We start from the raw sequence: 54,575 nt of genomic DNA on the forward strand, positions 1-54,575 counted from the left end.
GCCTCGGCCAGCACCCCCACCATGTCGACCGTGTCGATGACCACCGACCGCGGCGACCGCGACGACCGCGGCAACGACCGCAACGACCGCAGCGACCGCAACGAGCGGGGCGACCGTGGGCGTGACCGCAGCGACCGCGACAACGGCAAGGGCCGCGGCGAGCGGGAACTGCGCGTGCGTTACCAGGCCCAGCCGAACTTCTACTACTGCGGCCCCGCCGCCGCCCGTAACGCCCTGTCCACCATGGACCGGGACCTCTCCCAGGACGAGTTGGCCAAGGAGATGGGCACCACCGAGAACGGCACCGACTCCGCGCACCTGATCACCAAGGCCCTCAACGCCAAGACGGGCAAGGACGTCTACCGCACCACCGAGATCACCACCCCCGGGGCCGACGACAAGCAGACCGACCGGATGCGCGCGGACGTCGTCACGGCCATCGACAACGGCCGCGCGGTCGTCGCGAACATCATCGGCACCGCCACCGACACCGACGGCACCCCGCACTCCTTCGAGGGCGGCCACTACATCAGCGTCGTCGGCTACCGCGACAACGGCAACACCGTCAAGATCGCCGACTCCGCCAACCCCGACCACTCCTCCTACTGGATCACCACCGAAGCCCTCGCCGACTGGACCGCCACCCGCGGCTACTCCGCCTGACCCACCCGCACACCACGACGGGCCGACCCCCAACCGGGGGCCGGCCCGTCGTCGCGTCACCAGGTCTGCCACGTCAGGCCGGGCCGCCGTTCAGCGGTCACGGCCCGGGTGGCAGCCTTCGGTGGCCTCGGGTGGTGTCTGCCCGAGCCGGCCGGGGCCGGTCAGGCGGCGGTGGACCAGATGGCCCGGAAGGCCGCCGCCTCGCCGGCGAGCCACTGCTCGACCTGTTCCGGCTTGACCCCCTCGGGCATCCGGTGCGCCTCGCCCCGGCGGACGTCCACCAGGACCGGTACGGCGTGCGGCAGGACGGCGTCCATGTGCCGGCGCATCAGGTGCAGGGTGGCGAGGGCGGCCTCCGGGCTCGGCGCGGCCTCGTCGAAGTGCAGCCGGATCGCCTCGGCGTGGCCGTCGGCGTACCGCACGCCGAAGTGGGGGTTGATTTTGACCGGCAGGTCGCCGAGCATCGCGAGCGCGTCGCGGGTCCGGGCCAGGTCGACCTGCCCCGGCTCGCCGAGGGAGTGCAGCCAGCGCGTCGCGCCCGGCGTCAGTGCCTGGTAGAGCGGGCGCCAGCGTGGTTTGACCGCGTCGGCCACGCCCGCCAGGTGGGTGCCGCCGGTGTGGAAGGCGATGTCGGCCTTGAGCGCCTTGACGAACTGGCCGTGCGGGTTGAACCCGGATCGGCTCGCCCGTTGCCGGCGCAGTCCGCCGACGAAGGTGGCCTTGGTCGGCCCGGTACGGTCGACGTAACGGGTGAAGCCGAGCAGGGTGGCGTACGGCGGAAGCGCGGTGGTGAGGGGTGCGGACACGGGGACGTCCTCCCAGGTCAGTACCGAGATTAGTACATACATTCTAATCGACGGGTATGACATCTCCTAGGGTTCCGGACACGGAAAGAGGATCGCCCGACCACAACGGGCGACCCCCGCGACGGTCCGGAGCGCACCGACCACGTGGCCTCGGCCGACACGCGCCGGTCCTCGCCGTCACCGGCGCCCGCCGGGACGGCTCGCCCGCTGCCCGCCGGGACGGCTCGCCCACCACCGGCCCCGCCGACAGGAGGACCATGAACCAGGCGAGTCGACGTGCCCGCGACCTCGGGATCGTCGTGGGGCGCCTGCCCACCGGGCGGCACAACGCGATCACCGACGTCCCCGGCGTGCTGGTCGGGCACACCACCCTCGACGACGGCGCGGACGTGCACACCGGCGTCACCGCGGTCGTACCGGGTGAACTCGGTCCCGGGCGGTGGACCCTGCCGGCCGCCGTGTACCGCGGCAACGGCTACGGCAAGCTCGTCGGTTCCACCCAGGTCGACGAACTCGGCGTCCTGGAGTCACCGATCCTCCTGACCGCCACGCTGTCGGTGTTCCGGGTCGCGGACGCGCTGCTGGGGCACCTGATGGACCGGCGACCGGACCGCGTGTCGTTCAACCCCCTGGTCGGTGAGACCAACGACGGCCACCTCTCCGACATCCGCCGCCGCCCCATCACGGCCGCACACGTGCTGGCCGCCCTCGCCGGGGCGTCCGCCGGTCCGCCGGCCCAGGGCTGCGTCGGAGCCGGCACCGGCACCACGGCCCTGGGTTACAAGGCCGGCATCGGCACCTCGTCCCGGACCGTCCGGGTGGCCGGGCGCCCGGCGACGGTCGGCGTCCTCGTCCAGTCGAACTTCGGCGGCGTGCTGACCGTCCTCGGCGTACCGATGCCGGTCGAGGAGCTGGTCCCGGAGGCCGACCGGGCCACCCCACCGGGCAACTCGTGCATGATCGTGGTCGCCACCGACCTGCCCCTGGACGCCCGGCAGCTCGGCCGGGTCGCCCGGCGGGCGGTCTTCGCGATGGGCCGGGTCGGGGCGTCCTACAGCCACGGCAGCGGCGACTACGCGATCGCGTTCGGTACGGCGGGAGCGGACGAGCCGCCGATCCGTGACGAGGACGTCGACCCGGTCTTCGCCGCCGTCCTGGACGCGGTCGAGGAGGCGCTGCTCAACTCGTTGCTGACCGCCGTCACCACCACCGGCCTGGGCGGCCGGACCAGTCACGCCGTACCGCACGACGCGCTGGTCCGGCGGTTGTCGGCGGCCGGCCGACTGGCCGGCGGCGACGGTTCGCCCGGCCCGGTCGACGACCGGTCGGGTCACCCGGCGACCGGGTGACCCGACCGCCTCCCGTCAGAGCTGCCCGACGTCGGTGACCCGCACGACGGCCGCGCCGACCTCGTCCGAGGCGGCCAGGTCTACCTCGGCGCTGATCCCCCAGTCGTGGTCGCCCGCCGGGTCGTCCAGGATCTGCCGGACCGTCCACCGCTGCGACGACGTCTGGTCGATCATCAACAGCGCCGGACCGCGGGCGTCCGGCCCGGTGCCGATCTCCGGGTACGTCTCGAAGTACGGCTCCAGCGCGTCGGCCCAGGCGTCGGCGTTCCAGCCGTCCGCCGCGTCGAGTTCGCCGAGCAGGTCCCACCGGCGCAGGGCGGCCAGCTCCACCCGACGGAACAGCGCGTTGCGCACCAGCACCCGGAACGCGCGGGCGTTGCGGGTCACCGCCGGCACCCGGTCGTCCAGGGCCTCGGCGGCCTCGGTCGCGTCCGACGGGTTGCGCAGCCGCTCCCACTCGTCGATGAGGCTGGAGTCGACCTGGCGGACCAGTTCGCCCAGCCACTCGATCAGGTCGACCAGTTCCTCGGTCTTGGCGTCCTCGGGAACGGTCTGCCGCAGCGTCTTGTACGCGTCGGCGAGGTAGCGCAGCACCAGTCCCTCCGAGCGGGACAGGCCGTAGAACTGCACGTACTCGGTGAAGGTCATGGCCCGCTCGTACATGTCCCGGACGACGGACTTCGGCGAGAGCTGGTGGTCGGCGACCCACGGGTGCCCGCGCCGGTACATCTCGTACGCGGCGTCCAGCAGCTCGGCGAGGGGCTTCGGCCAGGTCACCTCGTCGAGCAGTTCGAGGCGGGCCTCGTACTCGATGCCCTCGGCCTTCATCGCGGCGACCGCCTCGCCGCGCGCCTTGAACTGCTGCGCGGAGAGCACCTGACGCGGGTCGTCAAGGATGGACTCGACCACCGAGAGCACGTCCAGGGCGTACGACGGCGACTCGGCGTCGAGCAGTTCGATGGTGGCCAGGGCGAGCGGGGAGAGCGGCTGGTTGAGCGCGAAGTCGAGCTGGAGGTCGACGGTGAGCCGGACCCGCCGGCCGGTTTCGTCCGGCTCGTCGAGCTGCTCGACCACGCCCCCGGCGAGCAGCGCCCGGTAGATCGCGATGGCCCGCCGGATGTGCCGGCGCTGGGCGGCGGCGTCCTCGTGGTTGTCGGTGAGCAGGTGACGCATGGCGGCGAACGCGTCCCCGGGGCGGCCGATGACGTTGAGCAGCATCGAGTGGCTGACCTGGAAGCTGGAGGTCAGCGGCTCCGGCTCGGACTCGACCAGCCGCTGGAAGGTCGGCTCGCCCCAGCCGATCGACCCCTCCGGCGGCTTCTTCTTCACCACCTTGCGCCGCTTCTTCGGGTCGTCGCCGGCCTTGGCGAGGGCCTTCTCGTTCTCGATCACGTGCTCCGGGGCCTGCACCACCACCCGCCCGATGGTGTCGAACCCGGCCCGTCCGGCCCGGCCGGCGATCTGGTGGAACTCCCGGGCCTTGAGCAGCCGGGTCCGGGTGCCGTCGTACTTGCTCAGGCCGGTGAAGAGCACGGTGCGGATCGGCACGTTGATGCCGACGCCGAGGGTGTCGGTGCCACAGATGACCTTGAGTAGCCCGGCCTGGGCGAGGGTCTCCACCAGCCGGCGGTACTTGGGCAGCAGGCCCGCGTGGTGCACGCCGATGCCGTGCCGGACCAGCCTCGACAGGGTCTTGCCGAATCCGGAGGTGAACCGGAACCGGCCGATCGCCTGGGCGATCATGTCCTTCTCGGCCCGGGTCGCCACGTTCACGCTCATCAGCGCCTGGGCCCGTTCCAGGGCGGCGGCCTGGGTGAAGTGCACCACGTAGACCGGGGCCTGCTTGGTGGTGAGCAGCTCCTCCAGGGTCTCGTGCATCGGCGTGGTCACGTACGAGAAGATCAGCGGGACCGGCCGCTCGGCCGAGCGGACGACGGCGGTCGGCCGCCCGTTGCGCCGGGTCAGGTCGTCGACGAAGCGGGTGGTGTCGCCGAGGGTGGCGGACATCAGCACGAACTGCGCCTGGGGCAGCTCGATCAGCGGCACCTGCCAGGCCCAGCCCCGGTCCGGCTCGGCGTAGAAGTGGAACTCATCCATGATCACCTGGCCGACGTCGGCCTTGGTGCCCTCGCGCAGGGCGAGGTTGGCCAGGATCTCGGCGGTGCAGCAGATGATCGGGGCGTCCGCGTTGACGCTCGCGTCGCCGGTGAGCATGCCGACGTTGTCGGCGCCGAAGACCTCGCAGAGCGCGAAGAACTTCTCCGACACCAGCGCCTTGATCGGGGCGGTGTAGAAGGTCGTCCGGTCGTCGGCCAGGGCGGCGAAGTGCGCCGCCACCGCGACCAGGCTCTTGCCCGAGCCGGTCGGGGTGTTCATGATCACGTTGGCCCCGGAGACGATCTCGATGACCGCCTCCTCCTGGTGGGGGTAGAGGTCGAGGCCGCGCTCCTTCGCCCAACCGGCGAACGCGTCGTACAGGGCATCGGGGTCGGCGCTGTCCGGCAGCGCGGCGGTGAGCGTCATAACCGTCCCATCCTGCCCGCCGCGACGGCCCGCGTGGTAGCAGGGGCCCCTGTCCACCGGAAACGAGTGGCCGGGGGCCCTGCCACCACCTCAGCGCCCTGCCGTCACCTCAGCGGGGGCGGCGGTGGTAGGTCAGGTCGGTGATCGGGCGGTCGGCGAGCAGCGCACGGCGCTCGAACTTGGTGACCGGGCGGTGCGTCGGACGGGAGGTGTCACCCGGCCGGGTCTCGACGAGTTCCGGGTCGGCGTCGAGGGTCTCGCGCATCGCGGCGGCGTACTCGGCCCAGTCGGTGGCGCAGTGCAGCGTGCCGCCCGGGGCGAGCCGGGAGCGCAGCAACGCCACGTGGGCGGGCTGGATCAGCCGGCGCTTGTGGTGCCGGGCCTTGGGCCAGGGGTCGGGGAAGAACACGTGCACCGCGTCCAGCGTCGCCTCCGGCAGCCGTCGGACCAGTTCCAACGCGTCGCCCTCGGCGATCCGGACGTTGCCCAGGCCGTGCCGCTCCACCAGGGCGAGGAGGTTGGCGATTCCCGGGGTGTGCACCTCGACCGCGAGATAGTCTCGACCCGGGTCGGCGGCGGCCATCGCGGCGGTCGCGTCGCCCATCCCGGAACCGATCTCCAGCACCACCGGGGCCCGGCGACCGAACAGGTCGGCGAGGTCGACCGGGGGTCCGGCCCCGTCCGGGACCGCGAGCCCGTACGTCGGCCAGAGGCGGTCCAACGCGTCGAGGTGACGGCTGCTGAGCCGCCCCCGACGTGGGTGGAAGGTACGGACGGTGGCCCGCGCCCGGGGCGGTGCCGGGGCGGTCGGGTCGTGGTCGATGGGGGTCACAGCGATCCGAGCCTACGCGAGGGCCACCGACGACCGGACGCGGCGTACGCCGTCGGCGGACGGGTCATCTCATACGGCGGGCCGGCGGTTCGACGTCCGGTCCGCCGCCGACGGGCCGGGAGGGGTCATGGTGTCAGTCACGCGCCGGGGCGCGGTGGTGCTGATGGGGCTGCTCCTCGCCGCCGTCGCCGTGCTGGTGGCCGCCGGTCCGGTGCGCGCCGCCGACGTCTACGTGCAGCTCACGCCGAGCCGGGTGGGCCCCGGCGAACCGGTCGGCATCCGGGCGAGCTGCCGTTCCAACCGGGACCCGGCCAGCGTCGAGTCGGATGCCTTCGGCATCGTCACCGTCCATCCCCAGCACGGGTACCTGGCCGGCACGGTGACCCTCCCGGAGCATGCCAGGCCGGGCACGTACCGGGTCAAGTTGCTCTGCGCGGAGGGTCCGAACGCCTCGACGATGGTGACGGTGACCGCGGGTGGCGGTCACCAGCCCAAGCCCCAGCCGCATCCCAGCCGCGGGCCGGCGACCGGCTTCGGCGGTACGGCCGGCGGCCCCGACCTCGGCGGGCTGCTCCTGCCCGGCGGTCTGGGCATCACCGTCGCCGGGCTGGTGCTGGCGATGCTGGCCGCCCGCCGACGGGGACCACGGACCCTTCGCTGATCCGCCGCCATGTCCCGCCTCCGTGCCATGCCCCGGCCCACCGTCGACGTCCGGAGGCTGCCGTCCCGGCAGCGGGCCGGTCGGCGCTGGCGGGTGCCGCTGGCCGTGGTGCTCGTCCTGCTCGGGGTCTTCGTCACCGGGGTCGGGCTCGGCCGGTCGGCGGGCCGGCCGTGGACCGCCCTGGCCGCCGGTGCCGGGTCCGAACGGGGCGCCCCCGACCCGCTGCCGGCGAGCCGTCCGGTCGGTCTCACCGTGCCCGCGATCCGGGTGACCGCCCCGGTGGCCCCGGTCGGGCTCGCCGCGGACGGCACCATCGCGGTGCCCCCGCTGGACCGGCACCAGGAAACCGGCTGGTACGACGGCGGTCCCACGCCGGGGGAGACCGGCCCGGCGGTGATCGTCGGGCACGCGGACACCACCTCCGGCCCGTCGGTCTTCCACGACCTGCGCCGGCTGCGGCCGGGCGACCGGATCGAGGTGACCCGTCAGGACCGGTCGGTGGTGGTCTTCGAGGTCACCTCGGTGGAGCGCTTCGACAAGGACGCCCTGCCCGGTGACCGGGTGTACGACGACTACCGGGGCTCCGGCCTGCGGCTGATCACCTGCGGTGGCCGGTTCGTCGGCGGCAGCGTCGGCTACGCCGACAACGTGATCGCCTTCGCCACCCTGGTCGGCTCCCGCGACTCCTGACCGGCCGTCACCCGTCGGTGGTGACGAGCCGCAGCCCGCCGATCCTGCCCCGCCGCGCGAAACGTGCGCCAGGACCCGCGCGGCGTCGGGCCGGCGGGGTCACGAGGTGCCGGCGACCTCCTGTACCACCTCGAACTCCAGCAGGTTGGCCCCGGTGGCGACCGGCCGGCGCTGCTCGCCGCCCGCACCGCCGCCGTGCGCGGCCCGCGCCGGCCCCGAGGCCCAGGCCTGGTACGCCTCCTCCGACTCCCACCTCGTGTACACGAAGTAGCGGGTTTCCCCGGCCACCGGGCGGAGCAGCTCGAACCCGAGGAAACCGGGGGAGTTCTGCACCGCGCCGCCCCGGGCGGCGAACCGGCGCTCCAGCTCCTCGCCGGCACCGGGCGGGACGTCGATCGTGTTGATCTTCACGACTGCCATGGCACCACCCTACGGCGGACGCCGGTCAGAGGGGTTCGACGGTGGGCTCCAGGTCGACGTCGACCACGATCGGGGCATGGTCGGACGGGCCCTTGCCCTTGCGGGCCTCCCGGTCGACGTAGGCCGCGCGGACGTTCTGCGCGACCTGTGCGGAGGCGTACACCAGGTCGATCCGCATGCCCTTGTTCTGGTGGAACATCCCGGCCCGGTAGTCCCAGTAGGTGAACGGGTGCGGGCCCTTCATCGGCGTGGGCACCACGTCGACGAGTCCGAGGTCGCGCAGGGCGGCCAGGGCCGCCCGCTCGGCCGGCGTCACGTGGGTCGAGTGTGCGAAGACGGCCGGATCCCAGACGTCGTCGTCGGTGGGGGCGACGTTGAAGTCCCCGCAGACCGCCAGCGGTCGCCCGCCGTGCAGCTCGGTGGCGAGCACGTCCCGCAGCGCGGCGAACCAGGCCAGCTTGTAGGCGTAGTGCGGGTCCTCCGGGGTGCGCCCGTTCGGGACGTAGACCGACCAGACCCGCAGTCCGTCGCAGGTGGCCGAGATCGCCCGCGCCTCCGGCTCGGGGAAACCCGGCTCGCCCGGGAAGCCGACCGTGACGTCGGCGAGCCCCACCCGGGAGAGCACGGCCACCCCGTTCCACCGCCCGTCGCTGTGGCTGGCCACCGTGTAGCCCAGCTCGCCGACCTCGGCCACCGGGAACGCGCCGTCCGGGCACTTGGTCTCCTGGAGGCAGACCACGTCCGGCGCGGTGCCGGCGAGCCAGTCGAGCAGCCGGGGCAGCCGGGCCTTCACCGAGTTCACGTTCCAGGTCGCCAGGCGCATGGCTCCAGCCTGCCTGATCCGGGAGCCGCCCGCCCGCCGGCCCGCCGGCGCCACCCGTCCCGTGGACCGCGTGCCCCGGCGCGGGCCACCCGTCCTCCTGCCCCGTCGGGCGCGAGCCGGGTCAGCTGCCCGGGTTGTCGCCCGGCCGGCTCTGCTCGGCCAGGAAGCGCTCCAGTTCGGCGCCGAGTTCGTCGGCGGTGGGCAGCGGGCCGCTCTCCGTGGCGAGGAGGTTCTTCTCGCCCCGTCCCCGCGCGAAGGCGTCGTACTGCTCCTCGAGGGCCTGGACCAGGGTGGCGGCGTCCTCGGTCTGGGCGACCTGCCGGTCGATCTCCACCCGGACCACCTCGGCGGCCGAGCGGAGCCCGTCGCTGGGCAGGAGCAGGCCGGTGCTGCGGGACACCGAGGAGAGCAGCACCTCGGCGGCGGCCGGGTACTCGGTCTGCGCGACGTAGTGCGGCACGTGGGCGGCGAAGCCGAGGGCGTCCCGTCCACGCTGGCCGAGCCGGTACTCCAGCAGGTATCCCACGCTGCCGGGCACCTGCACCCGCTGCAACCACGGCTCGTAGCCGGCGATCAGCTCGCGTCGGGTGGCGTGTGCGGTCACCCCGGTCGGCCGGGTGTGCGGTACGGCCATCGGGATCGCGTTGAGCCCCACGGTGAGCCGGACGTCCAGCCGGGCGGCGAGGTCGCCGACGGCGGCCACGAAGCGTTCCCACTGGAGGTCCGGCTCGGGGCCGGTGAGCAGGAGGAAGGGGGTCTCGTCGTCGTCGTGGAGCAGGTGCAGCTCCAGCTTGGGCTCGTCGTACTGCTCCCAGTGGTCCTCGACGAAGGTCATCACCGGGCGCCGGGAGCGGTAGTCGAAGACCTGGTCGACGTCGAAGGTGGCGACCGTCCGGGCCTCGAGGCTGGAGAGCAGCTGTTCCCGGGCCAGCCGGGTCGCGTTGCCGGCGTCGACGAAGCCGGTCAGTGCCTGGATGAGCACCGGCTGACCGAGGTCGGGCAGGTCGTCGGTGAGCTGGAACAGCTCCTGTGGGTCGAGCACCGGTCTGGACCTCCCTGGATGGTGCGGACGGGCGGCCGTGGGGCAACGGCACCCGGTACGGGAAACGCATTCGCCATCTTCGTGCATTCCGTCGCGTCGTGGTGGAGGGGGCGGTTCCGTCCCATTCCCGTCCCCCGTCCGCCGCCGTCCGGGACGGCGATGTCCCGGCTCGTCCCTGCGGTCGGCCCGGTGTCCACCGATCGGGTGAGCTGCCGTCCGGGCCACGCACCGGCTTCCGCCTGGGAGGTTCTCACCCGTGCGGGAGCGGTCCGGGCGGTTCAAGAGAAATGCCTGCCTCGCCAGCTTTGGCAGGTACAGGGACGGCACATGACGATCTAGCGGGTTTGATGGTGAAAAATGTGGGCAGGGCCATAGATCACCCAGGACCCTCCAACCGGGTTCTCTGCCTAGCCTCGGCGGATGCGTGACGATGACAAGATTCACTATCGACCCGCTCCCACCAGTGCAGATGACCGAAAGGTTGATGGCAGTTCAGCTGAACAGGTAAGCATCGGGCAGGAGCGCTCCGGGCTCCGCCGGAAGCTCAGCCGGGCCCTCGCCCGCCGCCCCGGTTCCGTCTCGCCCGGCCGGGCGACGGTCGCCCTCGCCTCCGCCGCCGCCTGTTGCCTCGGCCTGGTCGCCGTCGTCGAACTCCGGACGACCAGCGGGGGATCCACCGCCGACACCGCCGGGGCCAGCGCCGAACTCCTCCGGCGGACCGAGCAGGAACACGCCTCACGCGGCCTCGTCCGCACGCCGTCCGCCCCGCCGTCGACCCCGTCCGCCACCCCCTCGCCCAGCGCGTCGACCACCCCCGCCCCCACGGCCTCGCCCACCCCAAGGAAGACCACCCCGACGAAGAAGCCCACCCCGCGTCGGCCCGTCGACCCCGCCCCGGTGGCCGGCCTGACCGTGGCCCAGATGAACAACGCCAAGAAGATCGTGCGGACCGGCCGCGCCATGGGCGTACCCCGACGCGCGCTGGTCATCGCGGTGGCCACCGCCATGCAGGAGAGCAACCTCTACAACCTCGCCAGCGGGGCGCTCCCCGAGTCGCAGAACCACGCGAACCAGGGGCTCGGCTGGGACCACGACTCCGTCGGGCTGTTCCAGCAGCGGGCCAGCATGGGGTGGGGGACGGTCGCGGAGCTGATGGACCCGGCGTACGCGACCCGTGCGTTCCTGACCACGCTGCTGGCCGTGCCCGGCTGGCAGCAGATGCGGCTGACCGAGGCGGCCCAGGCCGTGCAGGTGTCCGCCTACCCCGAGGCGTACGCGCCGCACGAGCCCCGGGCGACGGTGATCGTGAACGCGATCGTGGCTCCCGCGACGTAGAAGGGCGTGGCGGTTGCCCGTCCGGGGTACACATGAGTGCACGTCCACCACAGGAGGGCACCATGTCAGCACTGATGCAGAAGATCAGCCGATTCCTCAGCTCCCCGAAGGGGCAGCAATTGGTCGACCGCGGTCGCCGGGAACTGGCCAAGCCCACCACCCAGCAGAAGCTGCGGGGTCTGGCCGCCAAGCTCGGCAAGCGGCGCTGATCCGCCCGTCGTATCTCGTCCCGCTGACCCCCGGAGTCAACCCGTGACCGACTCGACCCCCGTCGACGGCCAGTCCGTGCCCGCGCCCCGTCCACCGGCCGCGCCCGCCACACCCACCGAGCCACCGGCCGCCCCCGAGGCGCCCACCGAGCCACTGGACGCCCCCGAGGCGCCGCCGGCCCGGCTCTGGGACCGGATGCGGGACGATCCGCAGTACGCTCCGGAACACCTCGCCCTGGAGGCGGTCCGGCGGCTCGGTCCCGAGGCGGCCCGGTGGGCCGAGCGGGCGCGGGCCGAGCAGCCCGGCGTCTCCGCCGAGGCCCTCGCCGACCAGGCGGTACGCCGCTTCGTCAACCGGGCCCGGCTCTCCGGCGCGGTCTCCGGTGCCGCCGGCCTGCCCGGCGCGGTGATCGACGTGGGGGTGCTCGCCTGGACCCAGGCCCGGATGGTGCTGCACATCGCCGCGGCGTACGGGATCGACCCGCAACACACCGACCGGGCAACCGATCTGCTCGTCCTGCAGAAGGTGCACAAGGTGGCCGGGACGGCCCGGTTGGCCCTCGGCGTCGCCGCCGGCCGGGAGCGGGCCGGGGCGCTCTTCGGCGGCGGGTCCCAGCCCGCCCTCGGCCGGGTCATGCTCAAGCTCGGGGTGCGGCTGGCCCAGATGGCCGGGGTGCGCGCGGCGAAGCGGATGTTCGCCAAGGTGGTGCCGGGTGCGGCGATCATCCTCGGCACCTGGGCCAACTCCTCGGCCACCAAGGATCTCGCCACCCGGTCCCGGGCGCTCTACGCCCAGCCCGGCACCGGTGTGGTCCCGCCCCCACGCCAGCCCTGACCAGTCGTCGCTCGGCCCGGAACCCGTCGCTCGGCCCGGAACCCGCCGTCGGTCAGTCGGCGAAGCCGGCGGCGGACCAGGTCGCCTTGGCGAGCCGCTGCTGGCCGGTGTTGTTCGGGTGGAAGTGGTCGATGGTGTTGACGTCGTCGATGGTGAACCGCACCCGGTGCACGGCCCCACGGTCGTGCCGGCAGCGTGACCCGTACGCCCGGCACGCGGCGACCAACTGGTCGTTGTAGGCGTCGATCCGCTCCCCGAAGGCCCGGCGGCGCTCCCGGTCGGCCGCCGCCGTGGAGGTCGGGTTGGCGAGCAGGGCAGGACAGACACCACGCTGCCAGGACCGCACGGCGTCCTTGTCGGTGTGGCCGATCTCCCAGAGCCGGTAGAGGTCCGGGATGCTCACCACGAGCACCCGGGCCTTGGGTCGGCCCTCGCGCAGCGTCCGCAGCGCCCGGTCGACCTGTTGGCGGAAGGTCTTCACCGGCGTCATCGCGTCGATGTCCGCCCGGCAGGCGTCGTTCGCGCCGATCAGCACGGTGACGTAGTCGGCCCGGTCGCGCACCGCCCGGGTGGCCTGGTCGGGCAGGGCAGCGGCGCGGGCGCCCGCCTTCGCGTGGTTGTACGCCCGGCCCCGGATCGCCGGATCGAGGTCGAGCAGCCGCCGGTAGTGGCTGTCCACCCGCCGGCCGTCCCCGGTGGACCAGGAGTTGCGCTCGCAGGACGCCAGCACCAGGCAGGTGCCGAAGCCGGTGGTGATCGAGTCGCCGAGGGCCGCCATCGCCACCGGCATGCCGGGGCGGGGGGTGTCACGTGGCGGCCGGGGCGTGCCGTCGCCACCACCTCCACCGCCGCTCTCACAGGCCAATGCCACCAGCGCCGACAGGCTGGCCACGGCGGCGACCCAACGTCGAGGCATGACCTTCCCGTCTCCGAGCGCGGTGCGACAGCGGGGTCACCTTACGCGTCCACCGTCACTCCGGGGTCGCCTGCTGTCGGACATCCGGCACAACCGTCCGATGCCGGGAACGGTGTGGTAAATGGCCCAGTCGGTACGGCGCGGAGGTTAACCGTCGACGTTTCGGGTAGTTCGCCGGAATGACGCGATCGCAGCCCCGACGGGCTCGGGGCACCGTCGGCCACGCCTACAGCGCGTTGAACCTACGACTCGCCCTGGCCTCCTTCGGACTCGTCACCATGGTGGTCTTCGCCGTGCTGGCCGCCCGCACCGACCTGACCTGGCTGGCCGTCGTCTGTGGGGTGCTCGCCGTCGTGGCGGTGGTCGACCTGGTCGTCATCCAGCGCCGCCGGGCCGCCCGCCGTCGGGAGGAGCCGGGCGTGCGCCACTCGCTCTTCGAGTGACAGGAGTACGAGATGCCCATCGCCACCACCGATCCCACCACCGGTGAGGTGCTCAGGACGTACGACGAGATGCCGCCCGACCGGATCGACGCGGCCATCGCCGCCGCGGACCGGGGCTTCGCGGCGCTGCGCCGCACCCCGGTCGCGCAACGGGCGCGGTGGCTGACCGCGGCGGCGGACCTGCTCGACGCCGAGCGCGACGACATCGCGCGGGTGATGACCACGGAGATGGGCAAGACGTACAAGGCGGCCAGGGCGGAGGCGGCCAAGTGCGCCGCCGCCTGCCGGTTCTACGCCGACAACGCGGAGCGCTTCCTCGCCGACGAGCCGGCCGACGCGGCGGCGGTGGGCGCGACCCGTGCCGTCGTCCGCTACCAGCCGATCGGGCCGGTGCTGGCGGTGATGCCGTGGAACTTCCCGCTCTGGCAGGTGATCCGGTTCGCCGCGCCGGCCCTCACCGCCGGCAACACCGGCCTGCTCAAGCACGCCTCCAACGTGCCGCAGACCGCGCTCTGGCTGGGGGAGCTGTTCGGCCGGGCCGGGTTCCCCGAGGGGGCCTTCACCACGCTGCTGGTCGGCTCGTCCGCCGTCGAGCGGATCCTCACCGACCCGCGCGTGCGGGCGGCGACGCTGACCGGGAGCGAGCCGGCCGGCCGGTCGATCGCCGCGATCGCCGGTCGTGAACTCAAGAAGACCGTGCTGGAACTCGGCGGCAGCGACCCGTTCGTGGTGATGCCCTCGGCCGACCCGGACCGGGCCGCCGAGGTCGCCACCACGGCGCGCTGCCAGAACAACGGCCAGTCCTGCATCGCCGCGAAACGGTTCGTCGTGCACACCGACGTCTTCGACGCGTTCACCGAGCGGTTCGTCGCGCGGATGGCGGCGCTGCGGGTCGGCGATCCGATGGACGAGCGGACCGACGTCGGTCCGCTGGCCAGCGAGCGGGGCCGGGACGAGGTGGCCGCCCAGGTCCGCGACGCGGTCGAGCGGGGCGCCCGGGTGCTCTGCGGCGGCGAGGTGCCCGACCGGCCCGGCTGGTGGTACCCGCCGACCGTGGTGACCGGGCTGACCCCCGGGATGCGGATGTGGGGCGAGGAGGTCTTCGGCCCGGTCGCCGGCCTCTACCGGGTGTCGTCGTACGACGAGGCGGTCGAGGTGGCCAACGGCACCAGCTTCGGCCTGGGCGCGAACGCCTGGACCAGCGACCCGGAGGAGCAGGAGCGCTTCGCCACCGACCTGGACGCCGGCAACGTCTTCGTCAACGGGATGACCACCTCCTACCCGGAGCTGCCCTTCGGCGGCGTGAAGAACTCCGGCTACGGACGGGAACTGTCGACCCTGGGCATGCGGGAGTTCTGCAACGTCAAGACGGTCTGGGTCGGCGCGGGCGGGCCCTCGGCGGGGGCCGGCGCACACGCCGAGTGAGCTGGTGGCCGGGGTTCCCTGCCACCACTTCTCCCGCCCCGGGCCCGCTGCCCGGCCGACCCGGTTGCCGGGCGGTGGTTCTGGGTAGGGGTGCTCGGCATGACGGTGTTCGGCGTGCACGCCTCCCACGAGCAGATCCATCCCACCGCGCTGCTGGAGTCGGTGGTCCGGGCCGAACGGGCCGGCTTCGACGCGGCCATGTGCTCGGACCACTACGCACCGTGGAGCGAGCGCCAGGGGCAGTCCGCGTTCGCCTGGTCCTGGCTCGGTGCCGCCCTCCAGGCCACCAGCCTGCCGTTGGGCGTGGTGAACGCTCCCGGCCAGCGCTACCACCCGGCGATCATCGCGCAGGCGATCGGCACCCTCGGGGCGATGTACCCCGGCCGGTTCTGGGCCGCGCTCGGCACCGGTGAGGCGGCCAACGAGCACATCACCGGCGACCCGTGGCCGCGCAAGGACGTCCGTAACGCCCGGCTGCGGGAGTGCGTGGACGTGATCCGCGCGCTGCTGGCCGGGGAGGAGGTCAGCCACGACGGCCTGGTCCGGGTCGACCGGGCGAAGCTGTGGACCCGGCCGGAGCAGCCCCCGGCCCTGGTGGGCGCGGCGGTCAGCGTGGCCACCGCCCGGTGGTGCGCCGAGTGGGCCGACGGCCTGATCACGGTGAACGCTCCGGTGTCGCACCTGCGCGCCATGATCGACGCCTACCGCGACGCGGGCGGCCGGGGACCGTTGAGTCTCCAGGTGCACCTGAGCTGGACCCCGGACGAGGGGGAGGCCGAGCGGATCGCGTACGACCAGTGGCGCAGCAACGTCTTCGCGCCGCCGGTCTGCTGGGACCTGGAGACGGTGGAGCACTTCGACGTGGTTTCCGAGCAGGTGCCGATGGAGCGGCTGCGCGAGGTGGTGAACATCTCCGCCGACCTCGGCCGGCACACCGGGTGGCTGGAGGAGTACCTCGACCTCGGCTTCGACCGGATCTTCCTGCACCACGTCGGGCAGGACCTGGGCCCGTTCATCGACACGTTCGGCACGGAGGTGCTGCCGAAGCTGCGGGCCCGCTGACCGGGGCCCCGCCGCCCCGGACGGCGGTGGGCCACCTCGAAATGGTCCCGAGCGTATGACCCAACCACTATTCGCGCTGGGCGCAGCACTCCTCTTAAAATCGATCGACTTCGATTGCGATGGTGACGCCATCGCGGACCAGGGGAGTGCTTGATGATCAGACGGAAACTGTTCCGCGCGGCAGGCGCCGCACTCACGCTCGCGCTGTCCCTCGCCGGTGTCCAGGCCGTCGGCGGTGCGCCGGCCTCCGCCGACGTCGGGGCCGCCGTGCGTACCGTCCTCTACGACGCCAGCCGGGCCGGTGAGTTCCGCACCAACTTCGACCAGGCTGCCGCCATCTGGAACAGCCGGGTGAGCAACGTCCGGCTCCAGGCCGGAACGCCGGCCGCCGTCACCATCCGGGTGGACAACGGCTGGCCCCGCGCCTACGTCACCGGCCTCGGCCGGGGCACCGTCTACATGGGCTGGGAGGCGGTCAACCAGGGCTACAACCGGACCCGGATCGCCACTCACGAACTGGGTCACATCCTGGGCCTGCCGGACCGGCGCACCGGTCTCTGTTCGGACCTGATGTCCGGCAGCAGCGCTCCGGTCTCCTGCACCAACGCCTACCCGAGCGCCGCCGAGGCCGCCCAGGTGAACTCGCTCTTCGCCGGCAGCCGCGCCACCGCCGACGTGGCCGGCACCCACATCTGGTCCGAGGAGGCCCAGGACGAGATCTCGCCGCTGGTCGTCAACGGACGGCCGGCGACCGAGAACTACCCGTGGATGGTGTACTCCTCCGGCTGCACCGCCACCCTGATCAAGGCGAACTGGGTGGTCACCGCGAAGCACTGCCCGACGCCGGCCTCGGTGCGGGTGGGCAGCATCAACCGCACCAGCGGCGGAACGGTGGTCGGCGTGAGCCGGGCGGTCAACCACCCGAGCATCGACGTCAAGCTGTTCCAGCTCGCCAGCTCGGTCAGCTACGCCCCGGCGGTCATCCCCACCACCTCCGGCGCGGTCGGCACCGCCACCCGGATCATCGGCTGGGGCCAGACCTGCCCGACCCGGGGCTGCGGCTCGGCCCCGACCGTCGCGCACGAGCTGGACACCTCGATCGTCGCGGACACCCGCTGCTCGGGGATCAACGCCACGTACGAGATCTGCACCAACAACACCAACGGCAACGCGGGCGCCTGCTACGGCGACTCGGGCGGCCCGCAGGTGCGCAAGGTCAACGGCGTGTGGAACCTGATCGGTGCCACCAGCCGGGCGGGTAACAACAACCCGACCTGCGCCACCGGCCCGTCGATCTACGGCGACCTGCCGTCGATCCGTACCTGGATCAACACCCAGGTCGGCGGCCTGCCGGTCGCCTGAGCTGTCAGGCGGGGTCCCCAGCTCCCGGCGGAGCTGGGGACCCCTGCACCCACCGCCCGGCGCGACGTCGCGCCGGGCGGTGCTGCTGTGGGCGGTGCCGACGGGGTGCGCTCGGGGTCAGGCCGGCGGTAGGCCGGCGGTCAGTTCGGCGGCGTGCCGGAGGTCGTCGGCCGCCCGGTCGCGTTGCAGTTCGGACAGGGGGACGCGGTGGGCCCGGTCCAGCGCCGTCCGGGCCGTGTCCGGATCGTCGAGCGCCATCGCGATCTCGGCCCGGTAGACCAGCGCCGCCACGCCCAGCACCGGGTCGTCGTCGGCGTCCGACCGGGCCAGCGCACCGTCGAGGATCTTCGCCGCCTGTCGGTGGTCACCCCGGGAGTCGGCCTGCACGATGGCGTTGCGCAGGGCTTCCGCCAGCCGGCCGGGCGGAGCCCCGGTCCGGTCCTCCGTCCGAGCGGGCGTGAGCGGCGGACCGTCGACCCCGGCCGACGGCCCGGTGCCCGGGCGGGCCGAGACGCGGATCCAGTTGCCGCCGGGGTCGACCACGCTGAACCCGGTCAGCCCGTCGGCGTTCTTCCGGGGTCGGGGTCGTGTCATCCGGGGGATGCCGGCCACCGGCACCCGGCCGTACGCGGCCCGCAGGCCCTCGGCGAAGGCCGCGTGCAGGGCCGCGACGTCGGGGACGAGCACCAGGCAGCTGCCGTACGAGGTCGCCGGGTCGAAGTCCGGCAGACCGAAGAAGTGCAGGTGCAGGTCCTCCCGCTGGAGGGCGACGTAGGGGTGGGGTCGGCTCTGCCGGTGGGTGACCCGGAATCCGAGGACCTGGTAGAAGTCGGCAACGGTGTCGATGGAGCCACAGGGCAGCAGCGGCACGGTGAGTTCGTCGGCCATGCGGTCTTTCTAGCCCCGGCGCACGTCCACACGCACATGACACTGACCGATCGGTGACCGCGTTCGGGCCGATCGGACGACCGTCCGGATCGGACGGTGGTGGGTGCGGTCAGCGCTGCGCGCGGAGCGCGCCGACGAAGGCGCGCCAGGCGGTAGGGGCGAAGGTGAGTGTGCCCCCGTCGCGGTGCTTGCTGTCCCGGACGGCGACCAGGCCGGGCAGGTTGTCGGCGACCTCGACGCAGTTGCCGCCGTTGGAGCTGCTGCGGGTGCTGGTGCGCCAGTGGGCGCCGGTCAGCTCAGCCATTCTCGCGCCTCCATCAGCTCGATCGACTGGTCACGCGGGAGCGCCACCGCCCGCACAGTCTCCCAGGTGCGCAGGAGGGGGGCAACGTCCTCGGTGACCCGCCCGGCGGCCTGGTCGTCGAGGTAGCCGACGTCGTCCCGGCCGTCGAAGCTGGCGACGACGAACGCCCCGGCGAGTCCGGGGTGGAACCCGGCCCGGATAGGGACGATGTGGACGATGACCGTGGGCCGGGCCGCCATGGTGACCAGGTGGTCGAGTTGCGGGTGCATGATCTCCGGGCCGCCCCGGCGCAGCGCCGCCTCGTCCACCACGAAGATGGTCAGCGGCGGCCGGGGCCGGTCGAAGACGGCCGTCTGCCGGGCCAGCCGGGCCGCCACGTGCCCCTCCACCTCGTCGTCCACCAGTGGGCCGCTGGCCAGCACCGCGTGCGCGTACGCCTCGGTCTGGAGCAGGCCGGGCAGCACCAGCGGCTCGAACGACCGCAGTGCGGTCGCCTCCGTCTCGATCTCGGCCCACGGCCGGAACCAGAGCGGCTGGCGGGGACGGACCGCGTCCGGCCAGAGGTCGGCGATCTCCCGGCCCAGGGTCTGTGCCACGGCGGCCCGGTGGCGCGGGTAGGGCGTCGCGCCCTGGGTGACCCAGCGGCCGGTGGTCTTCGGATCCACCCCGACCCGGCGGGCCAGCGACTCGATGGTCTCGCCGCGTTCCCGCATCGCCGTCCGCAGCACGTCGTTCATGCCCACCTCCCGGATCGTCGGACCTGAGCTGGCACCCTAGCGTCACGGACGGTGGGGTCGTGGTGACGCGCCGAACAGGGGCCTCCCCGTGCACGGGGAGGCCCCTGTCGGACCGGGGACCGACGGGTCAGGAGAGCGCGCAGGCCACTCCGTTGACCGTGATCAGACCCGGTGCGGGGTTGGCACCTGGGCCGGCGACCGCGTTGAACCCGAAGGTCACCGTGCCGCCGGGGGCGATCTTCGCGTTGTACGACTCGTTCTTCGCGGTGACGGTGGCCCCGGACTGGGTCACCGTCGCCAGCCACCCCTCGCGCACCTTCTGGTCACCGGTGAACGCGAAGCGGGCGGTCCAGCCGTCGATCGTCTTCGGGCTGGTGTTGCGGATGGTCACCTGGGCGGTGAAGCCACCGGACCAGGAGCCGTGGTTGGCGTACTGGACCGCGCAGCCCGACGGGGGGATCGCCCCGGCCTCGCCCTGGTCGGCCAGGAAGGACGAGATCCAGGCCAGCGCGGAGTTCCAGTTGATCGCCACCTCGTTGGTGGAGTACGACTGGATGTCGTCGACGTAGCAGAACATCGGCTTGCAGCCGGCGAGCAGCTGCTCGACGAACGGGTCCTGGAGGGCGGCGTTCGGACCGCCCGCGATCGAACCGGCGGGCGGCTTCGGCAGGTCCGGGTCGAACTGGTTGCCGAAGATCCGGCTGTGCTGGTTCTCCGCCGCGTGCTCACCCCACCCGGTCACGTACGAGATGTTCAGCGCGTTGCGGCCGAGGATGTAGTCCATCGCCTGCACCGCCCCGTCCCGGTACTTCACGTCGCCGGTCAGGTCGAAGGCGGTGGCCAGCACGACCGCGTTGTTGATCAGGTTGCCGTTGCCGCCCCAGAAGTAGCTGCCCGGGTCGCCGGGCATCGGCAGCCCGTACGCCTGCCGGGTGATCTCGGCCAGGTACCGGTCCGCGGCGGCGGTCACCGAGGCGCGGACCCGGGTGCGGTCGGCGGCCGGCAGCCCGTTCGGCACGGTGGCCAGGTCGAGGCGACCCAGCGCGGCCACCCCCTGCCAGCTGAAGCCCCGCGGCTCGAACACGTCGGCGGTGTGGTGCGGCGAGGCGGTGACGTCGGTGAGGTACGTCCGCTCGCCGGTGGTCAGGTACAGCTCCGCCGCCGCCCAGTAGAACTCGTCGGTGACGGTGGTGTCGTCGTACGCGCCGCCGCCGGTGGCGTCGGTCGGGCTGGCGTACCGCGTGGGGTTGGCCTTGGCCGCCGTGTAGGCCGTCCGCGCGGCGGTGCCGCAGCGGGCCGCGAACGCCGCGTCGTACGGGGCGAACAGCCGCGCGCACTGCGCGGCGACGGCGGCCAGGTTGAGCGTGGCCGCGGTCGACGGCGGGTGCAGCTCGCGCAGTTCCGGGTCCTCGTGCGGCAGCAGCGGCAGCCCGGTCCAGTTCCGGTCGTGGATCTTGTGGTGGGCCATCCCGGCCAGCGGCTTCCCGGCCGGCACCTGCATGCTCAGCAGGAACTCCAGCTCCCAGCGGGCCTCGTCGAGGACGTCCGGCACGCCGTTGCCCCGTTCGGGCACCCGCAGGGTGCTGTCGCCCAGCGCCGCGCCGCCGTCGGCGGTGGCCGCGGTCTTGGTCCGCTCGAAGGTGTTCAGCAGCTGGTAGGTGGCGAGGCCACCGTTGACCACGTACTTGCCGTGGTCGCCCGCGTCGTACCAGCCGCCGCGCACGTCCAGCGAGTAGTCGCAGACGCCGGGCTGGCAGGGCACGTTGGTGTCGCCCTTGTTCGGGGCCACGTCGAGGTGGCCGGCGGGGCGGGCGTACTCCGCCCCGATCAGGTCACCGTCGATGGCGATGCCGCTGCGCTGGGCGTAGAAGAACTGGAGGGAGTCCGACCGGAGCTGCTCGTAGAGGTCGCCGGAGACGGTGAACGGGTGGCTGGTCTCCCCGTCCGCGACCAGGGTCAGCCCGTTGCCCGGCGCACGGTACGACGAGAAGCCGATGGTGTGCACGTTCTGCCCGGACGCCTCGTCGACGCCGCGCGGGGTGCTGGTGCCGCTCGCCACCACCGTGCCGGCGGCGTTCTTGAGCTGCCAGGGCAGCGGCTCGGTGGCCTCGGTGACCACGGTGGCGTTCTTCGGCCCGGCGGTCAGGTAGCCGACCTGGTTCACCCGGACCCGGGGCCCGGTGTCGGGCTCGTACGGCGGGACCGGCTCGCCGCCGCGCAGCGAGACGTTGTCCAGGCAGAAGGTCTGCGCCGCCGTACTGCCGCCGACCTGGAAGATGATCTGTGCCCGGGGGTCGTCGGCCGGTGCGGTGAAGGTGTGCTCGACGCGCTGCGGGGTCGCGCCCGCCGTGGCGTCCACGCTGGCGTACGTGGTGTACGGCGCGCTGCCGAGCTGGAGTACGGCCTTCAGGTCGGCGCCGGGGGTGGCGCTGGCGTCGAAGGCGAGGGTGTACGACGAGCCGGCGAGCAGCGGGATGCCGTCCTGCCCGATGCCGGCGTCCCACGGATTGGCCAGCCCGCCGGCGACGGTCGTGCACAGCCGCCCGTCGGGGTTGGTCAGGTCACCGGTGCCGAAGGAGAACCAAGGGGAGGTGCCGTTGCTGAAGTCGCCGTTGCGGATCTGCTCCGGGGGGTCCTCGTCCGGGGCGGCCTGGGCGGCCGGGGCCAGGACGCCGGTCAGGGCGAGGGAGGTCGCCGCAGCGAGCAGTGCGAGGCGGCGTCGACGGCGTGGGGGTGACGTCACGACGGTTCCTTCCGGGGACGGTCGAGGGCTGGGAGCGCTCCCAAGTATCGGTCGATGTTTCCAGGGTGTGACCGGCCTGTCAATCGACAGAACTGGATAGTTCGGCGGGTGGGTCCCGGACCGGGTGCGGAGAGTGAGATTCGCCGCGCCACGCCCCGCCGACGGTGATCTACTAGAGACAACCCGCCCTCCTCCTGGCAGGCTGCGTCCCATGACCCTGAAGCTGCGTTCCACGGGGGCAACCGACCGTGGCCTGATCCGGAGCGGCAATCAGGACGCCTTCCACGCCGGCACCTGGCTCGTGGCCGTCGCCGACGGCATGGGCGGGATGGCGGCCGGCGACCTCGCCAGCTCCATCGCCATGCAGACCATCTCGCCGCTGGACGCGGCGACACCGGAGGACGCGTTGGTGGCCGCGTTGCGCGGTGGCATCGACCTGGCCAGCGGTCGGATCCGTCAGGCCGTCGAGGAGGACCCGGAGCGGCAGGGCATGGGCACCACACTGACCGCGCTGCTGTTCGCGCGGACCGGCAGCTGCCTGGCTCTGGCCCACGTCGGCGACTCCCGCGCCTACCTGCTCCGCGAGGGGGTGCTCAAGCAGATCACCCGGGACGACACCTTCGTGCAGATGCTCGTCGACCAGGGACTGATCACCCCGGAGCAGGCCAGCAGCCACCCGCGCCGGGCGGTGGTGACCCAGGCCCTCCAGGGCGGTGAGGTCTCGCCGGCCTACGCCACCATGGTGCCCTGGGCCGGGGACCGCTGGCTGCTGTGCAGCGACGGGCTCTCCAACGTGGTCCGCGCGGACACCCTCGCCGAGGTCCTCGCCGCGCACCCCGACCGGGAGGAGTGCACCCGCCGGCTGATCGACCTGGCCCTGCGCGCGGGCGGCCCGGACAACGTCACCGTGGTGGTCGCCGACGTGGTCGCCGAGGACTGACCGCCGTCAGCGGCGGCGGGCGGTGGTGTGCCGGGTCGGCGGTGCGGTGGTGGGATCCTCCGGCCAGGGGTGGCGCGGGTAGCGCCCGCGCAGCTCCGCGCGCACCTGCGGGTAACCGACCCGCCAGAACGACTCCAGGTCCGCGGTGACCGCCACCGGCCGGCCGGCGGGGGAGAGCAGGTGCAGCAGCACCGGCACCCGCCCGTCGGCGATCCGGGGCACGCGCTGCCAGCCGAAGGTCTCCTGGAGCTTCACCGCGAGCACCGGTGCGGCCGGGTCGGCGTACCCGACGCGGGCCCGGCTGCCGCTCGGCACGGTGATCCGCTCGGGGGCCAGCTCGTCCAGGCGGGCGGCCTGGGGCCAGGGGAGCAGCCGGCGCAGCGCGCCGACCAGGTCGATCCGGGCCAGGTCGGCGCGGCGTCGGGCCCGGGACAGCTCCGGCCCGAGCCAGTCCGGCGCGGCGGCGAGCAGGGCCTCGTCGTCGACCGCCGGCCAGTCCGCGCCGAGCGCGTGCCGGCAGAACGCCAGCCGCTCCCGCAACGACCGGGCCGCCGGGGTCCAGTCGAGCAGGGCGAGCCCGTCCCGGCGCAGGCCGGCCAGGAGGGCCGCGCCCACCGCCGCCGGGTCGGGCCGGGACAGCGGTCGCTCGGCCAGCTCGATCGCCCCGAGTCGGGTCACCTCCCGGGCCGTCAGGTCCCCGTCGGTCCAGGTGACCTGACGCTCCTCGCGCAGCAGCGCCGCGCCGACCTCCCGGGCCGTCGCCTCGTCGAGCGCGGCGGCAGCACGGATCCGGGCGGCCGGGGCGCCGGGGGAGCGGTCGGCCACCGCCACGGCGAGCCAGTCGCAGCCGGCCAGCGCCGACCCGGGCGTCAGCTCCGCGGCGGTGCCGCCGGCCATCAGGTACGCCGGGCCGCCCGGCCGCCGGACCCGGGCCAGCCGCTCGGGGTGGGCCAGCCCGACCAGCAGCCCGACGGCCAGGTCGTCGGGAACGGTCCCCGGGGCGCGCCGGTCCGGTTTCGGGGCGGTGTCCCGCGGCAGGGCGGCGCGCAGCCGGCGTACCTCGGTCCGCCAGCGCGCGGTGGCGGCGGGGTCGGTGCCGGCGCGCAGCCGTCGCCAGCTCGCCGCCAGGTCGTCGCCCGGACCGGTCTCCTCGCTGAGCAGGGCCACCACCTCGGCGGCGCGGTCCGCGCCGATCCGTGCCGCCCCGTCGAGCAGCGCCCGGCCCAGCCGGGGGTGGACGCCGGTCGCGGTGATCGCCCGGCCCCGTCCGGTGATCCGGCCCTCGGCGTCGACCGCGCCGAGCGTGCCGAGGGTCTGCCGGGCCACCGCCATCGCCGCCGCCGGGGGCGGGTCGGGCAGCGCGAGACCGGTGCCGTTCGGCTGTCCCCAGGCCGCCAGCTCCAGGGCGAACCCGGTCAGGTCGGCGGTGGCGATCTCCGGTCCCGGCTGGGCGGCGAGCCGCTCGTGGGTGGCCGGGGACCAGCAGCGGTACACGTGCCCCGGCGCCTCCCGACCGGCCCGGCCGGCCCGCTGGGTCGCGGCGGCGCGGGAGACCGGCACGGTGACCAGTGCGCCCAGGCCCCGGGCCAGGTCGGTGCGGGCGACCCGGCTCAGGCCGGCGTCGACCACCACCCGGACACCGGGCACGGTGAGGCTGCTCTCCGCGACGGCGGTGGCCAGCACCACCCGTCGCCGGTCGGCCGGACGCAGCGCGGCGTCCTGCTCGGTGCCCCGCTGCCGGCCGTGCAGCGGTACCAGGGCGACCCGGTCGCGCAGCTCCGCCAAGCGGGCGGTGACCCCGGTGATCTCCCCGGTGCCCGGCAGGAAGACCAGCACGTCGCCGTCCTGTTCGGCCAGGGCCCGCCGGACCGTCGCGGCCACGTGGTCGAGCAGCGCGGGGTCGACCCGGTTGCCCCGGTACCCGGCGACCGGACGGGGCGGGGGTGCCCAGATCCGGGCGACCGGGTGCAGTGCCGCCTCGGCCCGGACCACCGGCGCGGGTGCGTCCCCACCGAGCAGGTCGGCGAACCGGTCCGCCTCGGCGGTCGCCGACATGGCCAGCAGCCACAGGTCGGGGCGGAGCGCGGTCCGGGCCTCCACGGTGAAGGCGAGCGCCAGGTCGGCGTCGAGGTGCCGCTCGTGACACTCGTCGAGCAGGACCGCCGAGACGCCGGGCAGCTCCGGGTCGTGGTGCAGCCGCCGGACCAGCAGTCCGGTGGTGACCACCTCGATCCGGGTGGTCGGGCCGACGCGCCGGTCGCCGCGCACGGCGTACCCGACCCGGTCGCCGACCCGCTCGCCGAGCAGCGCCGCCATCCGGTGCGCCGCCGCTCGGGCGGCCACCCGACGCGGCTGGGCGATCAGCACCCGCCCGTCGACCTCGTCGGCGACCGCCAGCGGCGTCAGGGTGGTCTTCCCGGTGCCGGGCGGCGCGACCAGGACGGCGCTGCCGGCGCTGCGCAGGGCCGTGGTCAGCGCGGCCAGGACCGGCCGGACCGGCAGTTCGAGGGGTACGTCGCGGAGCACGCCCCAGTCTCGCACCGCCGCCCGGCGGCACCGGTCGACGCGTCCCCCGCCACGGCGGCGGTCGAGCCGGCCGGACGTCCCGGGTCGGTCAGGTCAACGCGTCGATGCCGGCGACGAAGTGCCGCCACGACGTACGCGGGAAGACCAGCACCGGGCCGCGCCGGTCCTTGGTGTCCCGGACGGCCACCCGAGCGCCGACGCCGGCGACCTCCACGCAGTTGCCGTTGCCACTGCTGCGCGTGCTGGTGTGCCACTCCGCACGGGTCAGGTCGAGCACGGTCATGGTGGTGTACCCCTCGTCTGCGCAGGAGCATCTGTTGATCACGCAAAGTAACGAGAAGCGTCCTCAAGTCGGGCCAGGGAGTCCGCTGGAGTGAGCGCCAAACGGCACAGCCTCTCGTGCACCAGGGTATACCCCCGCACGTGTTCGGCACCCTCCAGAGCCAACCCCATCGTGAGGTTGTCCAGGTAAACCACGGCGTTGTCGGCGGCGTCGGCGAAGTGCAGCACGACGTACGGCGTGCTCATGGCGGGATGCCCGCCAGCCATGAATGGAAGTATCTGGATGGTGACGTTGGGTAGTTGAGCCACTCGGCTGATGTGGGTCAACTGGTCGGCCATCACGGTCGGGGTGCCGACCGGGCGCAGCAGCACCGCCTCGTTGAGCACCACCGACATCTGCACCGGCGACTCCCGGCGCAGGACGCTCTGCCGGTGCAGGCGGGCGGCGACCTTCCGCTCCAGCCCCTCCTCACCGGCGGTCAGCCGGTAGATCTCCCGGGCGTACGCCTCGGTCTGGAACAGGCCGGGCACCGCCTCGGCCTCGTACGTCCGCAGCGTCGCCGCCTCCGCCTCCAGCCCGACGTAGAACTCGAACCACTCCGGCAGGACGTCGCTGTAGTTCTGCCACCACCCGCGCTGCTGCGCCCCACGGGCGATCTCGACCAGCGCCTCGGCGTCCGCCCCGGTCACCTGGTAGAGCGCCAGGGCGGCGCGTACGTCACGGGGCTTGATGCCGATCTGCGCGTTCTCGATGCGGGAGAGGTTGCTCTTGGACATGTCGAGCTGCCGCGCGGCGACGTCGAGGGTCATCCCGGCACGCTCCCGTAGGTGTCGGAGTTCCCGGGCGATGCGACGGCGGCGGACGGTGGGGCTGGCGGTCACGCGGCCGAGTCTGCCACGGGCACTATCCGCAGGTGGGGGCCGCGTGCATGCAACAACCCGGATCCGGGAGTTGCATTGGGTCGTGTGTGGAGGCATCCTTTGTCCCGTTCCGAGCACAGTGGACGAGCGGGAGGGTTCGTTGCTCATCGCGGACGAGTTCTTCCTCATCGCCCACGGCGACAGCCGAGGCCGGGCTCGGCTGAACCCGACAGCCACCGGCCTCGGCCTCGCCGCAGCGCTCCTCGGCGAACTGGTGCTGGGCGGACGGGCGACCGTCACCGGGGGCCGGGTGTCCGTACTGGACGGTCCGCCACCGGCCGACGCGCTCACCGGCGGCGTCCTGGCCCACCTGCTCGGCGAGCCGCAGCCCCGGACCGTCCGGTCCTGGCTGGGCCTGCTCGCCGGGACCGCCGCGGACGCGGTGGGCGAGCGGCTCAGCCGGTCGGGGGTGGTACGCCGGCAGGAGAAGCGCCGACTGCTGCGCACCACGGTCGACTACGTGGCCACCGACCTCAACGCGTTCGCCTGGCCGGCCACCCGGCTGCTCGCCCTGCTGGACCGCCCCCATCCGCCGGCCGTTCCGGACGCCCTGCTGTGCGGACTGGTCTCGGCCACCGGGCTCACGCGCGACGTGCTCTGGCTCGCCGACCCCCGCGCCCAGCACCGCTTCGGTGTGCTCCGGCCGGCGCTGCCGCTGCCACTGCGGGAACTGGTCGCCCACACCGAGGCCGCGGTGGGCGCGGCCGTGCTCCGCGGCTGATCCGCCTCCGCCGCCCTCTCCGACCGGAAGTGGCCATGCCCGTTGCGCCGACGCCCCCACCCGTGACCGTGGACCGCCCCGGTGGCCTACCCGTGACGCTGACCCGGGGTGGCCGCGGGGTGCCCGGGGTGCTGCTCTTCACGCTCGCCGCGGCGGCACCCCTGACCGTGGTGGCCGCCGTGGTCCCGACCGCGTACGCGGTGACCGGGGCGGACGCACTCGGCGCGGCCGTCCTCGTGGTCGCGGCGGTGCTCGGCCTCTTCTCGGTGGGCTACCTGGCGATGTCCCGGCGGATCACCCACGTCGGTGCGTTCCACGCCTACGTCGCCCGGGGCCTCGGCCGCCCGGCCGGGGTCGGCGCGGCCTGGGTGACCCTGATCGTGCACAACGCCCTACAGGTCGGGCTCTACGGCGCGGTCGGCGCGGTCGGCGCCCCACTGCTCGCCCGCTGGTTCGGCACCGCCCCGGCCTGGTGGCTGGTGGCGCTGACCGTCTGGGCGCTGGTCGCCGTGCTGGGCGTGTCCGGGGTGACCGTCGACCGGACCGCCCTGGCCGTCCTGCTGCTGGCCGAGGTCGCGGTGCTGGTCGGGTACGGCCTCGGGCACCTGCGGCACGCCGCCGACGGCACGGTCGACCTGACCACCCTCTCCCCGGCCCACCTGCTCACCCCCGGGGCCGGAGCGCTGCTCGTCGTCGCCGCTGTCGGCTTCGTCGGTTTCGAGTCCGCCGTGCTGCTCCGGGAGGAGAGCCGTGGTCCGCGCACCGTGCCCGCCGCCACCTACCTCGCGGTGGGCCTCGTCGGTGCGGTCCTGGCGTTCGCCGCCTGGACGCTGACCGTGGCCACCGGGCCGGAGCGGATCGCGGCGGTCGCCGGGGAGCGGGGGGCGGACCTGCTCTTCACCCTGGCCGGCGACCAGCTCGGGGCGGGCGCGGTCCGGATCGGCCGGGTGCTGCTGGTGACCTCGGTGCTGGCCGCCCTGGTCTGGCTGCACCACAGCACCGCCCGGTACGCCTTCGCGCTCGGGCGGGAACGGTTGCTACCCGCGCCGCTCGGCGAGGCCTCTCCGCGCACCGGAGCCCCCCGGTGGGCGTCGGTCGGGCAGAGCATCCTCGGTCTTCTGGTGATCGCCGGGTGCGCGTCGGCCGGGCTGGAGCCGGTGCGCCACCTCCTCTACGGGGCCACCGTGACCGGTGCCCTGGGGATGCTGCTGCTGACCGCGGCGACCTCGTTCGCGGTGCTCGCCTTCTTCGCCCGTGAGGCCACCGACGAGAACCTCTGGCGGCGGGCGGTCGCTCCCGGCCTGGCGACCGTGGCCCTGGTGGCGGTGGTCCTGCTGGCGCTGGCCGACATGGCCGTGCTCCTCGGGGTCGGGCCGGGCTCCCCGCTGCGCTGGGCGGTGCCGGCGGTCTTCCCGGTGACCGCGCTGGCCGGCATGCTCTGGGCGGTGCTGCTGCGGTCCCGCCGCCCCCGCACGTACGCCCGGATCGGCCTCGGGCCGGAGAGCGCCGCCGCCGACCTGCCGGGTCCGCCAGCGGGCGGATAGGTGCGGGCGGGTGGGCAGGTGAGCCTGCCCAACGTGACGACACCCTCCGACGACGACCAAGCGGCTAGGAGCGCAGGCACGCGGGCGAAGGGCGGAGGGGTGCTGTTCCGTTCAGGGGAGCCGTCGGGTGGCCCTCTCGGTCGACAATGGACTGATGAGGGTGCGTGGGCGGGGTGGGTGGTTGGCGGGTGTGGCAGTCGGGGTGGTGGTCTGTGCCCTGGGCGTGGTGGTGCTGGTGCGGGTGGGGTTGGAGGACGCCGACCGGTGGGCCAGCGTGGCCGGGGTGTTCCTGAACCTCGCCGGGGTGGTCGTGGCCTCGTACAGCGCGGTGCAGGCCCGCCGCGCCGCCACCCCGACCACCATGCCCACCGCGGTAGGCGGGGACGTGCACAACCGGATCGGAAACGGCCAGTTCACCGAGGCGGTGGTACTGGGCCGGGACCTGAAGCAGGTGAGCACCACCGGTGCACCGGCACCCGATCCGGCCGTGGACCGATCGTCGCTGGCGGAGGGCCCGCAGCCGGGAAACGTGTCCAACACGATCGACGACGGCCGGTTCCACGGGCCGGTGCTCATGGGTCGGGACATGCGGGGGATCGTCCTGCCCCCACCAGGCGGCCCCCGGCCTGACGACACGGACGGGCCGGCCCGGTGAGCGGGACGTCCCCCGACGAGGCGGGGGTGTCGAACCGGATCGCCGACGGGGTGTTCTTCCACGCGGTGGTCATGGGCCGCGATATCCAGGTGACCCTGCCGGCGGAGATCCGTCCCGCGTTGACCGGGCTGCCCCGCCCGGCTGCGGTGTTCACCGGCCGCGACCGGCAGGTCGACGCCCTCCTGCGGGGCTTGGCACCCGACGGTGCGGGCGGCACGCTGCTGGTGTCGGCGGTGGCGGGGATGGCCGGGGTCGGTAAGACCGAACTCGTGGTGCAGACCGCGTACCGGGCACTGCGCGAGCCGGGCTGGTTCCCGGGCGGAGTGCTGTTCGTGGACATGTTCGGCTACGACCAGGAGCGGCGGTTGTCCGCCGGCGACGCGCTGCTGGGCTGGTTGCAGGCCATCGGGATCCCCGGCGAGCACATCCCCACCGCCGTGCAGGACCGGACCCGCCTGTGGCGCAGTGTCCTGGACGCCTACACCCGCCAGGACCGCCGGCTGCTGCTGATCGTCGACAACGCCGCCACCGAGGACCAGGTCACCCCGCTGCTGCCGACGGATGACCGGGTGCCGGTGCTGGTGACCTCCCGCCACACCCTGGACATCGACGCCCGCCTGCACGACCTCACCGTCCTCGACCCGGCTCCGGCCGTCGCCCTGATCCGTGAGGTCATCGCCCACCGCCGCGGCATCGAGGATCCGCGCCTGCACGTGCCCGGCCAGCAGCCGGCGATGACCGACCTGGCCAACCTGTGCGCGGGCCTACCTCTGGCGTTGCGGGTCGTCGCCGCGCTGCTGGCCGACCGCCCCCACCTGCACCCTGCTGCCTTGGCCGACCGGCTCCGCGACGGCCAGGCCCGCCTCGACGGCCTGTCCCGGCAGCAGGTCGCCGTGCGGGCCGCGTTCGACCTGTCCTACCAGCACCTCACCGACGACCAAGCCCAGCTCTACCGGCTGTTGCCGGTCAACCCCGGACCCGACATCGCCACCGACACCACCACCGCCCTCGCGGACCTCCCCGCAGGCCGGGTCGCGGTGCTGCTGGAAGACCTGCACCGCGCGCACCTGGTCGACGAACCCGTCGCCGACCGGTGGCGCATGCACGACCTCGTCCGCCTCCACGCCGCCGACCAACCAGCCGGCAGCCGCGACGAAACCCGCACCGCCCGGCAGCGGCTGTTCACCCACTACCTGCACACCGCCCGAACCGCGGACAGCCACCTCACGCCGACCGACCGGCCCGACACCACCCGGTTCGCCAGCCGCCAGGACGCCCTGGCCTGGCTGGACGCCGAATACGACAACCTCATCAACGTCTGCACCAGCGCCCCCACCCACAACCTGCCGCACATCACCACCGGGCTCGCGTCCGCGCTCGCCCGATTCCTGGACTTCCGCCGCCACTTCACCGACTGGATCACCATCGCCACCACCGCCCGCGACATCCACCGCCGGCGCGGTGACCGCCAGGGCGAAGGCCAGGCGTGGAACGACCTCGGCAACGCCTTCCGGCAGGTGCGGCGGTTTGACGAAGCCATCGCCGCGCACACCACCGTCCTGGAGATCTGTCAGCAGCTCGGTGACCGCCACCACGAAGGCATGGCGTGGAACAACCTCGGCCTCGCCTTCCGGCAGGTGCGGCGGTTTGATGAGGCCATCGTCGCCCACGCCACTGCTCGCGACATCCACCGTCAGCTCGGTGACCGCCACGGCGAGGGCATGGCGTGGAACAACCTCGGACTCGCCTTGATCGAGGTGCGGCGGTTTGATGAGGCCATCGTCGCCCACGCCACTGCTCGCGACATCTACCACCAGCTCGGTGACCGCCACGGCGAGGGCATGGCGTGGAACAACCTCGGACTCGCCTTGGTCGAGGTGGGGCGGTTTGATGAGGCCATCGTCGCCCACGCCACCGTCCTGGAGATCTGTCAGCAGCTCGGTGACCGCCACGGCGAGGGCACGGCGTGGAACAACCTCGGTCTCGCCTTCCGGCAGGTGGGGCGGTTTGATGAGGCCATCGTCGCCCACGCCACCGACCTGAAGATCTGTCAGCAGCTCGGTGACCGCCACGGCGAGGGCGCGGCGTGGGGCAACCTCGGTCTCGCCTTCCGGCAGGTGGGGCGGTTTGATGAGGCCATCGTCGCCCACGCCATCGACCTGGAGATCTGTCAGCAGCTCGGTGACCGCCACGGCGGTGGCATTGCGTGGGGCAGCCTTGGCCTCGCCCTGGCCGAGGTGCGCCGGTTCGGCGAGGCACGTAGCTGCTGGGAGCAGGCGGTTGAGGCCTTTACCGGGACCGGTGACGCTGAAAGTGCCGCACAGTTCCGCGCGTTCCTCGAAGGGCTGGAGTCGTGAGGTCCGTGTGGGTCGGTGGTTCAGGCTGGCGGTAGCCCTGATCCGGGCCGGGCACCTCCGGCCAGTCCGCCCGTCCCGGTGGTGTCGAGCAGTGTGGGCCGGTCGGTCCGGCGTAGACGCTCAGCCGTATGGGCGCGTACCGCGGCGAGGTCGGCTTCGGCCGCCGAGCTGCACCGGCCCGGCCGCACCGCGGCCTGCCCCTGGACGACCCGGTCGGTGCGGGCCGGGGGAGGCGTCGGTTCGACGTGGACACGGCGGAGGCCGGACCCCATGGGGTCCGGCCTCCGCCGGTGTGCTCGGTTCGGTGCCTGTCGGGGCCGACCGCGTTCAGTAGGTGCCGTCGAGCTGGCCGCGCAGCTTGGTCAGCGCCCGGGCCAGCAACCGCGAGACGTGCATCTGCGACACACCGATCTGCTCGGCGATCTGCGACTGGGTCAGGTTGCCGTAGAACCGGAGGGTGAGGATCTTCTGCTCCCGCTCGTCCAGCGTGGCCAGGGCCGGACCGAGCGCCACCCGCAGCTCGGCCAGCTCGAACTCGCTGTCCTCGCCGCCGAGCATGTCACCCAGCTCGGTGGCGCGGTCGCCGTCGCCGGTCGGGGTGGACAGCGACACCGCGTTGTACGCGCGGGCGCCCTCCAGGCCCTCCAGCACCTCCTCCTCGGTGAGCTTGAGGTGGGCGGCGATGTCGGCCACCGTCGGCGAGCGGCCCAGCGTCTGGAGCAGCGAGCTGTTCGCGTCGGAGATGGCCAGCCGCAGCTCCTGGAGGCGACGCGGCACCCGGATGTCCCAGGTGCGGTCGCGGAAGTGCCGCTTCAGCTCACCGATGATGGTCGGGATGGCGTAGCCGGCGAAGTCGACGCCGCGACTGGGGTCGAACTTGTCGATCGCCTTGATCAGGCCGACGGCGGCGGTCTGCGCCAGGTCGTCGGTGGGCTCGCCGCGACCGCTGTAGCGGTGGGCGAGGTGGTTGGCCAGCGGCAGCCAGGCCTCGATGGCCCGGTCGCGCAGGGCGGCCCGCGACGGGTGGTCGGCGGGCAGTGCGGCCATGGCGTTGAGCACCTCGGCGGCACTGTCGGTGAGGGCGCGCGGGTCGAGCTTCTCGGTGGCGGCGGGCGTGCTGGCCGCCGGCTTCGTGATCGTTGGCGCGGTCATGGGTGGTCCTCCCTGCACCTCGTCCGCTGGCAAAGACGTAAGGCTTTTTGGTTTAGGTTCAGATAAGCCGTTCGAGACATACCTTAGCCTGATCGTGCCGGCCAAAGCTAGCCGAAAGTACGATGTACTTAAGTCTCATGTTCGCAGTAACGAGGGCAAAACGCCCGCCCCGGTGGTGGTGGACGGTCGGCGGTGCTATGGCTGTCACGGCGCGATCACGGCGGGTCAGGTCGGGCCGCGACCTCCGTCGCGCCGGGTCGAACGCCGGTGACCCTCGGTCACCTTCCGGGGGTGGGGCGGCGGCGTTCCCCGCCGGACGTGTCGTAGCCCACATCCGGCGAGCCGTCCGCCCGCCCGGCCGCGCGGCGGCGCCGACCGTCGGGGCCGGCGTCGCGCCGCCCCGAGCGGGCGCTCACCTCACCAGGTGCCGGCGAGCCGGGCCCGCAGCGGGCGGCCGTCCGGGTCGTAGACCAGCCGGTACGCCGGCAGCGCCCAGAGCCGGGTGTACCAGGGCAGCCGCTCCGGCCGGTGCGGTCGCAGCCGCCCCGGCGGCCGGGGACCGACCCGCCCGGAGTCGTGCCACCGCTCGAGCGCGGCGGCGGTGGTGGTGACCGCGGCCACCGCGTCCGCCGGGTCCAGCAGGTCGGCGTCCCCGCTGCCGTCCCCGGGGCGGTCCAGGTGTTCGCGCAGCAGGCGTAGCCGCAGCTCCCGGGCGAAGTGCCGGGCCCCGTCGCCGAGACCGGCGGGGTCGACCGGGGCGCGTTCGTCCCGGGTGTCGTCGAGCACGGCGCAGGAGAGTTCGCTGTCGTGGGTCCAGGAACGGCGGTTGAAGTTGTCGCTGCCCACGCTGGCCCACACGTCGTCGACCACGCACACCTTGGCGTGCACGTACACCGGGCCGCCGTCGTGGTTCTCCACGTCGAAGACGTGCACCCGGTCGGCGGCAGCCTCCTGGCAGAGGGAGAGCGCCTGCTCCCGGCCGACGTCGTTGGGCGGCAGCGCGAGCCGTCCGTCCACGTCCGGATAACGGGGGACCACGGCGATCAGGTGGAGGTCCGGGTTGGTCCGCAGCGCGTCCGCGAAGAGTTCGGCGACCTCCTTCGACCAGAGGTACTGGTCCTCCAGGTAGATCAGCCGGCGGGCCCGGTGGACCGCCTTGGTGTAGCCGCGCGCCACGGTGCGCTCCCCGTCCGGCGCGAAGGAGTAGCGGGGACGCACCGCCGGGTAGGTCCGCAGCACCTGGACGTGGTGGGGACCGCAGGGCGCCGGGTCCGCAGGCTGGTCGGGCAGCGGATCCGGGCGCAGGTCGGCCCGGCGCAGCCGGTCCCGCAGGTAGGCCAGCGGGTTCTCCGAGTCCAGCGGCATCGGGTCGGTCCAGCGTTCGCGGAAGACGGTGTCCAGGGCGCCGACCACCGGCCCGCGCACCGCGAGCTGCACGTCGTGCCAGGGCGGGTGGGGACCGTAGCGGGGGGACATCCGGACCGCCTGCGGGTCGCCGCGGTGCGTCGCGTCGTCCCGCCGGCTGTGGCACAGGTCGATCCCCCCGACGAACGCCACGTCGCGTTCGGGCCGGCCCGGGTGGCGCAGCACCACCAGCTTCTGGTGGTGCGACCCGCCCCGGCGGACCCGCTGGTCGAGCAGCACCTCACCGCCGGCCGCGGAGATCGTCTCGCTGAGACTCCGGTTCTCCTCCTCGCTGTAGGCCAGCACGTCGAGGTGGGAGCGCCAGACGAGGCCCTTGACCACCACGCCCCGCTGCGCCGCCTGGGCGAAGAGCTGGGCCACCGTGGGGCCGTCCGGTCGCATCCGCTGGTCCGGATCGCCCCGCCAGTCGGTGAAGAAGAGATGGTCACCGATCTCGAGCGCCTCGACCTCGTCGACCAGTCGATCGAAGTACGTCGCACCGTGAATTAACGGCTCGGCGAGGTTTCCACTGGTCCAGACGGGTAACTCTGACACCGGGTTGGCGCGTTCCCCCGTGTTCAGGAACCACTCCCGCACGGTCACGTTCCAGCCTCCCGAGGTCGACGATGCCCTCACGGTAGGACGAGCACCGTTGGCCCGCACGGCGTAGGCGATTCTGGCCCGCCGCCGTGCACGCCCGCGAGAGACGGACATCGAGGAGGACACGCACCATGCCGGTCGAGACACCGAACGCCCAGCCCGAGCAGCGACCCCAGACGGTGGAGAGCGAACGGGGAGCGCTGGTCGCGGTGCTGCTCATGGTGATCCTCGGGGTCGCCGGGATCTTCGCCGTCTCCTGACGGCGGACGGAGCAACGGTACGGGCGCCACCGGTCGTCGCCGGTAGCGCCCGTGGTCGGATCAGGGCCGGTCCGGGCCCGCCCCGTCGGTGTGCGGCAGACGCTCGGTGGGGACCACCCCGAGGCGGCCGGCCTGGAAGTCCTCGAACGCCTGGATGAGCTCGTCGCGGCTGTTCATCACGAACGGGCCGTACTGCGCCACCGGCTCCCGGATGGGCTGCCCGCCCATGATGTACAGGTCCATCGCCGGGGTCCGGCTCTCCTGCCGGGGGTCCGCGGCGAAGCGCAACGCGTCGCCCGGCCCGTGCACCGCGAGCTGGCCGGTGTGGATCGGCCGGCGGTCGGTGCCGACCGTGCCGCGTCCGGCGAGCACGTAGACGAGCGCGTTGAAGTCCGGCCGCCACGGCAGGTCCACCGTCGCACCCGGCTGCACCGTCACGTGTGTGATGGTGATCGGGGTGTGGGTCGATCCGGGCCCCCGGTGCCCGGCGATCTCGCCGGCGATGACCCGCAGCAGCGCGCCGCCGTCGGGGGTGGTCAGCAGGGCCGACTCCCGGCCCCGGATGTCCTGGTACCGGGGCGGGCTCATCTTTGCCGCCCGGGGCAGGTTGACCCAGAGCTGAAGCCCGTGGAAGAGGCCGCCGCTGGCCACCAGGTGCTCCGGTGGGGCCTCGATGTGCAGCAGCCCGCTGCCGGCGAGGATGCGCCCAGAAGCACATTTGAAGTTGGACATACCCGGACAGCAGAACGCCCCGCGCCGGGAAGTCCGGGCGGGGCGTCCGTGAGGGCGGTCAGTCGTCGTAGCGGCCGGCGGCGATGTCGCGGGCGACGCGGTCGCGCTCCTCGTAGGCGAACTCGCGCAGGACGGCGGCCGTCTCCGGCGACATGGGCAGGTAGCCGTGCCGGCGGGCGAGCCGGTCGGCGTCGGCCCGTTGCTCGTCCAGGGTGCGCGGGCCGGGCGGCGTGCGGCGGTAGACGGACTCGCGCAGCCACCACGACTCATCGCCGGGGCGGGCCGGCTCCTCGCCGTTACACACCCGTTCGCGCCGGGCGTTCTCGTCGGCCTCGTGCTTCTGGCGCTCGGCCTCGGCCTCGGCCTCGTCGGCGCGGAGCATCTCAACGGCGCGCTCAACGAACTCTTCGCCGGGGGTCGGCTTCTCGGTCACGGTGTCTCCTTACTCGGTATGGGCAGGGTACGGCCCGCCCCGGACAGTCCAGGGCGGGCCGGGTGGTCAGAGGACGATCTCGACGCGCTCGCGGTCGCGGCGGGTGATCTCCTCGCGGACAAGGCCGGCGATGAGGGCGTAGCCGGAGCCGGGGCCGCTCTCGTACAACGGGAGCGCCTCGGCGAGCTGCGCGTCGCTCATGCCGGCGATGAGCCGCTCAGCGGCGGCGCACTGCCGGCCGTACTGCGTGGGCGCGACGTGGGCCTCCAGGAGGGTGCACCCCTCGGGGAGGAGGTCGGCGGCGTCCGGCTCCTCCGCGTCGTCCGCGTAGCCGTAGACGTAGTCAGTCTCGCCGTCGGGGCGCTCGATCACGACCTCGGCGTACCACCGGGCGTCGCGGGGGGCAGCGTTCCACATGTTCTTTCCTCCTCGTGCGGGGCGTGGACCTAGTTTAAACGCGTAAGACGTCTTACGCAACTAGGCCCCGTGAACTGGGTTCCACGGGGCCTAGGTGGGGGGTGGTAATCCTTACGCGGCGGTCGCCTCACGGAAGCCGGCCTCGGCAAGCCGCAGTTGGTTGCGCGCGGCGGCGAGGCGGGCCGCGTGCCGGGTGATGCGCTCGGGGTGCTCCTTGGAAGTCTCGACGGCTCGCCGGTAGGCCGTCTCCGCGCGCCGGACGTTGGCGCGTGCCTCCTGGAGAATCCGTGCCTCCTCGGCCGCGAGCGCGGCGGCACCGATGGCGTCCTCGCCCATCCGGACGACCACCTGACCAATTCCGGTCGCGACGAGGGTCGACCACCCGTTACGGAGCGCTTCTGCCTTCGCGGCCTCGGCGGCCGAGAGGACGCCCTCGCGCGGGCTCGGGGCCTCGCGCATGTGGTCCGCGAGGAGCGCGCCCAGCTTCGTACGCAGGGCAGACGGGAGGGTGCGGGGATCGATCGAGGCCGTCATGCGCTTCATATCTAGTGCCTTTCAGGGGAGTTGGCTAGGGGAGGGAGAGGTATCGGCCGGGGCGTCCCGATTTGGAACGCCCCGAGGGGGGGGTCAGACGGTGTAGCCGCACTCGACGAGGAGGGCGGCGAAGAGGTCGCCGTCGCGGGCAGCGACGAGGCCGCAGAAGGAGGAGTAGCTCTCCTCGCGGCGGGTGCTCTCGCCGTCGAGGCGCTCGATACCGGCGCGGATGCCGAGGCCGCAGATGTCGGCGAAGCCCAGGGCGAGAAGCTCGACGAGGCGGGCGCGGTAGGAGCGGATCTCGAAGTCAGCGAGGCAGGCGAGGCCGTCGGCGTCGAGGGCGAGGATGTCGTAGGCGGTGCGGCGCATTTCGGGGCTCCTTCGGCGGGGCGGCCTTGCTGATGAGACGAGTTTAAACGCGTAAGACGTCTTACGCAACCCACGCACGAAAAAGCCCCGACCGGCGATCCGGGCGGGGCTGTTTTCGCTGCTCAGTGGGCCGACGTGGTCGCGGGCTCCGTGCGGGCGAGGTGGTCGCGCAGCGTGCGGCGCTTCACGCCGAGGCGCTTCGCGGCCTCCTCCTGTGACATCTTGCCTTCGGCCGCGATGAGGGCCTCGTACGCCTTACGCGTCTCCTCGGCCGTGCGCCGGCCCTGGGGCCGAACGGGAAGGATGATCACCTCGGCGTCGTCGCCGGAGGCGCTCTCTGCGGCCTCGTCCTCGTCGAGGGTGTCCAGGTCTACCGGCTCGTCCTCCTCGGCGGTCTGCGGTGCCCCTACGAGGGGCAGGAGGCGCACCCCGACCGGGACGACGGCGGGACGCGGGGCGAGCGGTGCCGGGGCTGGTACGACGGCGGGCGTCGGGACCGGGGCAGGGGTCGGCGAGGCGACCGGCGCGGCCGACGCTGCGGCCGAGCGACGCGTCGCGATGAGGGCCGCCGTGGACATCAACATGAGGCCGTCCACCGCGAGCGGCCCGAGGGCGGCGGTTATGCCGTCTTCCCCGTAGTGCGTCAGGAGGCCGGAGAGGTGCCGGTACGACACGATGCCGGCGACGAGGGCCACCGGGGCGATACCGGACCGCGCGAGGGCGTAGCGCCGCCCTGCCGGCCACTGGACGCGGGCGAGCATCTCGACGCAGACGAACAGGGCGACCGGCCAGAAGACGGAGACGGCGACGGAGAGCGCGTCGGGGTCGGCGTTGGTCAGGTAGGTATGCGCGATGTTCGCGGCGATCGAGAGCGCGCCCCCGAGGACGGTCCCGAGGTACGCCCAGCCGCGACCGGAGGCGGGGGCGGGGGCGTCGGACATCTTCACGGCGGGAACTCCTCCAGTGGTCAGGCGAGGGAGACGAGGAAGGCGACGAGGCCGAGGAGGACGGCCCAGCCGGCCACCGCGAGGGCGGCCAGCATGAGCAGTCGGGCGGCCGGGGACGGCCTCATCGGGCGGCGCGCTTCGCGAGGTCGCGCGAGATGTCCAGCGCCACCGCCACGACGCGCCGGCCGACGGCGAGCGCCTCCTCGCGGGTGAAGTAGTGCTCGAAGAGCGCCTCGTTGGCGAGCGAGACGGAGACGCGCTGCGCCATCGTGCGCAGGCCGACGCCGGCCGCGAGGCCGTCGTAAATCTCGTCGATGGCCCGCATTTCGAGTCGGTGGTCGGTGGGGAAGGTGGGGGAGGTGAAGACGGACATTCGCGTGTCTCCTTACGGGTTGAGCGTCTTACGTGTCGGCCGAGGGGCCGGCGGTTCGTCGGTGGAACGTCCCGAGTTTAAACGCGTAAGACGTCTTACGCAACTCCCTTGAGAAGAAAGCCCGCCGACCTGCGGTTATGCGGGCCGACGGGCTTTCGTAGCGGGCTAGTTTTCCGGGCGGGGGCGGACTTCGGCGGACATGCGGCCTTCTCCGGCACCCTGCCACTGGGTGACCTGCTCCAGGCCGAGCGAGGCGAGGACGTGGCCGAGGCGCACGGGGGCGATGCTGCCCCCGGCACGCTCGACGCGCACGGGCACCGGGACGGACTCGCCCACGACCGTGAGCAGGCTTTCGGCCGTGAGCCGGCCGGCAGGGTCCACCGTGACGACGGCCAGCGTCGGCGGTAGGGGAGAGGGTGCCGGCGGCTCGGCCGGGGCGGGAGCGTCGCTCTGGGCGGGCGCGACGAGGACGCGAGCGGTAGGCCCGGCCTCGATCGGGCCGAGGTCAGTCGTTACCCGGCGCTTGCGGCCGACCTTCTCGACCGTCCAGACCTCGGCGACGCGGGCGCCGTCGGGGTCGGAGGCGAAGGTCATCGGACCGTGGACGCCCAGGGAAACGAGGACGCGGGCGCCCTTGTCCAGAGCACCCGCCGTCGTCGTGTCGTTCAATGTTTCTCCTCTCCGGTCGCTAGGCGACCGTCATCGGCTCACGGTTGCAGGGGCAGAGCGGCGGGCCGACCTCGTCGAGCCACTTCCGGGTAGTGCGGGCGGTATAGCCGCACTCGCACTGGCACTTGATCATGCGCGTCGATTGCTTCTTCTCGCCCTGGCCGGCGCTCGGGTTGGCAAGTCGGGCGTGCGGGTACGGACCGAGGAAGTCCGACATTGCGGCGAGCTTCTGCGCCAACTCCTCGCCCGCGTGGGTGGCGGTCATCTTGCCGGCGAGGCCGATCCCCTTCGCGACCTTCGCGAAGCGGCCCTTGTGTCCGCTCTGGCAGTCGTCGACCGCGTGAACCAACTCGTGTGCGAGGGTCGCGAGGACGTCGGCGGCCTTGTCCAGCACGGGGGAGATGAAGACCTGGGCGACCTTGTCGGCGGCGGCGTGGCTGTTCCAGCACTGGCCGATCACGTTCCCCTTCTTGCCTCGGCCACCGGGCCACCCGACGGAGACGCGCACCGTGGGGATCTCCTCGCCGACCTCGGCGAAGAGGGGCCGCATGGCTTCGATCGCCTCGACGAGCCACGCCTCGCGGGTGTCGTGGGCCTTGACCGGGGCCGACATGGCCGGGGCCTCGGCCGGCGGGGCGGTCGTGACGAGGTTCTCGACGACCGGCTCGGCGGTCGCCTCGGCCGGGGCCTCGATCGGCAGTTTCGGGCAGCACGGGAGGAAGACGACGTCGCCCGCGCAGTCCTCCCAGGTGACGCCCTCCTCGTCGTTGATGATGCACTCGAAGGCGTCCTCGATCACCGCGCGCTGCGAGGCGACCTCGACCGTCCAGACCGCCGAGCCGCCGGGGGCCTTCTTGACGTCGGCGCAGCCCTCCCGGTGCACCTTCAGGGTGCCCATGCCGGCGTTGACGATCGTGACGCGGTGCGTGGTCATTTCGGGTCCTCCTCGTTTCTGCGGGGCGTGTAAACGAGTCTAGGTGCGTAAGACGACTTACGCAAGCCCGTAAGGCTCCTTACGCGGATGGGCGGCGTTTCCCCAGGTCAAGGGGCCGCCAACGCTCGGCCGTCCAGTAGTCCGGCGGGAGGAGGTAGTCCCGACCGACGCGCGTCTGTTCGCCGTCGTGGCGCGGCAGGTAGTAGGGCTCCGGCGCGGCCTCTTCGCGGACCTGAGCGACGAGGAGGGCAAGCTCGGCCGTGCCCTGTTCCGTCTCCCAACCCCCGAGGGCCTCGCGGGCGGCCTTGCGGCGTTCGGCGAGGCCCCCGAGGAGGGCGCGGAGTCGCGAGATCATCCGGTGCCCCCGAAACCGGCCCCGATGCCCTCGCGCATGAACGCCATGTCGACGCGCACGTAGCCACGCTCGACGGCGGCGATTTCGGAGGCGGGGGCGCCGGCCTCGCGCAACGCGGCCAGCTTCGCGGCCTTCTCGGCGCGAAGAGCGGTGACGTACTCGTCGACCGTCACCCGGCCGTGCGTGCCGGCGCGCAGCTCGGCGAGGAGAGCCTCGCAAGCGGCGAGGTGCCGTCGTCCCCTGAAATCGAGGACGTCCGACAAGGCGTAGGCGACCTCGTTGCAGGTCGGACAGTGGCAGTCGACGAACTCCGCGCGGAACGGCGCGAAGTCGGCCGGGCCGATCGTGGCGGGGCTCACGCGGCGGCCTCGTACGGGAAGAGGTCGCCCGTTACCCGGCAGGCCCAGCCGCGCGGGCTCGCCCACATCGGCGAGTCACAGCAGAAGGGCACAGGGCCGGCGTAGGGCTCGGTCGGCTCGGCGCGGTGTGCGTGGTACCACGACCAGTGGCCGAGCTGGACGCGGGCGAGGAGATTCGAGTAGGCGCCGGGGTCGGCGGCGGCGAGACGATCCCACCACCCTTTCGGGTCGGCCTTCAGCTCGGCCGGGGTGTCGTCGCGGTACGCGTTGCCGTCCGGGTCCACCATCGCCCACTCGCCGCGCCCGTTGTCGACGTGCCGCAGTGGCACGCCGCACCGGCAGTGCGCCTCGGGGAGGGCCGGCTCGGTCAGGGGGCCTGCCGGGACGCAGCGAGGGCGCGGCCGGTACGCGGCCCTGCCCCGGCTCATCGGCGGGTACCGGGCCGGGCCGGCAGGCCGAAGACGACCTCGCGCACGCGCTGGGCCTTGTGCTCGTCGCGGGCGTCGCGCTCGTCGAAGTCGACGAAGTCGTAGTCGTTGCGGGTGAGGAGGTCGCGGTCGGGCGTGTTCGGCATGGCCGGGTCCTTTCTGGAGTGGTGACGCTGGGCGAGTCGGCCGGCGGGGGTCGAGCTGTTCACCCGACCCCCGAGGAATTCCGTACGCGTGTGGCTTCTTACGCGCCGAGCGCCTCACGCATCTTGCCCAGGGCGCGGGTACGGGCGCGCTGGATCTTGAGCCGGCCGAAGCCGCCGAGGCGGTGGCCGATCTCCGCGTCGGGGACCTCGTTGTCGTAGTCGGTGAAGCCGTACGCCATGCGGCAGACCTGCCGCTCGAAGTCGTCGACCGCGCGGAAGGCCAGCTCGACGAGGACGCGGTCCTCGGCATCGACGATCTCGCGCGGGGCGGCGATCTCGTCGGCGATCGAGACGGCGTCGGCGCCGCCGTTCATCTCCACCTCCAGGTCGAGCGACTCGTCGGCCTTCACGGCGGCGAGGACGTCCCAGAAGGTGTCTTCGCTCATCTCGAAGGACGGCGCGAGCGCGGCGGCCTGGACGATGTCGCCCTCCGCGCGGGAGAGGATGCCGAAGAACCGGCGCAGGGTCCGGGCCGGGACGGTGAAGCCACCGGACGCGGCCGAGGCGGCCTCGCTCAGGGCGTCGTGGACGCGGACGCGGAGCTTGCCGGCGAGGCGCTCGGAACGCTCGGCGTCGTGCGTACGGATGACCTCCAGGAAGCCGAGGAAGGCGGCCTGCCGGGCGTCCTCGACGGGGAGCGACGTCGAGTAGCGGGAGACGGCCGACCGGATCGCGGCGACGTACGCGGCGAAGAGGCGCATCGTCGCGGCCTCGTCGCCGGCCTGGGCGGCTCCGATGAGGGCGGCCTCCTCGGCGGCGTCCTCGATCGACACGGCCTTGACGTCCCAAATGTTGGTGAAAGCGGACATAGCGAAGCCTCCTGAAGGCGTGAGGGGTTCGGCCGGTGCGACCGGCCCGTCTGTGCGAACGGGTGTGCGAAATCCCAGGTCAACGCGCTGGGAAGGGCAACGATCCTCGCGTAAGGCGTCTTACGCAACTGTCCGAAAGGGTGACGTGACTCAACCCTCGGTCAGTGGACGTATGACCAGGCGGGAGGCCCTATGGTCAGAAACGGACAACGGCCCCCAGCGGGTAAGCCGGGGGCCGTTGTAGGGCGGGAAGGGCGGGTAGGGGCGTTACGCGGCGACCATCTCGACGAAGTCGGTCACGGCCAGCACGGGCACGCCCAGGGCCGGCGCGAGGGCAGCCTCCCAGAGGTGTTCGCTACCGGGCAGGAGGACGAGGTAGTCGGCGGCGGCGAGGGCATCCATGTCGTCGCTCACAGCCCCGAGCACTTCGTCTAGGTCGCCACCGCGCGGGTGGTTGGCGGCGGCCACTACGACGAGGTAGCCGCGCCCGACGAGGAAGTCATACGGGGCGCGGAAGCGGTCGCGCGTCGCGTGCCAGGACTCAGCCGACGGCCCCGCGAGGTAGATGCGCTCGGCACGCGGAGCGCCGAGTCTCACCGATGGGACTCTTCTCATACCCCGCTACCTTCCCCCGACCACGCTTCGAGACTCCGCTCCAGACCCCGGCGAACGCCCCGTAACGCGACGATGGCTCGGAGGAGGACGCGCTCGGATCGTACAACCTGTTCACGGAGGTGGAGGCGGTTCGCGTCTAGCGCAATATCCGCCGTTGGCTCGCTTCTGCGGTTTTTCATCCGTTCGGCGGTATCCTCCCTCGGCCGCGCGACGGGCGCGGCTACCCACTGCGCGGAGGTTGCGGCGGCAACCAAGTCGTCTAGGGCGTCGGCCTCATGCCGAGCCCATGCGGTCAGGTGGCGTAGCCGCAGCTCATCCGGGTCTGCGTCCAGGTCTGCCGGCTTCACGAATTCCCCTTCGGATATTGGAGTCACTCTTTTAGTCGTGGCTGAAAGTCCTTGACGGATGATCAATTCGGCGCCCCGTACCCGTGGCCCCAGCTCGCCCCGTAGACCTCGGGGTCGGATTCGATCTTCACGCCGTAGAAGGTGCTCTCCATGACGCGGCCGATCTCGCGGACGACTTCCTCGGCGCTCTCGCGCGGGGCCTGGGCGATCAACTCGTCGTGCACCGGCAGAAGGAGGTGCCCCCCGAGGCCGGCGTCGAAGAGGTCCACGATGGCCTGTGCGAGGAGGTCGCGCGAGGTGCTCTGGACGACGTAGTTCGTCGCGGCATACAACCTGTCGCGGTCGAGCGGCAGATGCCGCCCGCTGGGCGTGATGACCTCCTTGCGCCCCCACTCCGCGCGGTTGACCAGCCGGCGGGAGTACCGCTTGATGCCGGGGAAGGTCGCGTCGTATGCCGCCAACGCCGCCTTGACACTCTCCATCTCGGCGCCGGTCTGCCGGGCGATCGTGGTTGCGCCGCCCCCGTAGACCTTGCCGAAGCCGACGGCCTTCGCGATCTTCCTGTGTTGCTTCGTGAAGTCCGGGCCGAAGACCTTCTCGGCCGTGAACGAGTGGAGGTCGACGCCGTCGGCAATGGCCTTTTGCATCGTTTCGTCACCCGACAAGGCCGCCAAAACGCGCATCTCGACGGCCTGGTAGTCGGCGGCCACGATGACCTGACCGGGGTCCGCGATGAAGCTGCGGCGGATGGTCCAGTCGGACGAGGGGAGTTGCTGAAGCGGCGGCCGGGAGACGCTCATCCGGGCCGTCCGAGCCTGGAGGCCGCCGATCATCGGGTGTAGCCGGTCGTCGGCGTCCTTCAGGTCGAGGAAGGCTTGCGCGTAGCTCTCGGCCCACTTCTTCGCCCGCTTGCTGCGGACGACCGCGTCGGCGAGCGGGTTCGGCGTGCGGCCCTCGATCCTTTCCCACTGGAGGGAAAGGTCGGCCAGGGGCAAAAGGACGCCCTTGTCGACCTTCGGCGCCCCGGACGGGGTCCGCTCCCGTAGCTCCTCGCCCATCGCCGCGAGCGCCTCGGCCACCTGGGCCGTGCTGTTGACGTTCCCGACGCCATAGCGGGCCGCCACGGCCTCGAAGCGAACGGCCTCGGCGAGCAACTCCTCCTTGAGCCGCTCCACATACGGCACGTCGAGCCGCATGCCCTTGCGCTGGAGGAGGCATAGAAGAACCTGGAGGTGGTGCTCAAACTTCGAGAGGTGGTCTAGGCCAACGTCCCTCACGGTCGGCGCGATCTCGTCGAAGAGCCGGCGGGTGAGCAGGACGTCAAGGCCGGCATACCGGACGTAGGTTTCGTGGTCGATCGGGATGCGTGCGAAGCCGGTTGCCTTCGTGAGCTTCAGCTCACGGAAGACGGCCGTGAGGCCCGCCTGTGTGTCCGGCGCGAGGGGGTCGACGTAGACGGCCGAGAGGGGCTTCAGGCCCAGGCCGATACCGCCCTCGCTTTCCGCGCGGGGGTCCAGGAGGTGAGCGAGGACTCGCGTGTCGAAGGTCCGGGCGCCCAGCTCCTCAACGGTGACGCCGAGGTGCCGATCGAGGACGAGAAGGTCGTAGGCGGCGTTGTGGACAACCCACGCGCGAGGCTGCCGGAGCGCCCGGACGATGGCCGGGGCGAAGAGGTCGGCGCGAAGGACGTAGGCGTCGGTCCGGTTACCGAACTGGACGAGCCGCAAGCCGTGCCCAGGCGTGTAAACGTCCAGGCCGGTCGTCTCGGTGTCGACGGCTACGACCTTGTCGCCCTGGGCGAGGAAGCCCTCGAAGGCGGCGAGGTCGGCGTGACGCTCCAGGAAGTGAATCCGGCAGACCTGTCCCGCCAACGTGTGTTCGTAGGTAATCACGACGGCTCCTTTCGGATACGGGAGAAGGGGCCGCCCTCCTCTCGGAAGACGGCCCCCTCTCGGGCGGGTTGGTCAGGCGGCGCAGGCCCCGCCGCAGCACCCGGCACCCTCGGGCCGGGGCTCGTTCGGGTCGACGTCCGGGGCGTCCGGGTCGACGGGCTCGGCCGGCGGCCGGACCTCGTCCGGCTCACCGCCGAGGAAGTCGGCCCCCTCCCACATGCCGGGCAGCTCGAAGAGCGCGAGCTGTTCCGGCTCGACCGGCGCGTCCGGCTCGACGAGGAAGTAGGACGAGCCGAACGCCGCAGCGTCGGCGAGCGCCTCCTCGGGGGACCGACGCACAGCCGGCCCGCCCTCCGGCGCGGGGTCACCGCAGACGTTCGCGGCGAAGAGCGGACAGGCGTGGCACCCGCCCGTCACGCCGCAGTCATCGGCGGGGGTGCTCACGCGGGGACCTCGACGGTGTGCAGCTTGACCGGCGGGACCTGCCGGTCGAGCAACTCGCCGACGTAGACGAAGGCGTCAGCCTGTTCGGTGGTCATGATCAGCTCGACGGCCGCCATGCTCGTACCGTTGTCGTCGGTGATGCTCACGCGGAACTTCTTCAGGCGCACTCGGAACTCCTTCAGAGCACGTCGTCGAGCGACGGCCCAGCGGTCGGGGTGGTTGCACTGGGCAAGTCGGCCAGGGGGGACGGAGGTGTTCTCTCCTCGGCCGGGTTTTCCGGGGCGTCGTGGTCGGGGACCGCGTCGGCCTGCCGGGCGCGGCGGATGCCGAGGAAGTAGACGCCGTCGTTGGCCTTCTTCTTCGTCGCCCCGCGCTCCTCCAGGGCGGCGAAGAACGTGCGGCGCGTCCACCTCTCCTTAGCGGGGAGGTTCTCCTCGTCGGCCCACGCGAGGTACGCGTCGTAAGCGAGCTTTCCCGTGATCCGGCCCTCTTCGTCGTACGTGAAGATGCCGGGGAGGAGGCCGGCGAGAGCGTCGCTCGTCTGCCTGTATTCCTTCGTCGCGTCCACGATCGGCCGGGGGTCGGCCAGGCCGTCTCGGAACCACTCGACCGCCCCGCGCACGGCCCACGCGAGGATGCCGGCGGCCTCCGCGAGGAGCGCCTCGCCGAGCTTGTGGTCACGCTCCTCCGGCGCGAAGTAGCGCTCGAAGGGGATGAGCTTCACCCGGCGCCAGAGGCCCTCGTCCTGTCCCCGGAACTGGGGACGGAAGTTGGTCGCGAGCATGAGCAGGAAAGTCGGGCGGAACTCGAAAAACTCCTTCCTCATGAAGCGGGCCGAGATGAGGTCGCGCCCGGTGACGCGTTTGAGCACCGCTTCGGCCATCGGGCGGCCCTGCTCGCCTTCCGCGGCCATTACCAAGCGTGATCCCTTGAGCGCCGCGAGGTCGTTCGGGATACCACCGGAGCCGCGCTCCTCGAAGGTGGAGAAGGGCGTCGTCGTCGTGTGCTCGCGGAAAACCTCCGTGAGGGTGTCCGTCATGACGGACTTCCCGTTAGCGCCCTTGCCCCAGAAGACGGCGAAGCATTGCTCGTCGGTGTGGCCGGTGATGCCGTAGCCGACGAGCCGGCGCATGTAGTCCGGCAGGCCGGCGTGCTTCACGGGGTGTGGGAAGATTTCGTGGAGGAATCTCTCCCAGCGCGGGCAGGCGGCCTCGGGGTCGTAGTCCAGGTCGACGCGGCGCGTCAGGAGGAAGCCGGGGTCGTGGTCCAGGAGCGCGCCCGTGCGCAGGTCCACCACTCCGTTACGGACGGCCAGGAGGTGCGGGTGGCGGTCGAAGTCGTTCACGTCGGCGGCCACCCCGCGCAACGCCTGAAGCTCGCGGACCATCGCGTCGATACCGCGCGACGAGTTGGCGTGCTTCGCGAAGCTCTTCAGTTGGCCGATGCGCCGCTTGAGCGTCTTCGCCTCGCCGGCCGGGTCGCCGGCCTGCTCGACGGCCTCCAGGGCTTCGAGCAACTCGGCGGCCTCATCCCAGATGGACCGGGCGACCTCCTGGGCGTGCGTGCGGACGTCGTCGAGCCGGTCAACGCGCCACACCCCGTCGCGGAGGATGAAGAAGCCGGCCTCCGGCGAGAAGCGCACCCCGCTACCGGAATCCTCGAAGTGTGCCTTCAGCCGGCGAGCGGCCGACACGTCGGTGAGGTCGGCATCCGTCCAGGCGGCCATCCGGGTCTGAAGTCCGCCGGGGTCCTGCGCGGACTGCACTGCCCGGACGAAGTCCTCGGCGAAGGTGTCGCGGCGCTCCTCGCGCCACTTCGTGACGTCCCACCCTTCGACCGGCGGACGGACCTTCCGCACGGACAGGCCACGGCGAGCAAGCTCGGCGGCCAGGGTCCGCGTGAAGCCGTCGCCGGACGCGTCGGCGTCGCCGATGACGACGACCGGGCGGCCCTCGGCCATGCCGGCGACCTCGTCGGCCACGGTGGACGCGAGGCCGGCGCCGCGCACGAAGACGACGTCATAGCCGACGGCGGACGCGGTCAGGCCGTCGCCGGGGCCTTCGGTGACGATGACCTCGGCCCAGCCGGACTCGCCGGAGAGCCATCCGACCTTCGCCCAGCTCGCGCCGTCGGGGGACTTCGCGCCCAGCCACCGCACCTTCGCGCGGGGGTCCAGGGCGCGAGCCTGGAAGCCGCGCGGGATGCCGGCCTTGTCGCGGAACGGCACGACGAGGCGCGGCCCGCCCCCCATGTCGTCGGCGTAGCCCAGGCCGAGGCGCTCGGCATCGGCCGGCGTGATGCCGAAGCGCGTCTCGGCGTACTCGTGCGCCTCGCGGAAGTCGAAGGTGTTCAGCGCGGCGGCGTAGCGGTCGAGCTGGGCGGCGAGCGCGGCCACGGCGGCCGGGCCGGCGGGGGTGTCGGTGGACGTCGCGCGGGCGCGGACCTCGCCGGGCTCGACGGCGTCCAGGTCGGCGAAGGTCATGCCGAGCGCCTCCAGGACGCCGGCCGGGTCGCTCGCCTTCCGCTTGCCGGTCGGGCAGCCGGCGCGGCACTTCAGGAGGACGCGGCCAGCGTCGGACACGGCCACGCGCAGGGAGGGGCGGGAGTCGCGGTGTGCCGGGCAGGGGACTACCCAGCCGTCGCGCTCCTCGACGACCTCGGCGAAGCGGCCGAGAAGGTCATCCAAGGTCACAGGCTCTTTCCTTTCGTCGGCGGACGCTGGGCGAGTCGGCCAGGAGGCGCGGCGGTGTTCAGCGCCCGGAAACGCGAAAAGCCCCCGGCGGTTAGGCCGGGGGCTCTTGCGGGGGCGGGGCGGTCGACCGGATTCGGACCGGCGTTTCCGTAGGTGGGGCCATTGCGTGCGCGGGCCTCGATCCCTACTACCTACGGCGTCTTAGGCCGCTGGACTACGACCGCCGGGGAGAGGTCAGGCGGCGCGGCGCCCGGTCGACTTCTCGAAGGCGTCCTTGACACCCGAGGCGATCCGGCCGCGCTGGCCGACCTCGATCCCGTTCGCCTTCGCCCAGGTCCGGACGTCGGCGGCGGTGGCGGTGTTGTCGTTCACGGTTTCTCCTCCTGGTAGGTGGCCGTTGGGGGGCTCGTTTCTCAAGTCGGCCAGGGGCCGGCGAGGTGTTCAGTCCTTCTGCAACTTCGCGAGGGAGTCGTAGTCCGTGCCCAGCTCGACGCGGACGGCGGCCATGTGCTCGGCGTACGCCTCGGGGGCGTGCTCGCGGAGGAGCGCCTCGGCGCGGCGCAGACGGAGGAGCGCGCGAACGAACGTGACGACGGTCGTCACGGCGTACCCGTAGCCGGTCGACGAGCGAGCGCGCTTGACGAACGCCACGCCGTACGCCTCGCGGGCCTTCACCTTCTGCCGCTCGGCGCCGTCCAGGCCGACGCGGATCGCGTCCTCCCATCGGGCCCAGTCCTTCGCCTGACCGACGAACGGAGAGAGGCCCTGAATGTCGCCCGCGTCCTCGTGCCCTTCCTGGTAGGGCTTGAAGGCGCGGATCGTCGCGGCGCGGAAGAGCTTGCGGAGGGCCAACTCCCAGCGGTTGCCCTTCGCCTTATTCGGGTTGCTCACTCCGGCCACCCCGACCGGAGGTACTCGGCGGCGGCCTGGAGGTCGCGTGCCAGCTCGTCGACGAGGTCGGCGTCCAGGAACGGGAGCGCGTCGCGCCACTCCGGCCGGATCGATACCTTGCGCCGGCCGGCGCGGTCCACACCGAGGACGACCTCCGGCGCGGTGTCGACGACGGCGCCGGTCAGGGTGCGCTGGGCCGGGCGGGTGCTCATTCGCGGCCGACCTTCACGCCGCGCAGGACGGCCGATCCGATGGCGACGGCCCAGCGGGCGACCTCCTCGGGGGCGTGGGTGCCGGTGATCATCACGCCGTCGCCGGCCGGTACGGCGTTGAGGTCGGCGGGGCCGGGTAGCTCGCGGTCGTTGCCCTGGGGCGCGAGGTGGAAGACGTTCACGGGGGCTCCTAAAACGTGAGAGGCCCCGAGGCCGGCGGGCTATCAAATCCGCGCCGGCCCCGAGGCCATTGGTCACTGCGTGTGGCGTCTTACGCGTTTACACGCGTGTTAGAAGGGAGGCTCCTCGTCGGCCGGGCGGCTCTTCGGCTTGTAGGCGCCGATCACGTCGATGACGGGCTTCGTGAACTTCTTCTTGTCGCGGCCCTCGCCGAACTCGACGACCTCCAGGCCCAGCCACGCGACGGCCTCGCCGTCGATCCCTTCGAGTGCCTCCTCGGTGGCGACGAGGTCCCGCACGAGCGACCACGAACCCGAGGTGAACCTGAAGCGGCCGAGGTCGGGGTCGTCGGCGAGCCGGAAGTAGACGGTGATGTTGGGGCCGCAGCCCTTACCCGCCTTCGCCGCGTCCTTCCGCTCCGTGAAGCTTGCCGGGCACTCGCACGGCTTCCCCTTGTCCGCGTCGAGTGACTGCTCGATCCCGTCACACTTCCGAATCGCGTTGTTGTTCCGGCCCCAGAGCACCATCTCCTGCCGGATCGCGGAGGGGCCGTCGAGGATGATCCGCACCTTTGCGGCCTGGGTGAAGACTTCGAGCGTGTCCTCACCCTTCGTCTCCCATTCCTGGGCCGGGTCACCGCCGAACATCTCGCGGATTCGCTCGGAGACGTCCGGGTCGCCCGTCGTCACCCGCCACTCCGTCAGCGTCGCCGGGCGGCCGTTGATCTGGTAGCCGGACCGGAAGCGGCCGACGAGGTCGTCGGCGTAACGCTGGCGCGGCTTCGGCGCCGCCTCGGGGTCCGTCTCGAAAATGCGCAGTCCCACGCGGGGTCCTCCTGAAGAAAAAGCGCGGTAGCGAGCCGCGCCGTTCGATGTCGATTTGCAAGTCGGCCAGGGGCGCTCGACCTGTTCAGGCGGACTTTTCGAGAGGGAGGCCCGGCGGGCGGGAGAGCTTCGGCGGCGACTTGTCCGTCTTCGGCGCACGTCCGAGGACACCCGCGATGCGCTGGGAGCGCCGGGCGCCCATGTGCGGCAGGATCGCCCTCATGACGGCCTCGGCCCGGCCCCCGCTTACCTCCGCGTGGAAGGTGGCTTGTGCGGGAGCCGGGCGTAGCGTGACGCGGACGGAGCAACCGAAAAGCGTCGCTGCCCTTCCGACTACGTCTCTGTCGGTCATCTCCAGGCGGACGCGCGGGTAGCGGTCGCGGTGGAGGTCGAAGGCGCCTTCACCCTCCAGGAGCCCCGCGAGCCACACGACGTCGAGGAGGGAGGCGCGCTCGATCATCGGGCAGTCCGACGAGGGGCCGGGGTCCGGCGCCGGGCCGTGCCGACGTTCAGCGGGGCGCCGACGACTCCGTCCTTGACCTCCTTCTCCCACCGGAAGACCTCGCGGAGGTGGAGGAAGTAGTCGAAGACCTCGCGGTCGTACCGCACGGGGTGGAAATTCCATCCCTCGGGGCGGACGTGGAGGACGCCGGCCGCGTCGCCCTTCGGCAGGGGTACGCGGCTGCCGTCCGGGCGGATTATGTAGTCGGCGTTGCCGTACGCGTTGAGCTGGAGGGCGACCTCCGCGTGGACGCCGGACCTCGTCGTTTTCCAGTCGAGCCACACGGCCTCGCCGTTGATGATCGCGAAGGCGTCGAAGCTGCCGGCGTAGTCGTGCGCCTCGCTCCAGACCGTCTCCTCCATGAAGACGAACTCCGGCGTGAACTGCTGGAGGAAGGCGTCGAAGTGATCGACGAACGGCTTGTAGTCCGGGTGAACGCGGGCGATCGTCTCGCCCTTCGCCATGCGCTCGAAGAGGTCGTGCACGTCCGAACCCGTCTCGGCGGCCTTCTGCGTGTCGCGGTCAGGGGCGCGCTTGAGGTAGTCGATCGCGCCCTGGGCGTCGCCACGCATGGCGATGCTGACCATCTCGCCGAGGTTGCGGATGGCGTACTCCGCGACGACCTTCGCGGCCCACGGCTTCAGGAAGGGTTTCGGGAGCATCCCTAGGACGGACGTCACACCGGGGGCTTTTTGGCCGCTTTCCGGATTGACATAGAAGCGCGAACCGCTGCGCTGGATGGTATTTACCTTTGGGGTAGTCATGCCGTGTGTCTCGCCTTTCAGGCGGATATGAGGGACACACAGCAAGTCGGCCAGGCAGCGGCGGGGTGTTCACGCACGAAAAAACGGCGCCCTACCTTCGCGGGAAGGCGGGCGCCGCGCTGGGCGTCGAAGTGACGGAGTGACGGAACTTGCGTCACTTCTTATTAATGCTCAAGAGGAGGAGGAGAAGAAGCCTTGAGAGAGAACCGGAAGTGACGGTACTTCCGTCACTTCGTCACCCGGCGCCTCCGGCCGCGTCGGCCAGCGAGGCCGCACGCTCGCGCACCTTCCGCAGCACCGTTCGCGCCTGGGCCTTCTCACGCTCGCCCAGCTCGGCGACGGCTTTTTCGTCAACACGCTCCAGCACGAGGAGGGCCGCGCCGAGCGAGCGGATGAGGTCGGCGTTGGTCTGCCCCTCGGGTATCTCCCTCGCCGCAGCTAGCAGGGCCTTCGTCACCCCGCGCTTCTCGCGGGAGCGGTCGACGGAGGACTCCTTCTGAAGGCCGAGATCCTCGATCGTCTCGGGGGAGAGCCGCTCACGAACCATGCGCGAGACGTGGTAGCGGACGGCGGCCTGCGTGCTCTTTAGCTCGTCGCCCGCGTAGCCGGCCTCGCTGTAGCGCTCACGGACGAACTCGCGGTAGGGCCAGGTACGCGCGGCCCAGTCCGGCTCGCCCTTCGGCGTGAGGAAGTGCTCGCGCAGGTCCACGGTTAGCGAGGCAACGTCGCGTAAGCGCTGCGTGCGCTGGACGTCATCCGTCGCGTTCCGAAGCGTCTGCAACGCGCGCACAAGCGCGTTGCCAAGATCGTGCTTCGTGCGCGTGGGGTTCACGTTGTCTCCTCGTTGCGGCGGGGGGAGCGGCCATAGCTTAAACGCGTAAGGCGACTTACGGCGTCGCGTTAGCTTAGGCCGTCCTTAAGTTTTCCGGACCGCACCCTCCCGGTAGTCGGGAGGCCCCTCTCAAACGCGAAAGGCCCCCGGACTCTGGAAGTTACGCCCAGAGCCACGGGGGCCGGTAGTTGCCGCGCGAGGAGTGTTACCTACGTCGCAGTTGAGCTGCTAAACCGTCGGTCTGTTCGTACAGACGTTCGATTGTTGCCGTGTTGTCGAGCGTGTAAACAGTCGGGTAATTGACAAGAGCCGTTTCGCTCTCGTGAGTGTCCGACTCGTCTAGTCCGGGCCGGACGACACGGACGAGGACGCCCCCGGCCGAGACGATCGCGCGGGCCTCGTTGGGGAAGCGCACGTCGGTCACGACGGCCGGCGTCGTCAGGTCCGCCGCGATGGACGAGAGCACCGGGCGAACCCAGAAGTCCTCGTCCATCGCGCGGATGGCTACGCCGTAGTTCTGAAGGGTACGGCGGACCTCGGGGATCTTGTCCTTCGCGACTTCCCATCCGACGGCGCGGACTACTTCGGACAGCCGGATCGTGATTCCCTGCCACCCGACGACGATCGGGTCCAGGGCGAGCGCGGCGTCGCGGAGCTTGTCCGCGAAGGCGTGCCGGCGGTAGCCGTGCGTCTGGACGAGCCGGGCCGCGACGGTGTCTTTGCCGACTCGTTTACGGCCGATGAGGCCGACGATCGGGGCCGTCACAGGCGGCTCTTGTCGAAGGGGACGCCGCCCGTCTGGAGGACGGGCTCGGCCTTGCCGGCGAGGAAGAGGTCGTCCATCTCCGTGTCCGTCTTCGACGCCGTCTCGCCCGGCCAGCACTTCATGCCCCGGACGTAGGTGTAGGCGCGGGAGCGCGGACCGTGCCACCGGACGACGAGGACGTCTCCCGGCTGCCACACGGGCGCGGCCTTCTTGAGGACGTGCTCGGAGACGAGGAACTGAGTGGAGGCCGTCTTGACCTGCCAGATCGTCGGGGCGTAGCGGTCGACAATCTCGACGACGCCCCCGCCCAGCTCGTCGGCGAGCTTCACCCGCTGGCCCCGGCCGAAGCGGTGCGGCGGGTGCACCTCGCGAAGGAGGTAGTTGATGGCGTACGGGTCGTAAGCCGCCCGAGGGCCGTAGAACGTGGTCACGTTGCCTCCTGTGTCGCTGGAAAGGACACGAGGCGAGTCGGCCAGTGAGCGGCGAGGTGTTCACCGCCGCCGAGAGATTGAGCTTTGCTAATTCCGCGGTGGTCCGGGCGGTCGTCCTGAAACGCCGAAAGGCCCCGCCCATCGGCGGGCGGCCGACAGGCGGGGCGGGCGGGCGTGCGGGCGTTGGC

General features: G+C 72.4%; 61 protein-coding genes, 1 tRNA gene and 1 pseudogene. 17 read left to right on the forward strand and 46 right to left on the reverse strand.

All coding sequences use genetic code 11. The features are described from left to right. The first annotated feature begins 36 nt into the window (after positions 1 to 36). Positions 37 to 663 carry a C39 family peptidase gene (locus AB0F58_RS18265; RefSeq protein WP_357144512.1) on the forward strand — a complete coding sequence of 209 codons (627 nt, stop codon included), beginning with the start codon at positions 37 to 39 and terminating at the stop codon, positions 661 to 663. Positions 664 to 824: 161 nt separating this feature from the next. On the opposite strand, the gene AB0F58_RS18270 is transcribed toward AB0F58_RS18265, so the two are convergent. Next, a complete protein-coding gene (locus AB0F58_RS18270; protein ID WP_357143821.1) occupies positions 825 to 1,469 on the reverse strand; it encodes a hypothetical protein in 645 nt (214 codons plus the stop codon). A gap of 257 nt (positions 1,470 to 1,726) precedes the next feature. On the opposite strand from AB0F58_RS18270, the gene AB0F58_RS18275 reads away from it, so the two are divergent. Next, entirely contained in the window at positions 1,727 to 2,818 is a 1,092-nt protein-coding gene (locus AB0F58_RS18275) for a P1 family peptidase (RefSeq protein ID WP_357143824.1), read from the forward strand. A gap of 15 nt (positions 2,819 to 2,833) precedes the next feature. Here AB0F58_RS18275 and AB0F58_RS18280 read toward each other — a convergent pair whose 3' ends face one another. Next, on the reverse strand, positions 2,834 to 5,341 hold the full coding sequence (locus AB0F58_RS18280) for a DUF3516 domain-containing protein (RefSeq protein ID WP_357143826.1): 2,508 nt from the start codon (positions 5,339 to 5,341) through the stop codon (positions 2,834 to 2,836). A 109-nt stretch (positions 5,342 to 5,450) separates the two neighbouring features. Continuing rightward, complete coding sequence (gene trmB, locus AB0F58_RS18285) at positions 5,451 to 6,164, reverse strand: tRNA (guanosine(46)-N7)-methyltransferase TrmB (protein ID WP_357144515.1); 714 nt, start codon at positions 6,162 to 6,164, stop codon at positions 5,451 to 5,453. A gap of 136 nt (positions 6,165 to 6,300) precedes the next feature. On the opposite strand from trmB, the gene AB0F58_RS18290 reads away from it, so the two are divergent. After that, a complete protein-coding gene (locus tag AB0F58_RS18290) occupies positions 6,301 to 6,834 on the forward strand; it encodes a hypothetical protein (RefSeq protein ID WP_357143828.1) in 534 nt (177 codons plus the stop codon). A gap of 27 nt (positions 6,835 to 6,861) precedes the next feature. Continuing rightward, a complete protein-coding gene (locus tag AB0F58_RS18295; protein WP_357144518.1) occupies positions 6,862 to 7,524 on the forward strand; it encodes a class F sortase in 663 nt (220 codons plus the stop codon). A 99-nt stretch (positions 7,525 to 7,623) separates the two neighbouring features. Here AB0F58_RS18295 and AB0F58_RS18300 read toward each other — a convergent pair whose 3' ends face one another. The 3 genes from AB0F58_RS18300 to AB0F58_RS18310 form a co-directional block, all read right to left on the reverse strand. Continuing rightward, on the reverse strand, positions 7,624 to 7,944 hold the full coding sequence (locus AB0F58_RS18300; RefSeq protein WP_357143831.1) for an antibiotic biosynthesis monooxygenase: 321 nt from the start codon (positions 7,942 to 7,944) through the stop codon (positions 7,624 to 7,626). Positions 7,945 to 7,969: 25 nt separating this feature from the next. Continuing rightward, complete coding sequence (locus AB0F58_RS18305) at positions 7,970 to 8,767, reverse strand: exodeoxyribonuclease III (RefSeq protein ID WP_357143833.1); 798 nt, start codon at positions 8,765 to 8,767, stop codon at positions 7,970 to 7,972. Positions 8,768 to 8,888: 121 nt separating this feature from the next. After that, entirely contained in the window at positions 8,889 to 9,809 is a 921-nt protein-coding gene (locus AB0F58_RS18310) for a PAC2 family protein (RefSeq protein ID WP_357143835.1), read from the reverse strand. 420 nt (positions 9,810 to 10,229) lie between these two features. On the opposite strand from AB0F58_RS18310, the gene AB0F58_RS18315 reads away from it, so the two are divergent. The 3 genes from AB0F58_RS18315 (at position 10,230) to AB0F58_RS18325 (ending at position 12,188) form a co-directional block, all read left to right on the forward strand. Next, positions 10,230 to 11,144: a peptidase M23 gene (locus AB0F58_RS18315; protein WP_357143837.1), complete on the forward strand. Its 915-nt coding sequence runs from the start codon at positions 10,230 to 10,232 to the stop codon at positions 11,142 to 11,144. A gap of 62 nt (positions 11,145 to 11,206) precedes the next feature. Then, positions 11,207 to 11,353 carry a hypothetical protein gene (locus AB0F58_RS18320; protein ID WP_357143839.1) on the forward strand — a complete coding sequence of 49 codons (147 nt, stop codon included), beginning with the start codon at positions 11,207 to 11,209 and terminating at the stop codon, positions 11,351 to 11,353. 154 nt (positions 11,354 to 11,507) lie between these two features. After that, positions 11,508 to 12,188, forward strand: coding sequence for an EcsC family protein (locus tag AB0F58_RS18325; RefSeq protein WP_357144521.1), 681 nt, complete (start codon positions 11,508 to 11,510; stop codon positions 12,186 to 12,188). 52 nt (positions 12,189 to 12,240) lie between these two features. On the opposite strand, the gene AB0F58_RS18330 is transcribed toward AB0F58_RS18325, so the two are convergent. Further along, a complete protein-coding gene (locus AB0F58_RS18330) occupies positions 12,241 to 13,104 on the reverse strand; it encodes an SGNH/GDSL hydrolase family protein (protein WP_357143841.1) in 864 nt (287 codons plus the stop codon). A 179-nt stretch (positions 13,105 to 13,283) separates the two neighbouring features. On the opposite strand from AB0F58_RS18330, the gene AB0F58_RS18335 reads away from it, so the two are divergent. The 4 genes from AB0F58_RS18335 (at position 13,284) to AB0F58_RS18350 (ending at position 17,396) form a co-directional block, all read left to right on the forward strand. Then, positions 13,284 to 13,547, forward strand: a complete 264-nt coding sequence (locus AB0F58_RS18335; RefSeq protein WP_357143843.1) for a DUF6343 family protein — start codon at positions 13,284 to 13,286, stop codon at positions 13,545 to 13,547. Between the two features lie 12 nt (positions 13,548 to 13,559). Further along, entirely contained in the window at positions 13,560 to 14,972 is a 1,413-nt protein-coding gene (locus AB0F58_RS18340) for an NADP-dependent succinic semialdehyde dehydrogenase (RefSeq protein WP_357143845.1), read from the forward strand. 99 nt (positions 14,973 to 15,071) lie between these two features. Then, complete coding sequence (locus AB0F58_RS18345) at positions 15,072 to 16,034, forward strand: TIGR03885 family FMN-dependent LLM class oxidoreductase (protein WP_357143847.1); 963 nt, start codon at positions 15,072 to 15,074, stop codon at positions 16,032 to 16,034. A gap of 153 nt (positions 16,035 to 16,187) precedes the next feature. Further along, the gene (locus AB0F58_RS18350; RefSeq protein ID WP_357143849.1) at positions 16,188 to 17,396 is read left to right on the forward strand and encodes a snapalysin family zinc-dependent metalloprotease; all 1,209 of its coding nucleotides are present in this window, start codon (positions 16,188 to 16,190) and stop codon (positions 17,394 to 17,396) included. Positions 17,397 to 17,513: 117 nt separating this feature from the next. Here the strand turns inward: AB0F58_RS18350 and AB0F58_RS18355 are convergent, their stop codons facing one another. From AB0F58_RS18355 to AB0F58_RS18370, 4 genes are all read right to left on the reverse strand, one after another. Further along, positions 17,514 to 18,284: a VOC family protein gene (locus tag AB0F58_RS18355; RefSeq protein WP_357143851.1), complete on the reverse strand. Its 771-nt coding sequence runs from the start codon at positions 18,282 to 18,284 to the stop codon at positions 17,514 to 17,516. Positions 18,285 to 18,393: 109 nt separating this feature from the next. Next, positions 18,394 to 18,588 carry a DUF397 domain-containing protein gene (locus AB0F58_RS18360; RefSeq protein WP_357143853.1) on the reverse strand — a complete coding sequence of 65 codons (195 nt, stop codon included), beginning with the start codon at positions 18,586 to 18,588 and terminating at the stop codon, positions 18,394 to 18,396. After that, positions 18,576 to 19,325, reverse strand: a complete 750-nt coding sequence (locus AB0F58_RS18365) for a Scr1 family TA system antitoxin-like transcriptional regulator (protein WP_357143855.1) — start codon at positions 19,323 to 19,325, stop codon at positions 18,576 to 18,578. The genes AB0F58_RS18360 and AB0F58_RS18365 overlap by 13 nt, the downstream gene beginning before the upstream one ends. A 127-nt stretch (positions 19,326 to 19,452) precedes the next feature. Continuing rightward, entirely contained in the window at positions 19,453 to 22,068 is a 2,616-nt protein-coding gene (locus AB0F58_RS18370; protein ID WP_357143857.1) for a glycoside hydrolase family 9 protein, read from the reverse strand. A gap of 211 nt (positions 22,069 to 22,279) precedes the next feature. On the opposite strand from AB0F58_RS18370, the gene AB0F58_RS18375 reads away from it, so the two are divergent. Continuing rightward, on the forward strand, positions 22,280 to 23,008 hold the full coding sequence (locus tag AB0F58_RS18375; protein ID WP_357143860.1) for a protein phosphatase 2C domain-containing protein: 729 nt from the start codon (positions 22,280 to 22,282) through the stop codon (positions 23,006 to 23,008). 6 nt (positions 23,009 to 23,014) lie between these two features. Here AB0F58_RS18375 and hrpB read toward each other — a convergent pair whose 3' ends face one another. The 3 genes from hrpB to AB0F58_RS18390 form a co-directional block, all read right to left on the reverse strand. Next, positions 23,015 to 25,534: an ATP-dependent helicase HrpB gene (hrpB, locus tag AB0F58_RS18380; protein ID WP_357144523.1), complete on the reverse strand. Its 2,520-nt coding sequence runs from the start codon at positions 25,532 to 25,534 to the stop codon at positions 23,015 to 23,017. Positions 25,535 to 25,622: 88 nt separating this feature from the next. Continuing rightward, positions 25,623 to 25,817 (reverse strand): DUF397 domain-containing protein, encoded by a 195-nt coding sequence (locus AB0F58_RS18385; protein ID WP_357144526.1) that lies wholly within the window; start codon positions 25,815 to 25,817, stop codon positions 25,623 to 25,625. A 38-nt stretch (positions 25,818 to 25,855) separates the two neighbouring features. Continuing rightward, positions 25,856 to 26,698 carry a helix-turn-helix transcriptional regulator gene (locus AB0F58_RS18390; RefSeq protein ID WP_357143862.1) on the reverse strand — a complete coding sequence of 281 codons (843 nt, stop codon included), beginning with the start codon at positions 26,696 to 26,698 and terminating at the stop codon, positions 25,856 to 25,858. A 139-nt stretch (positions 26,699 to 26,837) separates the two neighbouring features. On the opposite strand from AB0F58_RS18390, the gene AB0F58_RS18395 reads away from it, so the two are divergent. From AB0F58_RS18395 to AB0F58_RS18410, 4 genes are all read left to right on the forward strand, one after another. Beyond that, complete coding sequence (locus AB0F58_RS18395; RefSeq protein WP_357144529.1) at positions 26,838 to 27,458, forward strand: GPP34 family phosphoprotein; 621 nt, start codon at positions 26,838 to 26,840, stop codon at positions 27,456 to 27,458. Between the two features lie 35 nt (positions 27,459 to 27,493). Continuing rightward, positions 27,494 to 29,002, forward strand: coding sequence for an APC family permease (locus AB0F58_RS18400; RefSeq protein ID WP_357143864.1), 1,509 nt, complete (start codon positions 27,494 to 27,496; stop codon positions 29,000 to 29,002). Between the two features lie 154 nt (positions 29,003 to 29,156). Continuing rightward, complete coding sequence (locus tag AB0F58_RS18405) at positions 29,157 to 29,657, forward strand: hypothetical protein (RefSeq protein ID WP_357143866.1); 501 nt, start codon at positions 29,157 to 29,159, stop codon at positions 29,655 to 29,657. After that, positions 29,654 to 32,014 carry a tetratricopeptide repeat protein gene (locus AB0F58_RS18410; RefSeq protein ID WP_357143868.1) on the forward strand — a complete coding sequence of 787 codons (2,361 nt, stop codon included), beginning with the start codon at positions 29,654 to 29,656 and terminating at the stop codon, positions 32,012 to 32,014. The genes AB0F58_RS18405 and AB0F58_RS18410 overlap by 4 nt, the downstream gene beginning before the upstream one ends. 327 nt (positions 32,015 to 32,341) lie before the next feature. Here the strand turns inward: AB0F58_RS18410 and AB0F58_RS18415 are convergent, their stop codons facing one another. Together AB0F58_RS18415 and AB0F58_RS18420 are read right to left on the reverse strand one after the other, a co-directional pair. Next, positions 32,342 to 33,166 (reverse strand): SigB/SigF/SigG family RNA polymerase sigma factor, encoded by an 825-nt coding sequence (locus AB0F58_RS18415; RefSeq protein WP_357143870.1) that lies wholly within the window; start codon positions 33,164 to 33,166, stop codon positions 32,342 to 32,344. A 417-nt stretch (positions 33,167 to 33,583) separates the two neighbouring features. After that, positions 33,584 to 35,173: a phospholipase D-like domain-containing protein gene (locus AB0F58_RS18420; RefSeq protein WP_357143872.1), complete on the reverse strand. Its 1,590-nt coding sequence runs from the start codon at positions 35,171 to 35,173 to the stop codon at positions 33,584 to 33,586. A gap of 128 nt (positions 35,174 to 35,301) precedes the next feature. Between AB0F58_RS18420 and AB0F58_RS18425 the strand changes: the two genes are divergently transcribed. After that, positions 35,302 to 35,430, forward strand: coding sequence for a hypothetical protein (locus tag AB0F58_RS18425; protein ID WP_357143874.1), 129 nt, complete (start codon positions 35,302 to 35,304; stop codon positions 35,428 to 35,430). A 60-nt stretch (positions 35,431 to 35,490) separates the two neighbouring features. On the opposite strand, the pseudogene AB0F58_RS18430 reads toward AB0F58_RS18425, so the two are convergent. From AB0F58_RS18430 to AB0F58_RS18575, 30 genes and pseudogenes are all read right to left on the reverse strand, one after another. Continuing rightward, a pseudogene (locus AB0F58_RS18430) lies at positions 35,491 to 36,126 on the reverse strand (pirin-like C-terminal cupin domain-containing protein); the annotation flags it as partial. Between the two features lie 94 nt (positions 36,127 to 36,220). Then, positions 36,221 to 36,595, reverse strand: coding sequence for a hypothetical protein (locus AB0F58_RS18435; protein ID WP_357143877.1), 375 nt, complete (start codon positions 36,593 to 36,595; stop codon positions 36,221 to 36,223). 66 nt (positions 36,596 to 36,661) lie between these two features. Beyond that, a complete protein-coding gene (locus AB0F58_RS18440) occupies positions 36,662 to 37,012 on the reverse strand; it encodes a hypothetical protein (protein ID WP_357143879.1) in 351 nt (116 codons plus the stop codon). Positions 37,013 to 37,123: 111 nt separating this feature from the next. Next, entirely contained in the window at positions 37,124 to 37,555 is a 432-nt protein-coding gene (locus AB0F58_RS18445; RefSeq protein ID WP_357143881.1) for a hypothetical protein, read from the reverse strand. Positions 37,556 to 37,639: 84 nt separating this feature from the next. Next, positions 37,640 to 37,915, reverse strand: a complete 276-nt coding sequence (locus AB0F58_RS18450) for a hypothetical protein (protein ID WP_357143883.1) — start codon at positions 37,913 to 37,915, stop codon at positions 37,640 to 37,642. Positions 37,916 to 38,037: 122 nt separating this feature from the next. Continuing rightward, positions 38,038 to 38,856: a DUF2637 domain-containing protein gene (locus AB0F58_RS18455; RefSeq protein WP_357144532.1), complete on the reverse strand. Its 819-nt coding sequence runs from the start codon at positions 38,854 to 38,856 to the stop codon at positions 38,038 to 38,040. Between the two features lie 127 nt (positions 38,857 to 38,983). Continuing rightward, positions 38,984 to 39,235 (reverse strand): hypothetical protein, encoded by a 252-nt coding sequence (locus AB0F58_RS18460; protein ID WP_357143885.1) that lies wholly within the window; start codon positions 39,233 to 39,235, stop codon positions 38,984 to 38,986. Positions 39,236 to 39,400: 165 nt separating this feature from the next. Further along, positions 39,401 to 39,904 (reverse strand): hypothetical protein, encoded by a 504-nt coding sequence (locus AB0F58_RS18465; protein WP_357143887.1) that lies wholly within the window; start codon positions 39,902 to 39,904, stop codon positions 39,401 to 39,403. A 19-nt stretch (positions 39,905 to 39,923) separates the two neighbouring features. Further along, positions 39,924 to 40,838 carry a hypothetical protein gene (locus tag AB0F58_RS18470; protein ID WP_357143889.1) on the reverse strand — a complete coding sequence of 305 codons (915 nt, stop codon included), beginning with the start codon at positions 40,836 to 40,838 and terminating at the stop codon, positions 39,924 to 39,926. Positions 40,839 to 40,917: 79 nt separating this feature from the next. Next, positions 40,918 to 41,193, reverse strand: coding sequence for a hypothetical protein (locus AB0F58_RS18475; protein WP_357143891.1), 276 nt, complete (start codon positions 41,191 to 41,193; stop codon positions 40,918 to 40,920). Then, the gene (locus tag AB0F58_RS18480; RefSeq protein WP_357143894.1) at positions 41,190 to 41,552 is read right to left on the reverse strand and encodes a hypothetical protein; all 363 of its coding nucleotides are present in this window, start codon (positions 41,550 to 41,552) and stop codon (positions 41,190 to 41,192) included. The genes AB0F58_RS18475 and AB0F58_RS18480 overlap by 4 nt, the downstream gene beginning before the upstream one ends. Next, on the reverse strand, positions 41,549 to 41,881 hold the full coding sequence (locus tag AB0F58_RS18485; protein ID WP_357143897.1) for a hypothetical protein: 333 nt from the start codon (positions 41,879 to 41,881) through the stop codon (positions 41,549 to 41,551). Before AB0F58_RS18485 ends, AB0F58_RS18480 begins: the two co-directional genes overlap by 4 nt. 95 nt (positions 41,882 to 41,976) lie before the next feature. Then, the gene (locus tag AB0F58_RS18490) at positions 41,977 to 42,126 is read right to left on the reverse strand and encodes a hypothetical protein (RefSeq protein ID WP_357143900.1); all 150 of its coding nucleotides are present in this window, start codon (positions 42,124 to 42,126) and stop codon (positions 41,977 to 41,979) included. Positions 42,127 to 42,224: 98 nt separating this feature from the next. Further along, positions 42,225 to 42,995 (reverse strand): hypothetical protein, encoded by a 771-nt coding sequence (locus tag AB0F58_RS18495; RefSeq protein WP_357143903.1) that lies wholly within the window; start codon positions 42,993 to 42,995, stop codon positions 42,225 to 42,227. Positions 42,996 to 43,262: 267 nt separating this feature from the next. Continuing rightward, positions 43,263 to 43,610 carry a hypothetical protein gene (locus AB0F58_RS18500; RefSeq protein WP_357143906.1) on the reverse strand — a complete coding sequence of 116 codons (348 nt, stop codon included), beginning with the start codon at positions 43,608 to 43,610 and terminating at the stop codon, positions 43,263 to 43,265. 409 nt (positions 43,611 to 44,019) lie between these two features. Then, on the reverse strand, positions 44,020 to 45,849 hold the full coding sequence (locus tag AB0F58_RS18505) for a DNA polymerase (protein WP_357143908.1): 1,830 nt from the start codon (positions 45,847 to 45,849) through the stop codon (positions 44,020 to 44,022). A 72-nt stretch (positions 45,850 to 45,921) separates the two neighbouring features. Further along, positions 45,922 to 46,293, reverse strand: a complete 372-nt coding sequence (locus AB0F58_RS18510; protein ID WP_357143910.1) for a hypothetical protein — start codon at positions 46,291 to 46,293, stop codon at positions 45,922 to 45,924. Then, positions 46,290 to 46,460, reverse strand: a complete 171-nt coding sequence (locus AB0F58_RS18515; protein ID WP_357143913.1) for a hypothetical protein — start codon at positions 46,458 to 46,460, stop codon at positions 46,290 to 46,292. Before AB0F58_RS18515 ends, AB0F58_RS18510 begins: the two co-directional genes overlap by 4 nt. 11 nt (positions 46,461 to 46,471) lie before the next feature. Next, positions 46,472 to 48,985, reverse strand: a complete 2,514-nt coding sequence (locus tag AB0F58_RS18520) for a phage/plasmid primase, P4 family (RefSeq protein ID WP_357143915.1) — start codon at positions 48,983 to 48,985, stop codon at positions 46,472 to 46,474. A 118-nt stretch (positions 48,986 to 49,103) separates the two neighbouring features. Beyond that, positions 49,104 to 49,209 (reverse strand) — tRNA-OTHER (locus AB0F58_RS18525). 10 nt (positions 49,210 to 49,219) lie between these two features. Then, complete coding sequence (locus tag AB0F58_RS18530; RefSeq protein ID WP_357143918.1) at positions 49,220 to 49,357, reverse strand: histone-like nucleoid-structuring protein Lsr2; 138 nt, start codon at positions 49,355 to 49,357, stop codon at positions 49,220 to 49,222. Between the two features lie 69 nt (positions 49,358 to 49,426). After that, the gene (locus tag AB0F58_RS18535) at positions 49,427 to 49,876 is read right to left on the reverse strand and encodes a hypothetical protein (protein ID WP_357143920.1); all 450 of its coding nucleotides are present in this window, start codon (positions 49,874 to 49,876) and stop codon (positions 49,427 to 49,429) included. Beyond that, a complete protein-coding gene (locus AB0F58_RS18540; RefSeq protein ID WP_357143923.1) occupies positions 49,873 to 50,088 on the reverse strand; it encodes a hypothetical protein in 216 nt (71 codons plus the stop codon). The genes AB0F58_RS18535 and AB0F58_RS18540 overlap by 4 nt, the downstream gene beginning before the upstream one ends. Continuing rightward, positions 50,085 to 50,270: a hypothetical protein gene (locus AB0F58_RS18545; RefSeq protein WP_357143927.1), complete on the reverse strand. Its 186-nt coding sequence runs from the start codon at positions 50,268 to 50,270 to the stop codon at positions 50,085 to 50,087. The genes AB0F58_RS18540 and AB0F58_RS18545 overlap by 4 nt, the downstream gene beginning before the upstream one ends. Positions 50,271 to 50,378: 108 nt before the next feature. After that, on the reverse strand, positions 50,379 to 51,092 hold the full coding sequence (locus AB0F58_RS18550) for a hypothetical protein (protein ID WP_357143929.1): 714 nt from the start codon (positions 51,090 to 51,092) through the stop codon (positions 50,379 to 50,381). A gap of 85 nt (positions 51,093 to 51,177) precedes the next feature. Then, the gene (locus AB0F58_RS18555; protein ID WP_357143932.1) at positions 51,178 to 51,552 is read right to left on the reverse strand and encodes a hypothetical protein; all 375 of its coding nucleotides are present in this window, start codon (positions 51,550 to 51,552) and stop codon (positions 51,178 to 51,180) included. Further along, positions 51,549 to 52,256 carry a hypothetical protein gene (locus AB0F58_RS18560; RefSeq protein ID WP_357143935.1) on the reverse strand — a complete coding sequence of 236 codons (708 nt, stop codon included), beginning with the start codon at positions 52,254 to 52,256 and terminating at the stop codon, positions 51,549 to 51,551. The genes AB0F58_RS18555 and AB0F58_RS18560 overlap by 4 nt, the downstream gene beginning before the upstream one ends. A 337-nt stretch (positions 52,257 to 52,593) precedes the next feature. Then, positions 52,594 to 53,190, reverse strand: a complete 597-nt coding sequence (locus AB0F58_RS18565) for a hypothetical protein (RefSeq protein WP_357143938.1) — start codon at positions 53,188 to 53,190, stop codon at positions 52,594 to 52,596. 205 nt (positions 53,191 to 53,395) lie between these two features. Further along, the gene (locus tag AB0F58_RS18570; RefSeq protein ID WP_357143941.1) at positions 53,396 to 53,956 is read right to left on the reverse strand and encodes a hypothetical protein; all 561 of its coding nucleotides are present in this window, start codon (positions 53,954 to 53,956) and stop codon (positions 53,396 to 53,398) included. Next, a complete protein-coding gene (locus tag AB0F58_RS18575; protein ID WP_357143944.1) occupies positions 53,953 to 54,387 on the reverse strand; it encodes a hypothetical protein in 435 nt (144 codons plus the stop codon). Before AB0F58_RS18575 ends, AB0F58_RS18570 begins: the two co-directional genes overlap by 4 nt. Between the last annotated feature and the right edge of the window lie 188 nt (positions 54,388 to 54,575).

The sequence above is a fragment of the Micromonospora sp. NPDC023956 genome, from assembly GCF_040639195.1.
Lineage (GTDB): Bacteria > Actinomycetota > Actinomycetes > Mycobacteriales > Micromonosporaceae > Micromonospora.

Excerpts from the sequence above, each read along its gene's own strand:
- AB0F58_RS18265 (WP_357144512.1), top strand. The coding sequence starts at position 37 with ATGACCACCGACCGCGGCGACCGCGACGACCGCGGCAACGACCGCAAC.
- AB0F58_RS18275 (WP_357143824.1), top strand. The coding sequence starts at position 1,727 with ATGAACCAGGCGAGTCGACGTGCCCGCGACCTCGGGATCGTCGTGGGG.
- AB0F58_RS18280 (WP_357143826.1), bottom strand. The coding sequence starts at position 5,341 with ATGACGCTCACCGCCGCGCTGCCGGACAGCGCCGACCCCGATGCCCTG.
- AB0F58_RS18290 (WP_357143828.1), top strand. The coding sequence starts at position 6,301 with ATGGTGTCAGTCACGCGCCGGGGCGCGGTGGTGCTGATGGGGCTGCTC.
- AB0F58_RS18295 (WP_357144518.1), top strand. The coding sequence starts at position 6,862 with ATGCCCCGGCCCACCGTCGACGTCCGGAGGCTGCCGTCCCGGCAGCGG.
- AB0F58_RS18300 (WP_357143831.1), bottom strand. The coding sequence starts at position 7,944 with ATGGCAGTCGTGAAGATCAACACGATCGACGTCCCGCCCGGTGCCGGC.
- AB0F58_RS18305 (WP_357143833.1), bottom strand. The coding sequence starts at position 8,767 with ATGCGCCTGGCGACCTGGAACGTGAACTCGGTGAAGGCCCGGCTGCCC.
- AB0F58_RS18315 (WP_357143837.1), top strand. The coding sequence starts at position 10,230 with ATGCGTGACGATGACAAGATTCACTATCGACCCGCTCCCACCAGTGCA.
- AB0F58_RS18320 (WP_357143839.1), top strand. The coding sequence starts at position 11,207 with ATGTCAGCACTGATGCAGAAGATCAGCCGATTCCTCAGCTCCCCGAAG.
- AB0F58_RS18330 (WP_357143841.1), bottom strand. The coding sequence starts at position 13,104 with ATGCCTCGACGTTGGGTCGCCGCCGTGGCCAGCCTGTCGGCGCTGGTG.
- AB0F58_RS18335 (WP_357143843.1), top strand. The coding sequence starts at position 13,284 with ATGACGCGATCGCAGCCCCGACGGGCTCGGGGCACCGTCGGCCACGCC.
- AB0F58_RS18340 (WP_357143845.1), top strand. The coding sequence starts at position 13,560 with ATGCCCATCGCCACCACCGATCCCACCACCGGTGAGGTGCTCAGGACG.
- AB0F58_RS18345 (WP_357143847.1), top strand. The coding sequence starts at position 15,072 with ATGACGGTGTTCGGCGTGCACGCCTCCCACGAGCAGATCCATCCCACC.
- AB0F58_RS18350 (WP_357143849.1), top strand. The coding sequence starts at position 16,188 with ATGATCAGACGGAAACTGTTCCGCGCGGCAGGCGCCGCACTCACGCTC.
- AB0F58_RS18355 (WP_357143851.1), bottom strand. The coding sequence starts at position 18,284 with ATGGCCGACGAACTCACCGTGCCGCTGCTGCCCTGTGGCTCCATCGAC.
- AB0F58_RS18360 (WP_357143853.1), bottom strand. The coding sequence starts at position 18,588 with ATGGCTGAGCTGACCGGCGCCCACTGGCGCACCAGCACCCGCAGCAGC.
- AB0F58_RS18365 (WP_357143855.1), bottom strand. The coding sequence starts at position 19,325 with ATGAACGACGTGCTGCGGACGGCGATGCGGGAACGCGGCGAGACCATC.
- AB0F58_RS18375 (WP_357143860.1), top strand. The coding sequence starts at position 22,280 with ATGACCCTGAAGCTGCGTTCCACGGGGGCAACCGACCGTGGCCTGATC.
- AB0F58_RS18385 (WP_357144526.1), bottom strand. The coding sequence starts at position 25,817 with ATGACCGTGCTCGACCTGACCCGTGCGGAGTGGCACACCAGCACGCGC.
- AB0F58_RS18400 (WP_357143864.1), top strand. The coding sequence starts at position 27,494 with ATGCCCGTTGCGCCGACGCCCCCACCCGTGACCGTGGACCGCCCCGGT.
- AB0F58_RS18405 (WP_357143866.1), top strand. The coding sequence starts at position 29,157 with ATGAGGGTGCGTGGGCGGGGTGGGTGGTTGGCGGGTGTGGCAGTCGGG.
- AB0F58_RS18415 (WP_357143870.1), bottom strand. The coding sequence starts at position 33,166 with ATGACCGCGCCAACGATCACGAAGCCGGCGGCCAGCACGCCCGCCGCC.
- AB0F58_RS18425 (WP_357143874.1), top strand. The coding sequence starts at position 35,302 with ATGCCGGTCGAGACACCGAACGCCCAGCCCGAGCAGCGACCCCAGACG.
- AB0F58_RS18440 (WP_357143879.1), bottom strand. The coding sequence starts at position 37,012 with ATGTGGAACGCTGCCCCCCGCGACGCCCGGTGGTACGCCGAGGTCGTG.
- AB0F58_RS18445 (WP_357143881.1), bottom strand. The coding sequence starts at position 37,555 with ATGAAGCGCATGACGGCCTCGATCGATCCCCGCACCCTCCCGTCTGCC.
- AB0F58_RS18450 (WP_357143883.1), bottom strand. The coding sequence starts at position 37,915 with ATGCGCCGCACCGCCTACGACATCCTCGCCCTCGACGCCGACGGCCTC.
- AB0F58_RS18455 (WP_357144532.1), bottom strand. The coding sequence starts at position 38,856 with ATGTCCGACGCCCCCGCCCCCGCCTCCGGTCGCGGCTGGGCGTACCTC.
- AB0F58_RS18460 (WP_357143885.1), bottom strand. The coding sequence starts at position 39,235 with ATGTCCGTCTTCACCTCCCCCACCTTCCCCACCGACCACCGACTCGAA.
- AB0F58_RS18470 (WP_357143889.1), bottom strand. The coding sequence starts at position 40,838 with ATGACCACGCACCGCGTCACGATCGTCAACGCCGGCATGGGCACCCTG.
- AB0F58_RS18475 (WP_357143891.1), bottom strand. The coding sequence starts at position 41,193 with ATGATCTCGCGACTCCGCGCCCTCCTCGGGGGCCTCGCCGAACGCCGC.
- AB0F58_RS18490 (WP_357143900.1), bottom strand. The coding sequence starts at position 42,126 with ATGCCGAACACGCCCGACCGCGACCTCCTCACCCGCAACGACTACGAC.
- AB0F58_RS18495 (WP_357143903.1), bottom strand. The coding sequence starts at position 42,995 with ATGTCCGCTTTCACCAACATTTGGGACGTCAAGGCCGTGTCGATCGAG.
- AB0F58_RS18500 (WP_357143906.1), bottom strand. The coding sequence starts at position 43,610 with ATGAGAAGAGTCCCATCGGTGAGACTCGGCGCTCCGCGTGCCGAGCGC.
- AB0F58_RS18540 (WP_357143923.1), bottom strand. The coding sequence starts at position 50,088 with ATGAGCACCCGCCCGGCCCAGCGCACCCTGACCGGCGCCGTCGTCGAC.
- AB0F58_RS18555 (WP_357143932.1), bottom strand. The coding sequence starts at position 51,552 with ATGATCGAGCGCGCCTCCCTCCTCGACGTCGTGTGGCTCGCGGGGCTC.
- AB0F58_RS18560 (WP_357143935.1), bottom strand. The coding sequence starts at position 52,256 with ATGCTCCCGAAACCCTTCCTGAAGCCGTGGGCCGCGAAGGTCGTCGCG.